55 protein-coding genes and 1 pseudogene (1 of these 56 only partly in view) are annotated in these 55,953 nt (G+C 69.7%); 30 read left to right on the top strand and 26 right to left on the bottom strand.

Features of this window, described 5'->3' with window-relative positions; translation table 11 throughout:
- The 4 genes from narJ to ACIBO2_RS58040 form a co-directional block, all read right to left on the bottom strand.
- Positions 1–579: the 5' portion of a nitrate reductase molybdenum cofactor assembly chaperone gene (gene narJ / locus ACIBO2_RS58055; protein ID WP_358556341.1), read on the bottom strand. It extends 87 nt beyond the left edge of the window; only the first 579 of its 666 coding nucleotides appear in the window; it begins with the start codon at positions 577–579; its stop codon lies off the left edge, out of view.
- The gene (narH, locus tag ACIBO2_RS58050) at positions 576–2,126 is read right to left on the bottom strand and encodes a nitrate reductase subunit beta (protein WP_397305280.1); all 1,551 of its coding nucleotides are present in this window, start codon (positions 2,124–2,126) and stop codon (positions 576–578) included. The genes narJ and narH overlap by 4 nt, the downstream gene beginning before the upstream one ends.
- Positions 2,126–5,740: a nitrate reductase subunit alpha gene (locus ACIBO2_RS58045; RefSeq protein ID WP_397305288.1), complete on the bottom strand. Its 3,615-nt coding sequence runs from the start codon at positions 5,738–5,740 to the stop codon at positions 2,126–2,128. Before ACIBO2_RS58045 ends, narH begins: the two co-directional genes overlap by 1 nt.
- A gap of 143 nt (positions 5,741–5,883) precedes the next feature.
- Complete coding sequence (locus tag ACIBO2_RS58040; protein ID WP_397305279.1) at positions 5,884–7,053, bottom strand: globin domain-containing protein; 1,170 nt, start codon at positions 7,051–7,053, stop codon at positions 5,884–5,886.
- Positions 7,054–7,357: 304 nt separating this feature from the next.
- On the opposite strand from ACIBO2_RS58040, the gene ACIBO2_RS58035 reads away from it, so the two are divergent.
- Complete coding sequence (locus tag ACIBO2_RS58035) at positions 7,358–7,807, top strand: pyridoxamine 5'-phosphate oxidase family protein (protein WP_397305278.1); 450 nt, start codon at positions 7,358–7,360, stop codon at positions 7,805–7,807.
- 69 nt (positions 7,808–7,876) lie between these two features.
- Here ACIBO2_RS58035 and ACIBO2_RS58030 read toward each other — a convergent pair whose 3' ends face one another.
- From ACIBO2_RS58030 to ACIBO2_RS58005, 6 genes are read right to left on the bottom strand one after another with little or no spacing between them, the layout of a single operon-like run.
- Entirely contained in the window at positions 7,877–8,308 is a 432-nt protein-coding gene (locus ACIBO2_RS58030; protein ID WP_397305277.1) for a hydrogenase maturation protease, read from the bottom strand.
- Entirely contained in the window at positions 8,301–9,590 is a 1,290-nt protein-coding gene (locus tag ACIBO2_RS58025) for a nickel-dependent hydrogenase large subunit (protein WP_358556326.1), read from the bottom strand. The genes ACIBO2_RS58030 and ACIBO2_RS58025 overlap by 8 nt, the downstream gene beginning before the upstream one ends.
- A complete protein-coding gene (locus tag ACIBO2_RS58020) occupies positions 9,580–10,320 on the bottom strand; it encodes an oxidoreductase (protein ID WP_358556323.1) in 741 nt (246 codons plus the stop codon). Before ACIBO2_RS58020 ends, ACIBO2_RS58025 begins: the two co-directional genes overlap by 11 nt.
- On the bottom strand, positions 10,317–11,120 hold the full coding sequence (locus tag ACIBO2_RS58015; RefSeq protein WP_358556320.1) for an FAD/NAD(P)-binding protein: 804 nt from the start codon (positions 11,118–11,120) through the stop codon (positions 10,317–10,319). Before ACIBO2_RS58015 ends, ACIBO2_RS58020 begins: the two co-directional genes overlap by 4 nt.
- A complete protein-coding gene (locus tag ACIBO2_RS58010; protein ID WP_358556317.1) occupies positions 11,117–12,181 on the bottom strand; it encodes a 4Fe-4S dicluster domain-containing protein in 1,065 nt (354 codons plus the stop codon). The genes ACIBO2_RS58015 and ACIBO2_RS58010 overlap by 4 nt, the downstream gene beginning before the upstream one ends.
- Before the next feature lies 1 nt (position 12,182).
- Complete coding sequence (locus ACIBO2_RS58005; protein WP_358556315.1) at positions 12,183–12,866, bottom strand: CBS domain-containing protein; 684 nt, start codon at positions 12,864–12,866, stop codon at positions 12,183–12,185.
- A gap of 516 nt (positions 12,867–13,382) precedes the next feature.
- On the opposite strand from ACIBO2_RS58005, the gene ACIBO2_RS58000 reads away from it, so the two are divergent.
- The 6 genes from ACIBO2_RS58000 to ACIBO2_RS57975 all read left to right on the top strand — a co-directional run bounded on the left by ACIBO2_RS58000 (position 13,383) and on the right by ACIBO2_RS57975 (position 17,827).
- Positions 13,383–13,844 (top strand): nitroreductase family protein, encoded by a 462-nt coding sequence (locus tag ACIBO2_RS58000; RefSeq protein WP_358556312.1) that lies wholly within the window; start codon positions 13,383–13,385, stop codon positions 13,842–13,844.
- Between the two features lie 230 nt (positions 13,845–14,074).
- Complete coding sequence (locus ACIBO2_RS57995) at positions 14,075–14,488, top strand: Hsp20/alpha crystallin family protein (RefSeq protein WP_358556310.1); 414 nt, start codon at positions 14,075–14,077, stop codon at positions 14,486–14,488.
- Between the two features lie 85 nt (positions 14,489–14,573).
- Positions 14,574–15,326, top strand: a complete 753-nt coding sequence (locus tag ACIBO2_RS57990; protein ID WP_358556307.1) for a DUF6544 family protein — start codon at positions 14,574–14,576, stop codon at positions 15,324–15,326.
- A gap of 36 nt (positions 15,327–15,362) precedes the next feature.
- Positions 15,363–15,524 carry a WS/DGAT domain-containing protein gene (locus ACIBO2_RS57985; protein WP_358556304.1) on the top strand — a complete coding sequence of 54 codons (162 nt, stop codon included), beginning with the start codon at positions 15,363–15,365 and terminating at the stop codon, positions 15,522–15,524.
- 120 nt (positions 15,525–15,644) lie between these two features.
- Positions 15,645–16,628: a type I glyceraldehyde-3-phosphate dehydrogenase gene (gene gap, locus ACIBO2_RS57980; protein ID WP_358556301.1), complete on the top strand. Its 984-nt coding sequence runs from the start codon at positions 15,645–15,647 to the stop codon at positions 16,626–16,628.
- Between the two features lie 182 nt (positions 16,629–16,810).
- A complete protein-coding gene (locus tag ACIBO2_RS57975) occupies positions 16,811–17,827 on the top strand; it encodes a nitroreductase/quinone reductase family protein (protein ID WP_358556298.1) in 1,017 nt (338 codons plus the stop codon).
- A 484-nt stretch (positions 17,828–18,311) separates the two neighbouring features.
- On the opposite strand, the gene ACIBO2_RS57970 is transcribed toward ACIBO2_RS57975, so the two are convergent.
- Together ACIBO2_RS57970 and ACIBO2_RS57965 are read right to left on the bottom strand one after the other, a co-directional pair.
- Positions 18,312–19,682, bottom strand: a complete 1,371-nt coding sequence (locus ACIBO2_RS57970) for a DUF4389 domain-containing protein (RefSeq protein ID WP_358556295.1) — start codon at positions 19,680–19,682, stop codon at positions 18,312–18,314.
- 134 nt (positions 19,683–19,816) lie between these two features.
- Positions 19,817–20,416: a hypothetical protein gene (locus tag ACIBO2_RS57965; RefSeq protein WP_358556292.1), complete on the bottom strand. Its 600-nt coding sequence runs from the start codon at positions 20,414–20,416 to the stop codon at positions 19,817–19,819.
- 270 nt (positions 20,417–20,686) lie between these two features.
- On the opposite strand from ACIBO2_RS57965, the gene ACIBO2_RS57960 reads away from it, so the two are divergent.
- The 6 genes from ACIBO2_RS57960 (at position 20,687) to cydB (ending at position 25,653) form a co-directional block, all read left to right on the top strand.
- Complete coding sequence (locus ACIBO2_RS57960) at positions 20,687–20,908, top strand: hypothetical protein (RefSeq protein WP_397305275.1); 222 nt, start codon at positions 20,687–20,689, stop codon at positions 20,906–20,908.
- Positions 20,909–20,998: 90 nt separating this feature from the next.
- Positions 20,999–21,679, top strand: coding sequence for a hypothetical protein (locus tag ACIBO2_RS57955; protein WP_397305274.1), 681 nt, complete (start codon positions 20,999–21,001; stop codon positions 21,677–21,679).
- A gap of 110 nt (positions 21,680–21,789) precedes the next feature.
- Positions 21,790–22,623, top strand: a complete 834-nt coding sequence (locus tag ACIBO2_RS57950; protein ID WP_397305273.1) for a universal stress protein — start codon at positions 21,790–21,792, stop codon at positions 22,621–22,623.
- A 68-nt stretch (positions 22,624–22,691) separates the two neighbouring features.
- Complete coding sequence (locus ACIBO2_RS57945) at positions 22,692–23,207, top strand: flavodoxin domain-containing protein (protein ID WP_358556280.1); 516 nt, start codon at positions 22,692–22,694, stop codon at positions 23,205–23,207.
- 113 nt (positions 23,208–23,320) lie between these two features.
- Complete coding sequence (locus ACIBO2_RS57940; protein ID WP_397305272.1) at positions 23,321–24,694, top strand: cytochrome ubiquinol oxidase subunit I; 1,374 nt, start codon at positions 23,321–23,323, stop codon at positions 24,692–24,694.
- Between the two features lie 8 nt (positions 24,695–24,702).
- Positions 24,703–25,653: a cytochrome d ubiquinol oxidase subunit II gene (gene cydB / locus ACIBO2_RS57935; protein WP_358556274.1), complete on the top strand. Its 951-nt coding sequence runs from the start codon at positions 24,703–24,705 to the stop codon at positions 25,651–25,653.
- Positions 25,654–25,771: 118 nt separating this feature from the next.
- Here cydB and ACIBO2_RS57930 read toward each other — a convergent pair whose 3' ends face one another.
- Positions 25,772–26,473 (bottom strand): CBS domain-containing protein, encoded by a 702-nt coding sequence (locus ACIBO2_RS57930; protein WP_358556271.1) that lies wholly within the window; start codon positions 26,471–26,473, stop codon positions 25,772–25,774.
- Between the two features lie 252 nt (positions 26,474–26,725).
- Here ACIBO2_RS57930 and ACIBO2_RS57925 point away from each other — a divergent pair, with 252 nt between their 5' ends.
- The 10 genes from ACIBO2_RS57925 to ACIBO2_RS57880 all read left to right on the top strand — a co-directional run bounded on the left by ACIBO2_RS57925 (position 26,726) and on the right by ACIBO2_RS57880 (position 37,025).
- Positions 26,726–27,382: a CBS domain-containing protein gene (locus ACIBO2_RS57925; protein WP_358556267.1), complete on the top strand. Its 657-nt coding sequence runs from the start codon at positions 26,726–26,728 to the stop codon at positions 27,380–27,382.
- A gap of 9 nt (positions 27,383–27,391) precedes the next feature.
- Positions 27,392–29,626, top strand: coding sequence for a carbamoyltransferase HypF (gene hypF, locus ACIBO2_RS57920; protein WP_358556264.1), 2,235 nt, complete (start codon positions 27,392–27,394; stop codon positions 29,624–29,626).
- 319 nt (positions 29,627–29,945) lie between these two features.
- Positions 29,946–32,243: a phosphoketolase family protein gene (locus ACIBO2_RS57915; RefSeq protein WP_358556262.1), complete on the top strand. Its 2,298-nt coding sequence runs from the start codon at positions 29,946–29,948 to the stop codon at positions 32,241–32,243.
- Between the two features lie 35 nt (positions 32,244–32,278).
- A complete protein-coding gene (locus tag ACIBO2_RS57910; protein WP_358556259.1) occupies positions 32,279–32,437 on the top strand; it encodes a hypothetical protein in 159 nt (52 codons plus the stop codon).
- Positions 32,428–32,661, top strand: a complete 234-nt coding sequence (locus ACIBO2_RS57905) for a HypC/HybG/HupF family hydrogenase formation chaperone (protein WP_397305271.1) — start codon at positions 32,428–32,430, stop codon at positions 32,659–32,661. The genes ACIBO2_RS57910 and ACIBO2_RS57905 overlap by 10 nt, the downstream gene beginning before the upstream one ends.
- Positions 32,645–33,733, top strand: a complete 1,089-nt coding sequence (gene hypD, locus ACIBO2_RS57900) for a hydrogenase formation protein HypD (RefSeq protein WP_358556253.1) — start codon at positions 32,645–32,647, stop codon at positions 33,731–33,733. Before ACIBO2_RS57905 ends, hypD begins: the two co-directional genes overlap by 17 nt.
- Positions 33,730–34,779 carry a hydrogenase expression/formation protein HypE gene (gene hypE / locus ACIBO2_RS57895; RefSeq protein WP_397305270.1) on the top strand — a complete coding sequence of 350 codons (1,050 nt, stop codon included), beginning with the start codon at positions 33,730–33,732 and terminating at the stop codon, positions 34,777–34,779. The genes hypD and hypE overlap by 4 nt, the downstream gene beginning before the upstream one ends.
- Positions 34,780–35,201: 422 nt before the next feature.
- Positions 35,202–36,062 (top strand): universal stress protein, encoded by an 861-nt coding sequence (locus ACIBO2_RS57890; protein ID WP_358556247.1) that lies wholly within the window; start codon positions 35,202–35,204, stop codon positions 36,060–36,062.
- A 126-nt stretch (positions 36,063–36,188) separates the two neighbouring features.
- Entirely contained in the window at positions 36,189–36,737 is a 549-nt protein-coding gene (locus ACIBO2_RS57885) for a nitroreductase family deazaflavin-dependent oxidoreductase (RefSeq protein WP_358556244.1), read from the top strand.
- Positions 36,738–37,025 (top strand): glycine radical domain-containing protein, encoded by a 288-nt coding sequence (locus ACIBO2_RS57880; RefSeq protein ID WP_397305287.1) that lies wholly within the window; start codon positions 36,738–36,740, stop codon positions 37,023–37,025.
- A 122-nt stretch (positions 37,026–37,147) separates the two neighbouring features.
- On the opposite strand, the gene ACIBO2_RS57875 is transcribed toward ACIBO2_RS57880, so the two are convergent.
- Entirely contained in the window at positions 37,148–40,051 is a 2,904-nt protein-coding gene (locus ACIBO2_RS57875) for a pyridoxamine 5'-phosphate oxidase family protein (protein WP_397305269.1), read from the bottom strand.
- Positions 40,051–40,797: an HAD-IA family hydrolase gene (locus tag ACIBO2_RS57870; protein ID WP_358556238.1), complete on the bottom strand. Its 747-nt coding sequence runs from the start codon at positions 40,795–40,797 to the stop codon at positions 40,051–40,053. Before ACIBO2_RS57870 ends, ACIBO2_RS57875 begins: the two co-directional genes overlap by 1 nt.
- 219 nt (positions 40,798–41,016) lie before the next feature.
- On the opposite strand from ACIBO2_RS57870, the gene ACIBO2_RS57865 reads away from it, so the two are divergent.
- The gene (locus ACIBO2_RS57865) at positions 41,017–41,919 is read left to right on the top strand and encodes an ABC transporter ATP-binding protein (protein WP_397305268.1); all 903 of its coding nucleotides are present in this window, start codon (positions 41,017–41,019) and stop codon (positions 41,917–41,919) included.
- Complete coding sequence (locus ACIBO2_RS57860) at positions 41,916–43,496, top strand: ABC transporter permease (RefSeq protein WP_397305267.1); 1,581 nt, start codon at positions 41,916–41,918, stop codon at positions 43,494–43,496. The genes ACIBO2_RS57865 and ACIBO2_RS57860 overlap by 4 nt, the downstream gene beginning before the upstream one ends.
- A gap of 104 nt (positions 43,497–43,600) precedes the next feature.
- Here ACIBO2_RS57860 and ACIBO2_RS57855 read toward each other — a convergent pair whose 3' ends face one another.
- Positions 43,601–44,539 (bottom strand): Acg family FMN-binding oxidoreductase, encoded by a 939-nt coding sequence (locus tag ACIBO2_RS57855; RefSeq protein ID WP_397305266.1) that lies wholly within the window; start codon positions 44,537–44,539, stop codon positions 43,601–43,603.
- Between the two features lie 333 nt (positions 44,540–44,872).
- On the opposite strand from ACIBO2_RS57855, the gene ACIBO2_RS57850 reads away from it, so the two are divergent.
- Positions 44,873–45,397 (top strand): hypothetical protein, encoded by a 525-nt coding sequence (locus ACIBO2_RS57850; RefSeq protein ID WP_358556227.1) that lies wholly within the window; start codon positions 44,873–44,875, stop codon positions 45,395–45,397.
- 486 nt (positions 45,398–45,883) lie between these two features.
- Here the strand turns inward: ACIBO2_RS57850 and ACIBO2_RS57845 are convergent, their stop codons facing one another.
- Positions 45,884–46,354 carry a helix-turn-helix domain-containing protein gene (locus ACIBO2_RS57845; RefSeq protein WP_358556224.1) on the bottom strand — a complete coding sequence of 157 codons (471 nt, stop codon included), beginning with the start codon at positions 46,352–46,354 and terminating at the stop codon, positions 45,884–45,886.
- Positions 46,355–46,709: 355 nt separating this feature from the next.
- Between ACIBO2_RS57845 and ACIBO2_RS57840 the strand changes: the two genes are divergently transcribed.
- Positions 46,710–47,855, top strand: a complete 1,146-nt coding sequence (locus ACIBO2_RS57840; protein ID WP_397305265.1) for an FAD-dependent monooxygenase — start codon at positions 46,710–46,712, stop codon at positions 47,853–47,855.
- 66 nt (positions 47,856–47,921) lie between these two features.
- On the opposite strand, the gene ACIBO2_RS57835 is transcribed toward ACIBO2_RS57840, so the two are convergent.
- Entirely contained in the window at positions 47,922–49,037 is a 1,116-nt protein-coding gene (locus tag ACIBO2_RS57835; RefSeq protein WP_397305263.1) for an FAD-dependent monooxygenase, read from the bottom strand.
- A gap of 83 nt (positions 49,038–49,120) precedes the next feature.
- Positions 49,121–49,660 (bottom strand): GbsR/MarR family transcriptional regulator, encoded by a 540-nt coding sequence (locus tag ACIBO2_RS57830; protein WP_397305261.1) that lies wholly within the window; start codon positions 49,658–49,660, stop codon positions 49,121–49,123.
- 146 nt (positions 49,661–49,806) lie between these two features.
- Between ACIBO2_RS57830 and ACIBO2_RS57825 the strand changes: the two genes are divergently transcribed.
- Positions 49,807–50,508: a DUF998 domain-containing protein gene (locus ACIBO2_RS57825; protein ID WP_397305260.1), complete on the top strand. Its 702-nt coding sequence runs from the start codon at positions 49,807–49,809 to the stop codon at positions 50,506–50,508.
- 11 nt (positions 50,509–50,519) lie between these two features.
- Here the strand turns inward: ACIBO2_RS57825 and ACIBO2_RS57820 are convergent, their stop codons facing one another.
- The 5 genes from ACIBO2_RS57820 to ACIBO2_RS57800 all read right to left on the bottom strand — a co-directional run bounded on the left by ACIBO2_RS57820 (position 50,520) and on the right by ACIBO2_RS57800 (position 53,041).
- Positions 50,520–50,849, bottom strand: coding sequence for a cation:proton antiporter (locus ACIBO2_RS57820; protein WP_397305259.1), 330 nt, complete (start codon positions 50,847–50,849; stop codon positions 50,520–50,522).
- A 123-nt stretch (positions 50,850–50,972) separates the two neighbouring features.
- Positions 50,973–51,119, bottom strand: coding sequence for a hypothetical protein (locus tag ACIBO2_RS57815; RefSeq protein ID WP_397305258.1), 147 nt, complete (start codon positions 51,117–51,119; stop codon positions 50,973–50,975).
- Positions 51,116–51,280: a hypothetical protein gene (locus tag ACIBO2_RS57810; RefSeq protein ID WP_358556203.1), complete on the bottom strand. Its 165-nt coding sequence runs from the start codon at positions 51,278–51,280 to the stop codon at positions 51,116–51,118. Before ACIBO2_RS57810 ends, ACIBO2_RS57815 begins: the two co-directional genes overlap by 4 nt.
- Positions 51,281–51,308: 28 nt before the next feature.
- On the bottom strand, positions 51,309–52,601 hold the full coding sequence (locus ACIBO2_RS57805) for an ArsB/NhaD family transporter (protein ID WP_397305257.1): 1,293 nt from the start codon (positions 52,599–52,601) through the stop codon (positions 51,309–51,311).
- A complete protein-coding gene (locus tag ACIBO2_RS57800) occupies positions 52,598–53,041 on the bottom strand; it encodes a CBS domain-containing protein (RefSeq protein ID WP_397305256.1) in 444 nt (147 codons plus the stop codon). Before ACIBO2_RS57800 ends, ACIBO2_RS57805 begins: the two co-directional genes overlap by 4 nt.
- Before the next feature lie 473 nt (positions 53,042–53,514).
- On the opposite strand from ACIBO2_RS57800, the pseudogene ACIBO2_RS57795 reads away from it, so the two are divergent.
- Positions 53,515–53,919, top strand: a pseudogene (locus tag ACIBO2_RS57795) (DUF998 domain-containing protein); the annotation flags it as partial.
- Positions 53,916–55,058: an FAD-dependent monooxygenase gene (locus tag ACIBO2_RS57790; protein ID WP_358556194.1), complete on the top strand. Its 1,143-nt coding sequence runs from the start codon at positions 53,916–53,918 to the stop codon at positions 55,056–55,058. The pseudogene ACIBO2_RS57795 and the gene ACIBO2_RS57790, both read left to right, overlap by 4 nt.
- A gap of 269 nt (positions 55,059–55,327) precedes the next feature.
- On the opposite strand, the gene ACIBO2_RS57785 is transcribed toward ACIBO2_RS57790, so the two are convergent.
- Positions 55,328–55,597 (bottom strand): DUF4158 domain-containing protein, encoded by a 270-nt coding sequence (locus ACIBO2_RS57785; protein ID WP_358556189.1) that lies wholly within the window; start codon positions 55,595–55,597, stop codon positions 55,328–55,330.
- A 105-nt stretch (positions 55,598–55,702) separates the two neighbouring features.
- Positions 55,703–55,953 (bottom strand): universal stress protein (locus ACIBO2_RS57780; RefSeq protein WP_397305255.1); only part of this gene is annotated, 251 nt, incomplete at its 5' end.

The raw sequence follows: 55,953 nt of genomic DNA, 5'->3' as shown, positions 1-55,953 counted from the left end.
GGCGACGGCGGCGCGCTCGGACTCCGACAGGCTGGGCAGCTCCGCGCACAGCGCGTCCAGGACGAGCGAGTAGGACGACCCGGTCTCGTGCAGCGCGGTGCGGATCAGCTCCAGACCCTTGCGGTGCTGGCGCAGCGCCGCCTCGCCGGTGGCAGGACCGGCCAGGGCGGCGAACTCGCAGACCACCGGCAGGAAGTCGGGCAGTTCACCCTCGGGTGGGGTGAGTCCGGCCACGCGGTAGCGCTGCTTGAGCGTCAGCAGGGCCATGCCACGGCGGCGGGTGTCGCCGTGCAGGTAGTAGGTGAGGTACAGGCTGGACTTGCGGCGCAGGTCGAAGGTCTCCACGTAGTGGCGAGCCAGCCACATCGGCTCGCACTCGCCGTACCAAGCGGTGAAGGCGACGAGGGCGTCGCGGGTGGGCGATTCGGGCAGCGCCGCCGCGGCCCCGCTCAACTCGTCACAGGCGGCGAGGAGTTCGGCGTCCGGGTACTGGAGCAGGAGGGAGATCAGCCGGAGCAGCGTCGCACGATGCTCTGGTGCTGCGAACGCACCGGGCTCGCGCCGGGTCAGGAGTTTCACGCCGAGCCTCCTTTGCCGACGAAGAGCTTCAGTCCCATGCGTCCGTCAGTGCGGCGGCCGGTGACGCCGGTCGGGTGGAAGTCGCTCATGCCGGGACCGCCGTCGCCGTCCAGGCTGCACCCGTCCGCCTGGGCGGACAGGGCGGCGGCGTCCTCGCGGTGCGCGGCGGGCACGACGTAGCGTTCGTCGTACTTGGCGATGGCCAGGAGCCGGTACATCTCCTCCATGTCGGACGCCGTCATCCCCGCGGATTCCAGCAGGTCCTCGGCGACGGTGCCGTCGATGGTGCGGGCCCGCATGTAGGAGCGCATCGCCGACAGCTTCATCAGCACCCCGGCCACGACCTCGGTGTCCCCGGCCGAGAACAGGCTCGCCAGGTACTCCAGCGGGATGCGCAGGTCGGTGATGGCGTGGAAGACGTTGTCCGGGTCGTCGGCGTCGGCGCCCATGCCGGTGACGGCGTCGAGCACCGGTGACAGCGGCGGGATGTACCAGACCATGGGCAGCGTGCGGTATTCGGGGTGCAGCGGCAGCGCCACCCGGTAGCGCATGGCCAGCCGGTAGATCGGCGAGCGGCGCGCGGCCTGGATCCAGTCCTCGCTGATGCCGGAGGCCCGGGCGGCCGCGGCCACCTCCGGGTCGTCGGGGTCGAGGAAGACCTTGCGCTGGGCCTCCAGCAGGTCGCGCGGGTCGGCGACGCGGGCGGCGTCGAGAACGGCGTCGGCGTCGTACAGGATGAGGCCGATGTAGCGCAGCCGGCCGACGCAGGTCTCGGCGCACACGGTCGGCTGGCCCGCCTCGATGCGGGGGAAGCAGAACGTGCACTTCTCGGCCTTGCCGGTCTTGTGGTTGACATACACCTTCTTGTACGGGCACGAGGAGACGCACATGCGCCAGCCGCGGCAGCGGTTCTGATCCACCAGGACGATGCCGTCCTCCTCGCGCTTGTACATCGCGCCGGAGGGGCAGGCGGCGACGCAGGCCGGGTTGATGCAGTGCTCGCAGATGCGCGGCAGGTGGAACATGAAGGTCTTGTCGAACTCCATCTTCACCTTCTCGGCCATGGCCGCGAGGTTGGGGTCGGCGCCGGCGTGCTCGGGGGCGCCGCCGAGGTCGTCTTCCCAGTTCGCGCCCCAGGTGATGGCCATGTCTTGGCCGGTGATGGCCGACTTGGGGCGGATGACCGGGACGTGTGGCCCGGCGGGGGCGTTGATGAGGGTGTCGTAGTCGTAGGTGGCCGGCTCGTAGTAGTCGTCCAGGTCCGGCAGGTCCGGACTGGCGAACAAGTTGAGCAGCCGCTTGATCCGGCCGCCGGCGCGGAGCTTGAGCCTGCCGCGCCGGTCGAGTTCCCAGCCGCCGTGCCAGCGCTCCTGGTCCTCGTAGCGTTTGGGGTAGCCGACACCGGGTTTGGTCTCGACGTTGTTGAACCAGACGTACTCGACACCGTCCCGGTTGGTCCAGGTCTGCTTGCACGTGACGGAGCAGGTGTGGCAGCCGATGCACTTGTCCAGGTTCATCACCATCGCGACCTGCGCCATGACGCGCATCAGTAGGTCACCTCCTGGCCGCGGCGGCGGATCACCGTGACCTCGTCACGCTGGTTGCCGGTCGGCCCGTAGTAGTTGAAGGCGTAGGTGAACTGCGCGTACCCGCCGATGAGGTGGCTGGGCTTGAGCAGCAGCCGGGTGAGGGAGTTGTGCACGCCGCCGCGCCGCCCGGATTTCTCGGTGAGCGGCACGTTCACGTTGCGGTCCTTCGCGTGGTACATGTACACGGTCCCGGCGGGCATGCGGTGCGAGACGACCGCCCGGGCCACGACCACGCCGTTGCGGTTGTACGCCTCGATCCAGTCGTTGTCGGCGACTCCGATCTTGGCGGCGTCCTCGACGCTCATCCAGATGTCGGGCCCGCCGCGCGACAGGGCCAGCATGTAGGCGTTGTCCTGGTATTCGGAATGGATCGACCACTTCGAATGCGGGGTGAGGTAGCGCACGGTCACCTCGGCCGCGTCCCCGTCGCCTTGCTCGCCGTAGTGGCGGCTCATGTTGAGCGGTGGCCGGTAGGCGGGCAGTTGCTCGCCCAGCTCGATGATCCAGTCGTGGTCGAGGAAGAACTGCTGGCGTCCCGTCAGGGTGTGCCAGGGTTTGTCCCGCTCGACGTTGATCACGAAGGCGGAGTAGCGGCGCCCGCCGGTCTCCGACCCGGACCATTCGGGTGAGGTGATCACCGGTTGCGGCCTGGACTGCGTGTCGGCGAACGTGATGCGCTTGCCCTCGTGCTCGGCGGCCAGGTCGGCCAGCCGCGTGCCGGTGCGCCGCTCCAGGCTCTCGAACCCCTGCGTGGCCAGGCGGCCGTTGGTGGTGCCCGACAGCGCGAGGATGGCCTCGCACATCCGGTCGGCCGTGGCCAGCGAGACGCGTCCTTCGCCGGTGGTGCCGTTCTTGCCGGCCAGGTAGTCGAGCTCCGGGCCGACCCGGTAGGTCACGGCCTTGGTCGTCAGTCCCAACTCGGCGAAAAGCGGCCCGATGGAGCGCATGCGCTCGCCGACGGCGGCGTAGTCGCGCTCGATCGTGATGATCTTCGGCATCGTCTTGCCGGGTACGGGCTCGCATTCGCCGTATTTCCAGTCGCGTACCCGGCCGCCCGGCTGGGCCAGCTCGTCGGGGGTGTCGTGGGTGAGCGGGATGGCCAGCACGTCGGTGCGTTTGCCCAGGTGGCGGGCGGCCAGCTCGGAGAAGCGGTCGGCGAGGGTGAGGAAGGCGTCGTAGTCGCTGCGGGTCTGCCAGGGCGGCGCGATGGCCGGGTTGAAGGCGTGCACGAACGGGTGCATGTCGGTCGAGGACAGGTCGTGCTTCTCGTACCAGGTGGCGGCCGGGAGCACGACGTCGGAGAACAGCGCCGTGGACGTCATCCGGAAGTCGATCGTGGTGAGCAGGTCGAGCTTGCCCTCGGTGGCCTCCTCGCGCCAGGTCACCTCGGCCGGGTGCAGCCCTTCCTGGTTACGGGTTTCGGCGTCGGCGCCGAGCAGATGGCGCAGGAAATACTCGTTGCCCTTGCCGGAGGAGCCGAGCAGGTTGGCCCGCCACACGGTCAGCATGCGGGGGAAGTTGGCTGGATCGCCCGGGTCCTCGGCGGCGAAGCGGAGATCTCCGGACTTCAGCTCGTTCACGACATGCTCGGCCACCGGGATGCCGGCCCGGTCGGCCTCGTCGGCGAGGGTGAGCGGGTTGCGGTTGAAGGTCGGGTGCGAGGGCAGCCAGCCGAGCCGCGCGGCCTGGGCGTTGCAGTCGGCGAACGACTTGCCGTCGAAGGCGCCGGAGCCGAGCGGGCTGGCGAGTTCACCCGCTCCGAACTGCTCGTAACGCCACTGGTCGGTGGCCAGGTACCAGAACGCGGTCCCGGCCATGTGCCGGGTCGGTCGCTGCCAGTCGAAGGCGAAGGCCAGGTGCTGGAAGCCGGTGATCGGGCGGACCTTCTCCTGGCCCACGTAGTGCGCCCAGCCGCCGCCGTTGACACCCTGGCAGCCGGTCAGCAGCACCAGCGTCAAGAACGAGCGGTAGATCTGGTCGGAGTGGAACCAGTGGTTGGTACCCGCGCCCATCGCGATCATCGACTTGCCCTGGGTGCGTTCGGCGTTGCGGGCGAACTCGCGGGCGATCCTGGCGATCGTCGCGGCGGGCACCGAGGTGATCTCCTCCGCCCACGCCGGTGTGTACGGCCGGCTCGCGTCCAGGTACGACTCCGGCCACTCGCCCGGCAGGTCACGGGCCACGCCGTACTGGGCCATGAGCAGGTCGAAGACGGTGGTGACGAGTGTGCCGGCCACCTCGGTGACCGGCACGCCGCGGCGCATGACGGAGCCGCCCTCGGTGGCGCCCTCGTCGAAGCGCGGCAGGTCGACGGCGACCGCGCGGTTCCCGAGAAGCGTCAGGGCGGGCTTGGCGCCCTGCAGGTCGAGGTTCCAGCGGCCCTCGCCCTCCTGTCCCCAGCGGAAGCCGAGTGAACCGTTCGGCACCTCCGCCTGGCCCGTCTGCTCGTTCAGGAAGACGGTCTTGAACTCCGCGTTCTCGCTCTCCTCGCCCAGGTCGGCGGCGGTCAGGAAGCGGCGCGGCACGTAGGCGTCGCCGCGCGGCTCCAGCGTGACCAGGAACGGCAGATCCGTATATTTCCTGACGTAGTCGGTGAAGTACGGGACCTGGCGGTCGCGGAAGAACTCGGTCAGCGTCACGTGCCCCATAGCCATCGCCAGCGCGCCGTCCGTGCCCGGGTGCGGAGCCAGCCAGTCGTCGGCGAACTTGACATTGTCGGCGTAGTCGGGACTGACCGCCACCACCTTGGTGCCTTGATAGCGGGCCTCGGTCATGAAATGCGCGTCCGGCGTCCTGGTGACCGGGATGTTCGAGCCCCACATGATCAGGTAGCGGGAGTTCCACCAGTCGGCGGCCTCGGGCACGTCCGTCTGGTCTCCCCACACCTGCGGGGAGGCGATCGGCAGGTCGGCGTACCAGTCATAGAACGACAGCAGCGTGCCGCCGATCATCGACAGGAACCGCGTCCCGGCCGCGAACGACGCCATCGACATGGCCGGGATGGGCGAGAAGCCCACCACCCGATCCGGGCCGTACTCCTTGACCGTGTGCACGTGCGCGGCGGCCATCAACTCGACGACCTCGTCCCAGCTGGAGCGGACGAACCCGCCCTTGCCGCGCGCCCGCTTGTACGCCCGCGCCCGCTCCGGATCGCCCGTCAGCTCCGCCCAGGCCAGCACCGGATCGCCCAGCCTGGCCTTGGCCTCACGCCACATCTCCAGCAGCACACCCCGCACGTACGGGTAGCGCACCCGCGAAGGGGAGTAGGTGTACCAGGAGAACGACGCGCCGCGGGGGCAGCCGCGCGGCTCGTACTCCGGCGACTCCGGTCCCACCGACGGGTAGTCGGTCGCCTGATGCTCCCACGTGATCAGCCCGTCCTTGACGAACACCTGCCACGAGCACGAGCCCGTGCAGTTCACCCCATGAGTGGAGCGCACCACTTTGTCGTGCGCCCACCGGTCCCGGTAGAAGCGGTCCCAGCCGCTGGGGTCTATCTGGTGCAGGGTGCGGCCGTCCGCCGACACCTCCGACTTGGTGAAGAACGCACGGGCGGCGAGCAACGGCCCCATGCCCGGGGTGGAGTCGATATCGGTCACAGGATCTTCCTCGCCACAGCAATAACAGGGGGAACAGCGGTCATGGCTCAAGGTTCGGGCCGGCGGCCCTCGTCACGGCAGGGACCAAAGTCCTTCGCCGCGGGGCCGATGGACCATCAGTTGTCGGCGAGCCACAGATCGGGGCCGAACACCTCGTAGTGGATGTCGCGAGCCGCGACCCCGGCCTTCAGCAGCCGGCCGCGGACCTCACGCATGAACGGCACCGGACCGCACAGATAGGCGAGCGCCCCGGCCGGGATCTCCACCTGGTCCAGGTCCATCAGGCCGTCGCGGTCGGGGGCGGCCCCGCCGCTCTCGTACCAGAAGACCCGCTCGGCCGTCAGCCGCAGCATGTCCTCGCGCAGCGCGTGCTCGGCCGGCGAACGGTCGGCGTGCAGCACCAGGACGCGGCGGCGCGAGCCGATGGCGGCCAGATGGTCAAGCATCGCCACGATGGGCGTGCAGCCGATGCCGGCGGAGACGAGCACCAGCGGCGCGTCCCCGTCCTCCAGCGTCACCTCGCCGAAGGGCGCGGACAGGGTGAGCTCGTCACCCGTCCGCACGGTGGCGTGCAGCAGTGTGGACACCTCTCCGGCGGGGTCGCCGTCCACGCGCTTGACCGTGATCCTGTGCAACCCGTCCTCGCCCGCGCTCGACAGCGTGTACTGGCGCAGCTGGTGCACGCCGTCGGGCATGCGGACCCGGACGCTGACGTACTGGCCTGGGCGCGCGGGTGGGGGAGGGGCGTCGTCGGCCGGGCGCAGCAGGAAGGAGACCGCGTTCGGGGTCTCCTCCCGGCGAGCCACGACGCGCCACTGCCGCCACGTGTCGCCGTTGCGCGCGCCGGCGTCGGCGTAGATGCGGGCCTCCAGCGCGATAAGTGCGCCGGCCATCAGCCAGTACACCTCGTCCCACGCCGCGGCGACCTGCGCGGTGACGGCATCTCCCAGCACCTCCGCGATGGCGCCGAACAGGTACTTGTGCACGATCACGTACTGGTCCTCGGTGACGCCGACCGCGGTGTGCTTGTGCGCGATGCGGGCGAGCATGTCTTCGGGCCGCTCGCCGGGGTTGTCCAGGAGCATGGTGGCGAACGAGGCGATGGAGCCGGCCAGCGCCCTGCGCTGCTCGCCGTTGGCTTGGTTGCCGCGGTTGAACAGGCCGTCGAGCAGCTCGGGCCGCTCGGCGAACATCGTCTCGTAGAACCGCGTGGTGATGGCGTCGAGCGAGGCGCCGACAATCGGCAGCGTGGCACGGACGATCGTGGCTGATTCCACGGACAGCATGAAGTCTCCAAAGAGCAGGGTGAAGGGGACCCGCGACCGCGGGCCCGACCCAGGCTAGGAGGAACGGGCAATCCATTCATCAGGGCGAACGTCCTCACTTACTGGGCCAAAAGTCCCTTACGGGGCGCAAGATCTCGCCGTGCTCGGGACTTTGGTCCCTACCGATCCCGGCCACGAGCCGGGTAGCGTCGCAACGTCAAACCGTGTGCCGTTGGCGCGCTGCCGATTGCCGGCCGATCGGCGGGGGAAGAGGGGATTTTCGCCGCTGCCGCGAACGGGATGAGATCAGGGATTTTGAGGGAGTATGGAGCTCGATTCGTCCGGACTTCAGGTGCTCTCCCGCGAGGAGTGCTTCAACCTGCTGTCCTTTGCACCGATTGGGCGGATCGTGTTCACCGATCGCGCCCTGCCGGCCGTCCAGCCGGTGAACTTCTATCTCGACGGCCAGTCCATCGTGATCCGTACCGCGATCGGGTCGAAGCTGGCCGCCGCCACCCGGCGTGCCGTGGTCGCCTTCGAAGCCGACAAGTTCGACCCCGAGCTTCGCACCGGCTGGTCGGTCACCGCGGTGGGACAAGCGCGGGCGGTGACCGACCCCATCGAGATCGATCGGCTCGCGACACTGCCGCTGACCACCTGGGCACCGGGCAGCAGGGACCACTACATCGTGGTCGAGGCCGAGCAGATCTCCGGCCGCCGCATCAGCGAGACACACTCCAACGCGGGAGCAATCCCGCAACCTACGCGGGGATGACGTTCGAATCACTGGAACGTGAGGAAGTTCGCGGCATTGAGGCGGAGCGTCCGGGATCGATGGGCGCGGTCAGGTGGTGGTCGCGGCGGCGAAGATCGCGCGGGCGACCCGGTGGGCCGCCGTCGACACCGGCTCCGACAGGCCCGCGCCCAGGTCGAAGTCCGCACCCTCCACGGTGTAGACGACGAGCTCGCCGGGGAGCCGATCCAGCACGTGGGCCAGTTCCACGGCGTCGGCAAGCGACAGGGCGTGGGTGCTGGAGCCGCCACAGGGCAGGTCCATCATGTCGTGGTGGCGGCGGACGGTGCCCGGCGGGTCGCCCGCGCGGGCGGCGTCGACCACGATGGCGATGTCGGCGCCGGTCCACGCCTCGATGAGCTCGGCTGGGTCGCCGCCGTTCTCGATGGCGCCCAGGTCGCGCAGCAGGCGGGCTACGGCGAGCCCGGCGCCGTCGTCGCCTCGGTAGTCGTTGCCGAGGCCGATGATCACGGTTCTAGTCATGGTGTACGTGCAGGTCGAGGAAGTGCGCCGAGCAGGAGATGCAGGGGTCGTGGTTACGGATGGCGCGTTCGCACAGCTCGGCGAGCTGGGGGATGGGCAGGTCGAGCCGGGGCTCGACGAGGGCGTGCAGGTCGGCTTCGATGCGGGCCTGGTTCTGGGCGGTCGGCGGCACGATGTCGGCCTCGGCGATCAGTGCCGCGTCGTCGATGCGGTAGCGGTGGTAGAGGGTGCCGCGTGGCGCTTCGGAGGCGCCGTGGCCGACACCGGGGTGGGCGGTCACGGGTAGAGCGGGGCGGTCTGGCGGGATATATCCGTCGATGAGGCGCAGGGCTTCCTCGCAGGCGTGGATGATCTCGACAGCTCGTACGAGAATGCTGCGGAACGGATTGCGGCACACCCTCCCGAGCCCGACCTCGGCTGCGGTCCTTTTCGCCAAGGGGGACAGCTGTGGCGCGTTGAGCGCGTAGCGGGCCAGCGGCCCGGTCAGGTAGCCGGGGCGGCCGTCGAGACGGGCGTGCAGGGCCGTCGAGTGCGGCACCTGCTCCTCCACGACGTGCCCTGGCCAGTCGGCGACCGGGAAGGTGCCGCCGTCGCTGACGGCGACGTCGCCGGAGAGGATCGCGTACTCGCTCGGATGGCGCAGAGCCAGGAAGCGGTAGTCGTGCTCGACGTCGGGGAAGTGGAAGCCGGACGCCCAGTCGGCGGTGGTCAGCGCGATGTCGAGCGCGTGGCGCAGGCGCTCGGCGACGGGGGCGAGCTCGGCCCGGCTGGGTGTCTTGTAGAAGCCGCCGAGCCGTACGTTGACCGGATGAATGGCCCGCCCGCCGATGGCGGCGACCAGCTCGTTGCCCGCCTTCTTCAGCGCCAGCCCGCGCTCGACGGCCGGGCGGTGGTCGGCGGCCATGGCCACGCCGCTGGGGTAGCCGAGGAAGTCAGGGGCGTGCAGCAGGTAGATGTGCAGGGCGTGGGACTCGATCCATTCGCCGTAGTACAGCAGCAGCCGCAGGTCGCGCAGCGTGCCGTCCACGGTGACGCCGCAGGCCGACTCCAGGGCCTGGCAGGCGCTCATCTGGTAGGCCACCGGGCAGATGCCGCAGATGCGGGCGGTGATGTCGGGCGGCTCGGTATAGGCGCGGCCGCGCAGCAGCGCCTCGAAGAAGCGCGGCGGTTCGTAGATGCGCAGCCGCAGGTCGGTGATGCGGCCGTCGTGGGCGCGGACCAGCAGCGCGCCCTCGCCCTCGACCCTGGTCAGGCCGCCCACGCGGATCGTCTTATGCGTCACGGAAGCTCCCCACGTTGAAGGTGCGGTAGACGCGCTCCAGGTCGCCGTCGTCCATCCCGGCCTGGCGCAGGCGGGCGTTGAGCGCGGCGGTGTTCGGCGTCTCCATGGGGCCGAAGCAGCCGAAACAGCCGCGGTTGTAGGCCGGGCACAGGGCGCCGCACCCGGCCTGGGTGACCGGTCCGAGGCAGGGGGTGCCGTGCGCGACCAGAACGCAGGGGTTGCCTCGGGCCTTGCACTCCACGCACACGCTGTGCGCCGGCACGACAGGGCGTCGTCCGGCCAGGAACGCGCCGATCACCTCAAGCAGCTGCCGCTTGTCGATCGGGCAGCCGCGCAGCTCGAAGTCGACGGGCACGTGCGCGGAGACCGGCGTCGAACGCTCCAGCGTCTTGATGTAGTCCGGCCGGGCGTAGACGACGGAGGCGAACTCTCGTACATCGGCCAGGTCGCGTAGCGCCTGTACGCCGCCGGCCGTGGCGCACGCGCCGATCGTGACCAGGTGCTTGGAGACGCGCCGGATGTGCTTGATCCGCTCCAGGTCGTCGGGCGTGGTGATCGACCCTTCGACCAGCGACAGGTCGTACGGGCCCGTGCCGCGGACACTGGAGGCCTCCAGGAAGTAGGCGATGTCCACGCGGGCGGCGACCGACAGCAGTTCGTCCTCGCAGTCGAGCAGGGTGAGCTGGCAGCCGTCGCACGAGGCGAGTTTCCAGACCGCGACCTTCTTCACAGTTGCTTCACCTCCAGTAGCCCGCGCACCGCGTCATAGGTGAGCACCGGCCCGTCCACGCAGGTGAACAGCGGCCCGAGCTGGCAGTGGCCGCACCGGCCGATGCCGCACTTCATGTTGCGCTCCAGCGACAGCGCGATCCTGCCCGCCGGGACGCCGCGCCTGACCAGCTCCTCGGCGGTGGCGCGCATCATCACCTCGGGGCCGCACACGAACGCGTACGTACGGCGTGGCTCGAACACGATCCTGCCGACCAGCTTGGTGATCAGCCCGGTGTGTCCCTTCCACGCCCGGTCCGGATGGTCCACCGTGACCTGCACGTCGAAGTCGCGGCCCCAGCGGGTCAGTTCCCGCGGGTACATCAGGGTGGCAGGGGTGCGGGTGCCGACGATGAGGCTGATGCGGCCATAGCGGGCGCCGTGCGCCTCCAGTTCGCGCAGCACTGGCCGCAGTGGGGCCAGTCCCAGCCCGCCCGCGGCCACCACCACATCCAGTCCATGGGCCTGGGCCAGATCCCAGTGAGTGCCGAAGGGCCCGCGTACGCCCACGACATCCCCGCGTCTGACCTGGCACAAGGCCCGGCTGACCGCGCCGACCGCGCGGATGGTCTGTACGTAGCCGCCCGAGCGGGCGTGGCCGCTGATCGAGATGGGGATCTCGCCCACGCCTGGCGCGTACAGCATGGTGAACTGCCCGGGCAGGAACGGCGGGCACTCGCCCGCGAGCGGCTCCAGGGTGAGCGTGACGGTGTCGGCGCGGTCGGGGCGGCGCGAGCGGACGCGGTACGGGGACGGGATCATCGCAGCCGCTCCAGCTCTTCGGTGATGTCGATGCCGGTCGGGCACCAGGTGACGCACCGGCCGCAGCCCACGCAGCCGTACTCTCCGAACTGGTCCACCCAGGTGGAGAACTTGTGCGTCAGCCACTGCCGATAGCGCGCCGCCCCCGATGAGCGCACCGGCGCCCCGCCCAGCTCGGTGAACTCCAGCGTGAAGCACGAGTCCCAGCGCTCGGACCGCTCGGCCGACCCGTCGGCCAGGTCGGTGCTGTCCTCGAGCGTGACGCAGAAGCAGGTCGGGCAGACCATCGTGCAGTTCGCGCAGGTCAGGCAGCGGGAGGCGATCTCGTTCCAGACGGGTGACTCGCGCTTGTCCGCCAGCCGCTCCTTGACGCCGTCGAGGTCCAGCGTCCGGCCCATCCGTCGTGCGGCGTGCTCGCTGACGTCCAGGGCGGCCTTCCTGTCGGCCTCGGTGGACGGGCGCCACGGCAGGGCGGCCAGCAGCTCCTCCCCGCGCTCGCTGCCCGCCTCGGCCAGGAACCGGTGCGGGCCGGTCAGTTCCGTCAGAGCGAGATCGAAGCCTGACGAGGCGCGCGGTCCCGTTCCCATGGAGGCGCAGAAACACGTCCCGCCCGGGACCGCGCAGTTGACCGCGATGAGGAACAGGGCCTCGCGCCGCCGCCGATATGCCTCGTCCGGGTGCCGTCCACCCAGGAACACCCGATCCTGCACGGCCAGCCCGGCCAGATCGCACGCCCGCACTCCCAGCAACGCCACCTTCGGCGCCTCGACCGGCACCTCCTCGGCCACCCCGTCCCGCATCCGGAACAGCGTGGACCGTGGCGGATGGGTGAACCGCTTGACCGAATCAGGGCTCGCGGCGAACCCGAACACCAGCGCGCCGTCCTCGCGCAGCCGATAACTTCCCGGCTCCTGCTCGTCGGTCCGGCCCGCGGGCAGCTCCGCGGCCGAGCCCAGCTCGGCGAAGCGGATCACACCGTCGCGGACTGTCGGGCCCACCACGGTGTAACCCCGCTCGCGCAGCGCGCCGATCAGCGGATCCAGCGAGTCGAGGAGCGACATGTCAGGCTCCGCCCCAGACAGGCAGGTCGGCGATGTCGTCGTGCTTCCAGCCCAGCTCATCGCGCACGGCGACGACGCCGTCGACGCTCTCGGCCAGGCGGACGGCGGTGACGGTCTGGCTGCGCTGGTCGCAGGTCCCGGACAGGGTGACCACGCCGTCGGCCGTCTTGACGTCGAGGCCGCTGGGCACGGTCTCGCGCACCTGGCCCTCGATGTCGGCGTCCAGCCGGATGAACGCCTTGATCAGGTCGCGGCGGCTGACGATGCCGACCAGGCGTCCATCGGCGTCCACGACGGGCAGGCGCTTGACGCCGTACTTGTCGATCTGGCGGGCGGCGAAGACGACGGGGACGTCGGCGTTGGTGACGTGCGCGGGTGAGGTCATCAACTGGCCGGCGGTCTCACCGACCGATTTGCGGTAGCCGCTGCCCTCGCTGCCCGCGGCGTGGCGCAGCCGGGCGCGCAGCGGCGGGCGGTAGTCGTCGCCGTAGTAGCGCTCCTTGAACTCCTCCTTCGCCAGGAGGTCGGCCTCGGAGACGACGCCCAGGACGCGGTTGTCGTCGTCCAGGACGGGCACGCCGCTGACGCCCCTGCTGATGAGCACCTCGGCGACGGTGTGGAAGGACGCGTTTTCGTTGACGGCTGCCACGTCGGTGGTCATCACGTTCTCGACGGTCATTCTCATGGTGTGCTCCCATCCGGAAGTGGTCGTTGTCATCACATCTCCCAGATGGCTGGAGAAGTAGGGCCGGAAGTCCCGGACCCGCCGGTCCTTGGTCGGCCCGGGGGTGCTTGATGACTTAGGTCACACCCAAGAGGGGCCGTTCGCCTGCGGCGTGCGGTGGCGACAGGAGAGAAGCTTCGGATCACCAGGCGATGACGAGCGAACGCGGGATGCGCGGCACTCGTGCCAGTTCGCGCGTCCGCATGGCCGTGCGCCCCCGCGCGAGCGGCGGCGTTCATGCTCGAGCTTCACACCTCATGACGTACTTCACCGAAGCGGCCCGGCGTGATGCGCTGGGCTCATCGGTTTCTGGAGGTGGACCATGACCATCCGTTCGGTCGAGAACGCGCTGCACGCGACGGTGGAGGCGGCGCGCTGGGCCCCGTCCGTCCACAACAGTCAGCCTTGGACGTTCGCCGTCTCAGGCGAGGAGATCGGCCTGCGCGCCGACACGGACAGGAAGCTGCGGCGCAGGGCGTGCAGGCGCGGGACGAGCGGTTCACCCTGGAGATCCTCCGCTGGTCCCGGCCGCCAGGCAGCACCCGCCGCGACGGCGTGCCCGCCGAGGGCTATCCTCGCGCGGCCGCATCCACGGACCCGCACTTCGCGCAGCGCGACTACTCCTGGCGGCACGACTGGGGCGGGCCGGGCGACCCGAGCGCGGCGGCGACGGGCGTGGTGGCCGTGCTGACCACGCGGGGCGACAGCCGCGAGGAATGGGTCGCCGCAGGACAGGCGCTGCAGCACGTCCTGCTGCACGCCGCGGCGCACGGTGTCAGTGCCGCCTTCCACACCCAGGCGCTGGAGATGGACCTGCTGCGCGAGTTTCTGCGCCAGGAGCTGTGCTCGGGCGAGTACCCGCAGATGATCATGCGGCTGGGCGTCACGTTCGACTTCAAGGACTCGCCGCGCCGGCCGCTGCCGGAGGTGCTGGAGTGATGGACCTGTCCTGTGGTCGAAGGTCCCCTCCGGTGGGGGACCTTCGACGCTGGGCCCGCCGCCCTCTCCTGCGTGTCCTTGAGCTCATGTTCACTGTGCGGCACGCGTCCACGTCGCGGAAAGTGGAGGCCGATCGGCCCTGAAACTCGGGACTTCGGCCTCTGAGGGTGCACCGCGGATGGGTGTGTTCTGGAGATGTGGGAATTCGGGACCCACGAAAGGAGGTAGCCATGAACCTGCCAGAGCGCAGGGAGATGAGGCTCCCGCTCCCGGAGCTGTTCGAGTGGATCGAGCACCCGATGTTCGGGTTCCGGCCGTTCGGACAGATCATCCGGGTCGAGGACTACATCGATGAGGGCCGGTACGTGCTGCGCGCCGAGTTGCCCGGGCTCGACCCCGACAAGGACGTCGAGGTCACAGTGGGCGGCGGGGTGCTGCACATCCGGGCGGAGAAGACCCGCAAGATGGACGAGCCGCACCGCTCGGAGTTCGCCTACGGGGCGCTGTCCCGGTCGGTGACGCTGCCCGCGACGGCTGACACGGACGACGTCAACGCCACGTACAAGGGCGGTGTCCTGGAGGTCAGTGTGGGGCTCGCCGAGGCGAAGAAGGCGGAAGGCCGGCGGATCGCCGTCGCGCACTGACGCCTCAACAGGAGCGCGGGCGGGGCTTCCGCCCGCGCTCCTGCAATGCATCGCTTTCGGATCGTTCAATCGAGGAGGTCACGCGATGACCATCGTGCTGCCGCCGCCGCACCTGAGTCAGGAGGCGAAGGACGACTGGAACGTGCTGCAGACGTCCACGCCCAGCCCATCCGCTTTCGACCCCGCGCAGACCGAGCTGCTGCCCGAGCCCGTACGCCGCTGGGTGCTGCACACCATCGCGCCCGGTACGCCCTTGCGGCGAGCCGTGGTGCTGTCCACGCACGGAATGATCAAACTGGACATGTGGCGAGAGTTCCGCGCCGAGCAGACGCTCTGGCCGATGGAGGGGTATGTCTGGTCGGCTGCCATACGGGCGGGGCTGCTGACGGTGCGCGGCTTCGACCGTTACCACGCCGGAGCCGGCCAGATGCGCTGGCGGCTGCTGGACGCCTTCCCGGTCATGTCGGAGACCGGCGCGGACGTCACCAGGAGCGCGGCCGGACGGCTGGCGGGCGAGTTCGTGCTCGCTCCCGCCGCCGCGCTCGACCCGCGGGTGCGGTGGAAGTCACTCGACGACCGGCACGCCCTCGCCTCTATCCCGGTGGGCGAGGAAGATCACGAGGTGACGCTGGCCATCGCCCCCGACGGCCGGTTGGAGCACGTGACCATGTCCCGGTGGGGCGCCCCGGATCATGGGCCGTACCGGCAGCACCTGTTCGAGGTGACATGTGAGGACGAGACGAGTTTCGACGGGTTCACCCTCCCGGCCGGGCTACGGGGCAGCTGGGACGGAGATGAGTTCATCCGCTTCATCGTCGACGACGCGCTATTCCGCTGAACTGCCTCTCGTCCCAGGACGAGCGCGCAGCCCGCTGTGGCAGAAGGGACGCCTCAGGTGGATCGGGTGAGCGTCGCTGTCAGCGCGCTCTCCTACACCGGAACTCCGACGATCACCATCGCCGCCGACGCCGGTCGAACACCTGATCTGCCGGTCCTGGTCACCGCGCTGCGAAGCGAGCTCGAAGCGATGCGGTAGCGCGGACGCAGGCGGTGCTCACCCTGGCCTCCGGCCGATGTGCGACCCGGGCCGAAGGTCCCACCGCAAGCGGGACCGACGCCTCTAACCGGGCCCGCGGGGCGATCGGACGATGCAGGTATGAGAATCGGCATCAATGGTTTCGGCAGGATCGGCCGGGCCGTCCTGCGCCGCGCGCTCCGCACCGACCTGGACATCGTCGCCATCAACGACATCACCGACGCGGCCACGCTGGCCCACCTGCTCAAGCACGACTCCACCTACGGCCCGCTCGACCTGCCCGTGACCGCGTCCGAGCGGGCGCTGGAGGTCAACGGCCACAGCATCGCCATCAGCGGCTACGCCGACCCGGCACAGATCGACTGGGCCGGTCACGACGTGGAGCTGGTCATCGACGCCACCGGCCGCTTCCGGACCAGGGACGCCCTGGCGTCGCATCTGAAGGCCGGCGCGCGCAAGGTGCTGCTGTCGGCGCCGGGCAAGGGCCTGGACGCCACCATTGTGCCCGGCGTCAACGACGCCGCCTACGATGCGGCCCGGCACGAGATCGTCTCGCTCGCCTCCTGCACCACCAACTGCGTCGCGCCCATGGTCAAGGTGCTGCACGAGAGGTTCGGCCTGGTACGCGGCTTCATGACCACCATCCACGCCTACACCGGCGACCAGATGCTGCTGGACGCACCGCACAAGGACCCGCGCCGGGCCCGCTCAGCCGCGGTGAACATCGTGCCCACCACCACCGGCGCCGCCCGCATGGTCGGCCAGGTGCTGCCCGAACTGCAGGGCAGGCTGGACGGCATCGCGATCAGGGTCCCGGTGGAAGACGGCTCGATCACCGACCTGAGCGCACAGCTCAGCCGCCCGGCCACCGCCGAGGAGGTCAACGCCGCCTTCGCCGCCGCCGCGGAGGACCAGTTGCACGGCATCGTGCGCTACAGCACCGCCCCGCTGGTCTCGCGCGACGTCATCGGCGACGCCGCCTCCTGCGTGTTCGACTCCGCACTCACCCAGGCGAGCGGCGACCTGGTGAAGGTCTTCGGCTGGTACGACAACGAGTGGGGTTACGCCAACCGCCTCGTCGAGATGGCCCAGCGGATGGCATGACATGGAGATCACCGCTGTGCTCGCCAGGCCCTTCGACGAGAGGTGCCTGGCGAGCACGCGCGACGATCTCCTCCATGCGGCGTCGGAACAGGGCTCGAACGACGGTGTCGCAGGACGGATGAAGGGAACTCGGCAATGCGCTGGGACGAGATGTCGAAGAGGCGGCGGCGGCGATGAGGGTCTTGGATCTGCTTCTGACCCGCCTGGTGAACCCGGTCGTCGCGTGGCTGCTTCGTACGCCGCTGCATGATCTGCTGTCGCGGCGGATCACGCTCCTGACCGTCACCGGTCGCCGAAGCGGCGCCGCCATCCGCCTGCCTGCCCAGTACGAGCGGGACGGAGACACGCTCACGGTGGTCAGCAGCCCGCGGCGGCTGTGGTGGCGAAACCTCCAGGGCGGCGCGCCGATGCGGCTCGTCCTTGAGGGACAGATCCGGAACGGGTACGCGACGGTCGCCCCCGGCCCCCTCGTGCGGATCCGCGTCCAAGCGCCCGCTCCGCCCGCTCCGCCCGGGGTGCCCGGCCGCCTGTGGTGGCGCTGGACGAGGGCCGTCGCGCTGGGGGAGATCATCGGGTTCACGGTGCCGGCCGTGATGGGCGCTTGGGTGGCCGCGCCCGGGTGGGGGATGCCGGGCATCGGGCCGCTGCTGCAGGCCGTGCTGATCGTCATGGCGGGCGCCGTGGAGGGCACGTTCCTCGGCTTGGCGCAGGCGTACGCGCTGCGCACGGCACTCCCGCAGATCGCCACCCGTGACTGGGTGAGGGCGACGGCGCAAGGGGCCGCCATCGCCTGGACCATCGGTTCCCTGCCGATGGTGGTCGGCGAGCCCGTCCTGAGCTGGCCTCCCGTGGTGCTCGGCCTACTCGGGCTGATCCTGCTGGCGTCCATGGGGGTGTTGCAGGGGCGGCTGCTGCGTCGGCACGTACGCGGGGCGTTGTGGTGGGTGGTCGCGACGGCGGGCTCGTGGCTGGTCGCGCTGGGCACGTTCACGCTGGTGACCACGCCGCTGTGGCAGGAGGGGCAGCCCGCCTGGCTGATCGTCGCGATCGGCGTGCTCGGTGGGGCGGCCATGGCGGTCACGGCGGCGGCGCTCACCGGGGCCGCCCTGGTGTCCCTGCTGGCCCGCCGGCTCACCGGTGGCCCGACTCCGTCCCCGCCCGTGAGCGGCGCAGGCCCGCGTAGGCGTGCCGTGCGGTGATCTCACCCATGTGTCGTCGTCGGTGACCGGCACGGCGCTGATACCACCGTTGATGAGCGCTTGGGCGATGTGTGCCCCACCTCACCCGCCCGCTGCTCGACGAACGTACCGCGATGCGCGGACAGCCGGGCCGACGGACAAGGACGAAGGTCCCGGCGCATCGATTTACATTCTGGGCACCGTCGCGGTGTTCGCCGCCGTGCCGCGGACGCTCCTGCTCGAGTCAACGGCACCGTTCGCGGACGCTGCGGCGGCGCAACTCCTGCTGGCCCTCACCGACAGGGAGCGCTTCTCCGGCAGGCGGCTGGCGCTCTGCTCTTCGACGACGTGCTGTGGGTCACCGGAAGGCCGGTTGAGACGGCCGGCTGGGGCCACGACCAAGGCTGGAGGCTGCGGCGTTCCGCGCCAGGGTTTCGTCAGTTCCGGGGGCGGCAGCCGGTACGGCGCTGATCGCCGTACCGGCTGAGACGGCTGTGGGCCCCGATCAAGGGGTGGGTGCGGGTTGCCTCGGCTGGGCGGCGGGCTTGGCGGCCAGGCGTACTCCCAGCAGGATCAAGACGATCCCGGCGATCAGCAGGATCACCGTGGCGATGAACAACGTGACGGTCAGGCCGATCAGCCCGGGCACGGTCGCGGCCAGAGTGAGGTCGGCGGTGACCCGGGCGGTGGCGTCGGCGTTCATCACGACGAGTGTCCAGTCGCCGGACTGGATGTCCCAGGTGAGGCTGCCCTGCCCGGTGGCCGTCCAGAAGGTCTGAGCGCCCGGTGGTGTGGCGGGTGCCGTGCCAGGGTGGTGCTGATAGCCGACATCACCTGGGGTCAGGCGGGTCACCTGGTCGTAGGCCACGCCGTCGAGATAGGCGGCGGCTCGGGCGCGGTCGGCGATGCCGATGAACAGCCGGGCGTCGCCGGTCTGGATGCGGACCCGGCCGGCGAGGGTGCGTAGTACGGTCGCGCCCGGCTCAGTGATGGTGATCTGTTCGGTGGTGAGCGCGTACGCGGGAGTGCTGACCCGGGTGGCGGTGGTGGTGACGAAGCCGCTGTCACGGGATTGGCCGACCAGCGCCGAAGCGGTGCCCGCGGCGGCGGTGCCGATCGCGGCGAAAGCGAGCAGCGCGCCCAGAGTGATGGCCACGATCGAGCCGGAGCCGTGCCGGACCGGGGTGCGCGCGGGTTCCTCCAGCGACGGGGTTTCGTGTCCGCCCTGTTCCAGACGGAAGGGTGGGTAGGCGTCGGTCATCAAGGTGGCGTAGGCGGCTACGCGCAGCGCCCATCGGTTCATGCCGAGCACGACGTCGAAGACGCCGTGTGGGTAGCGGCCGGTGAACAGCACGGACAGGGCGGCGATCAGCACGAGCAAACCGATCAGCCCGCCCCAGTCGAGGGTGTAGAGGACGCCGCCGGCATCGGGCAGATCGCCGCGCCAGGAGATGATGCTGCCGCTGGTGAACAAGCCCACGATCAGATAATGCGGGATGGCCAGCAGCCACCATTTGACCAGCACCAACCCCCGCGAGAGTTGCTCGGGATAGGCGATGTCCAGGGTGGCCGGGTAGTCGGGCGCTGGGCCGAGGGTGAAGGGCGGGTAGCGGTCGGTGCCCAAGGCGCCGTAGCTGTAGTAGGCCACCCGCCAGGTCCAGCGCAGCACGCCGAGGTTGAAGTCGAACAGTGCCCTCGGGTAGCGGCCGGTGAACAGGATCGCGAAGAAGGCGATGACGGTGAGGACCGCGAAGGCGGTCCACAGCAGGCTCAGCACGATGTAGTGGGGGACGGCCAGGAGCCATTTGACCAGCCACAGGCCTCGATTGAGCGGCTCTTCGAGCCGGGCCTCGACGCGTACGGGATAGGTGTCCATCCCTCCAGAGCACCACCGCGGGGAAAGGATTCCTGCGGACGAAGGTCCCGACCTGACAGGCCGTTGGACACCGATGCCGGGCAGGGAGGCGGTGATGCACGGTGGGGAGCGGGTCATTCTGGACCGCGGGGTGACTAGGCCGGGCTGCGGCCGCCGGGGCGGTCAGCCGATGCCCAGTCGGTCTCCCACTGCCGGTACCTGGCCCGGTCCAACTGCCAGCGGACGCCCATGAACGCGGCGGCTGCCAGCAGCGCGGTCACGAGCACGATCAGCAGCCCCGTCGCCACGCCCATGCTTGCGAGTTCCGTCTGGTCGGGAGGCGGCGGGGCGGGCCTTCCGGTGGCGTCGACCCACACCGGTACCACCGCGCCGCTCTTGGCCAGCGCGGGCACCGGGACCAGGCCGCTGCGCGGGGTGCCGTTGAAGGCCCATCGCGCCATCGCCTCCGGTCTGGCGGCGGACACCTCCGTGAACGACACCTGCGCCCTCGGAGCGTCCTGTGACAGCGTGGCCATGACCTGCTGTCGTAGGCGCGAAGTGGTGTGCTGGTCGTGCAGGGCATTCTGGTAGGCGGCCTGCCCGGCGAGCAGGGCCGGCCACAGGCTGGCCAGCACCAGCAGCAGCACGGTCAGGACCAGAGCGGACTCCAGCCGGTCGGAGCGGCGGCGCAACGGATTGCCGTCCGGCCGATACAGGCGCGCGCACAACACCAGGGGATGGGTCGAGCTCTTCATGGGACACCTCCTCCCACCCACTGTGCGAGGCGCCGTCAGGAGACGGCAGAGCCGTACGGCTCAACAGGACAGGGACATTGGTCCTTGACGGAGGCGGTGAGCCGAAGGACCTCTGGCCCTGCCGGGCCGGTGCGTCCTCTCTCAAGGTGAAGAAGAGAAATGGAGGGATGGCGATGAAGGCGGCAGTTGGCGCGAGCGCGGCGAACCTGGCCATGGCGGGCGCCCTTCCGGGCCGATTCGCGCCCCAGCCATCCTGGAAGGAGGTCCACCATGACTCCTGAACTGTGGGCATTACTTCTGATCGCGGTGCCCGTCGCCTACATGCTCGGCACTTACCGACAGGCCGCCAAAGCCGCTCATCACCGATTCGCCAGTTACCGGCACCGGATGACCGGCGGCTTCACAGTCTGGATCAAGAATCTCGCGATGTACGCGCTCATGCTGGCTGGGGTGGGCGTGGCACTGGCGGCACTGTACGTCCTCATCCGGTGACCAACGCCACAGTGTCCGCGACCTTCGCCTCCATGCCGCACGGCTCCTGGTGGCGGCCTGGCAGCGTGATCTTCGACAGGGGGCGATGACATGGACGAGACGACATGGCAGCGATGGGGAGCGACCAGTGGTTTAGTCGCCGTCGGGGCCGGCGCCGGGGCGATGGTGTTCGAACGGGGTGGTGTGAGTCCCGATGAGCCGGCCGATCAGATCGCCGCGTTCTTCGCGGTCAACGGCTCGCTGCTGCTGGCGCAGAGTGTGCTGTTCATGATCGGGGCGGCGGCGCTGTTGTGGTTCACGGGCAGCTTGCGCGCGTTTCTCGCGGCGGCTGAGGGGGGCTCGCAGCGGTTGTCGACGCTGGCCTTCGGCGCAGGGATCGCCCAGGTCGCGGTCAACCTGATGGCGCAGGCCTTCCAGATCGGGCTGGCCACGACGCCGCCCGCGCAGGTGTCGGGTGGGCTGGTGGCGCTCATGGATGCGACGTTCGCCCTGGCCAACGTGCCGCTGGCAGTGATGCTCGGAGCTGTGGCGCTGGTGTCGCTGCGCTACCGGGCCTTTCCCGCCTGGCTTGGCCGGCTGGCGGCGGTGGCCGCTGGTGCGTACGCGATCCTGTCGGCGAACGTCGCCGTGAGCGGCGGCCCTCTGGGGCCGGGCGGCGAGTTGAGCTACGTCCTGTATCCCGCGCTGGTGATTTGGCTCGTTCCGGCCGCGATCATCGTGATCAGGCGGTGCGGCCCGGTCGTCAACACGGAGCGGGCCGCGTCCGCCTGACCGTTGGTTCGGGACCAACGGCACCTGGATCGAGGACTTCGTCCCCAGGCGCTACGGCACCTGTGTCGCGAGGCTGGAAGCGGAAGGACACCTCGCGAAGGAGATGTGTGATGGCCAGGCGGATCGTGGTGGGCGTGGACGGGTCGGTGCCGTCGATGGCGGCAGTGGAGTGGGCGGCGAGCGATGCCCGGATCAGGGGGCTGCCGCTGCGCATCGTGCACGTATGCGGGCCGTGGCCGCACAGCCCCGGCGGGCTCGCGTACTGCACCAAGGCACTGGAGGCCGCGGCGACCTGGGCGCGCGACCTGGGCGCGGAGGTGACGACGGAGACGCTGACCGGGAACGTGATCGGCGACCTGATCGGCGAGTCGGCGCGGGCCGACAGCGTGGTGCTGGGCAGCAGGGGATTGGGCGGGTTCAGCGGGATGGTGCTGGGCTCGGTCGGGCTGGCGGTGGCGGGACACGCCGCCGGTCCTGTGGTGATCGTCCGCGGACCCGCCGAGGCCGCACACGCTCGCGTGGTGGTCGGTTACGACGGGTCGGAGCACTCGCGGGCCGCCATGGAGTACGCGCTGGAGCAGGCCCGTGCCCGGGGCGCCGAGCTGCACGTGGTGTACGGGTGGCGGATGCCCATGTTCTCGCCGTACGCCGCCGTGGCCGGCAGCCTCCTTGAGGACGCCTTCCAGCAGGAGGTGAAGGCGGCCCGGGAGCGGGTGGCCCCCTGGCGGGAGGACAACCCCGACATCAAGATCACCGACGCTGAGGTGTGCGAGCACCCGGTGGCGGCGCTCATCGAGGCGTCGAGGACGGCGGACCTGGTCGTGGTCGGCTCGCGCGGGCTGGGCCCCTTCGCCTCCGCGATGCTCGGCTCGGTCAGCCACGGCGTTCTGCATCACGTGACCTGCCCGGTAGCGGTCGTGCGCCCGCAGGAGGACCAGAGATGAACGTGGAGTCGCTGACCGCGCATGTTCCGGTTCGAAACCCATTCTGCCCCAAGTAAGGGAGGCGTGAGATGTACGCGCTGGTCGTGTACGAATCCATGTACGGCAATACCCGACACATCGCCGAAGCCGTGGCCGCGGGCCTGGCTGGTACGGTCAGGACCGAGATCGTCGAGGTGGCCTCGGCGCCCGCTCTCATCCCGCAGGATGTGGGGTTGCTGGTGGTCGGCGGGCCCACGCATGCCTTCGGCATGAGCAGGGCCTCGACCCGGCAGTCCGCCGCGGAGCAGGCCCAGGAGCCGCTGGTCTCCCAGGGCAGGGGCGTACGGGAGTGGCTGACCTCGCTGCACACCCCGTCAGGGCTGGGCGCGGCGGCCTTCGACACCCGCATCAGCAAGCCGCGCATGCCCGGCTCGGCGGCCCGCGGCGTGGCCAAGCGGCTGCGCAGGCTCGGAGTCGCGCTGGTGGCGCCCGCGCAGAGCTTCTACGTCACCGGGACCAAGGGGCCGCTGGTGGACGGGGAGGTCGAACGCGCCAGGCAGTGGGGCGAGTCGCTCGCCTCGTCGATCGCCATCCCGACGTCCTGAAACAACCTGGCACCGCACCGCTTGGCCGGCTCTGACGCTTGGGACCAAGGTCCCATGGCGTCAGGGCCGGTTGACTCTACGGCTGGTCGCGGCCGTCGGCGACGCTGGCGGGCATGGACGTCTTGGACCTGTCGCGCTGGCAGTTCGGCATCACCACCGTTTACCACTTCCTGTTCGTCCCGCTCACGATCGGCCTGTCGATCATCGTGGCGGGACTGCAGACGGCCTGGCACCGTACGGGCAAGCCGGAGTACCTGAAGCTGACCCGGTTCTGGGGCCGGCTGTTTCTGATCAACTTCGCCATGGGCGTGGTGACGGGCATTGTGCAGGAGTTCCAGTTCGGGATGAACTGGAGTGACTACTCGCGCTTCGTCGGCGATGTGTTCGGTGCGCCGCTGGCGATGGAGGGGCTGATCGCGTTCTTCCTGGAGTCCACGTTCCTCGGGCTGTGGATCTTCGGCTGGGACAAGCTGTCGCGCCGGTTGCACCTGGCCGCGATCTGGCTGGCGGCGATCGGCACCGCGATTTCGGCCTATTTCATCCTCGCGGCGAACTCCTGGATGCAGCACCCGGTCGGCTACCACATCGTGAACGGCCGTGCCGAACTGACCGACATCTGGGCCGTGCTGACCAACTCCACCACGCTGGTCACCTTCCCGCACGTGATCTTCGGCGCGTTCCTGACAGCGGGGGCGTTCGTGCTGGGCATCAGCGCCTGGTTCCTGCTGCGCAAGCGCGACGTCGGCCTGTTCCGCACATCGGCCCGGCTCGCGCTGGCGGTCAGCCTGGTGGCGGGGGTGGGCGTGGCGCTCTCCGGCCACTGGCAAGCGCAGATCATGACCGAGCAGCAGCCGATGAAGATGGCCGCCGCCGAGGCGCTGTGGGAGGACGAGAGCGCGGCCGGATTCTCGCTGTTCGCCGTCGGCGACGTCGAGCACGGCCGCAACCACGTCAACGTGCAGATCCCGCGCGGGCTGAGCGTCCTGGCCACCAACAGCCTGGACGGCCGGGTGGCGGGCATCAACGACATCCAAGCCCGGTACGAGGCGGTTTACGGGCCGGGCGACTACCGGCCGGTGATCGGGCTGGCGTACTGGACGTTCCGGCTGATGATCGGCTTCGGCGCGCTGTCGGCGCTGCTGGCGCTGGCCGGGCTCTGGCTGACCAGGCGCGGCAGGCTGCCTGCGAGCCGCTGGTGCTATCGGCTGGCCATCGCCGGAATCGCCCTGCCGTTCCTGGCCAACAGTCTCGGCTGGATCTTCACCGAGATGGGCCGCCAGCCGTGGACGGTGTTCGGGCTGATGCGCACGGCCGCCGCCGTCTCCCCGACAGCGGACGTCACCTCGGTGGCGATCACGCTGGGCGGCTTCACGCTGGTCTACGGGGTGCTGGCGGCCGTCGAGGTACGGCTGCTGATCAAGTACATCGGCCTCGGCCCGCACGAGCAGACCGACAACGAGACCACTGTCCCCGCGTTGAGCTACTGAGGAACGTCATGGAAACGATCTGGTTCGTGCTGATCGCCGTGTTGTGGACCGGCTATTTCCTGCTGGAGGGCTTCGACTTCGGGGTCGGCGTGCTGCTGCCGTTCCTGGCCCGGGACGAGGGCGAGCGGCGCACCGTCGTGTCGACGATCGGGCCCGTATGGGACGGCAACGAGGTGTGGCTGCTGGTGGCCGGCGGCGCGACCTTCGCCGCCTTCCCCGAGTGGTACGCCACCCTGTTCAGCGGCTTCTACCTGCCGCTGTTCCTCATCCTGCTGGCCCTGATCGCGCGCGGCGTGGCACTGGAGTACCGGCACAAGAGCGACAGCACGCGTGGCTGGGACCGGGCCTTCTTCTGGGGCTCGCTCGGGCCCGCCTTCCTGTGGGGCGTGGCGTTCGCCAACATCGTGCGAGGCGTGCCGCTGGACGCCGCGCACGAGTACACCGGCACGCTCCTCACCCTGCTCAACCCGTACGCACTGCTCGGCGGGCTGGCCACACTGGCGCTGTTCACCCTGCACGGCGCCATCTTCCTGGCCCTGCGCACCACCGGCGAGCTGCGGTCGCGGGCCTCCCGCGTCGCCAGGCTCCTGGCTGTGGTGGCCGCCGTGGTGGTCTCCGCCTTCCTGCTCGGCCTCGGTGCGTTCGCCTGGGTGGCCGTTCTGGCCGGGCTGGCGGGGGCCTTCGTCGCCACGCTTCGGGGGCGTGACGGGTGGGCGTTCGCCGCCAGCGCGCTGGCCGTCGTGGCCTTCACCGCCACCCTGTTCCTCAGCCTGTGGCCGAACGTCCTGCCCGCCCTGAACCCCGCCAACAGCCTGACTGTGGTCAACGCCGCCTCCAGCCCCTACACACTGAAGGTGATGACGTGGGTGGCGGCCATTTTCACTCCGGTGGTGCTGGCCTACCAGGCATGGACGTACTGGATCTTCCGCCGCCGCCTCACAGGAGCGAACCCGACATGAGACGGCTGCTCGCCTTCACAGAGGCGGCTATCAGGGCACGTCAGGTGCCCCCTCGCCGCCGTGCCTGACGCATGCGATGCCCCCAGCCCCTTTCAGGGCTGGGGGCAGGGCCTGGCGATCATCGTCCGTATCTCTTGGAGTCGTCCTCTTTCCAGTTGAGCTTGTTCACGACGTCCACGACCCCGTCGACGCGGCCGGCCATGCGGACGGCGACGGCGGTGTCGCTCTTGCGGTCCATCCACCCGGTGAGCGTCACCACACTCTGCTCGACCTCGACCTTGACGCCCAGAGTCTCGACCCATAACGAGCGTTCGAGCACGTCCTCGCGGATCTCGTGGGCGATGTCGGCGTCCGAGCGGACGAACACCTTGATCAGGTCGCGCCTGCTGACGATGCCGTCCAGCCTGCCCTCCTCATCCACGACGATGAGGCGCTTGACGGCTTGCTCGTCCATCAGGCGGGCAGCCGTGACCACCGTCGTCGCGGCGGTGACCGTCACCGCGGGTGCGGTCATGATCTCGGCTGCGGTGTCGCCCTTGGCCTTGCGCTGGTAGCCGCCGCCCTTCTCGGACAGCCGGTGGCGCAGCCGCACCCGTAACGGCGGCCGATAGCCCTCCTGGTAGTACTGCTCGCGGAACTCCTCCTTGCACAGCAGATCGGCCTCGGACACGACGCCGATGACGCGCCTGTCGTCGTCGATGACCGGTACGGCGCTGACGCCGTGCTTGATGAGCGTCTCGGCGACGTCCTTGAACGGGGTGCTCGCGTGAACCGACACGACCTGCCTGGTCATGATCTGCTCTACCTTGGTGCGCAACATGGGTTTCTCCTTTCCAGTCCTCTCTCCATGGCACTGCGGCTCGTGTCGGGTTCCTAGAGGCGAAAGTCTTGGTGGGGCGGGTCCTACGACACTGCCCAGTCCCATGACGGTGGTGGCCCTGCGCCACGTCCGCTGCCGGTGACGGTGGTCCGTCCCTGATGCCAGGACCTTCGGCCCTGGCATCAGGGACGTTCGTCGCTGCAGGGTCAGGCCGCTGCGCGGGACCGTGATGGAGAAAGCGAGGTGGACGTCATGCCGATCGAAGTCAAGGACGTCATGGGCCGGGTGGCCATCGCCGTGCTGGAGGATGCGTCGTTCGCCGACATCGTGGCCGCGATGAATCGGTACGCGGTGAGGGCGGTCACCGTGGTCGACGCCGATCGGCGACCAGTGGGCGTGGTCTCCGAGGATGACCTGCTGCTCAAGGAGATCGACCCGGTACGGCACAGCGTGACCATGTTCAAGTCGCGCAGGCAGCGGCGTGAGCGCGACAAAGCGGCGGGGGTACGGGCGGATCAGCTCATGACCTCTCCGGCGATCACCGTAACGCCGGGCACCAGCGTGCGGGACGCCGCCCGGCTGATGCATACCGAGCGAATCAAGCAACTGCCCGTCATCGACGTGGTCACCGGGCGCATCATAGGCACCCTGCACCAGCACGACGTGCTGCGCGTCTTCACCCGCCCGGTCGCCGAGTTGGAGACGGACATCCGAGCCGTGCTCCCAGAGCACGGAGCGTTCTCCATCGAGATCGACAATGGTGTGGTGAAGCTCGGCGGGCACGTCCAGTGGAGATCACAGGCCATCGACGCGATGGAAGCGGTGCGTGCGGTAGAGGGCGTCGTGGACGTGGTGTGCGAGATGGCCTCCGGCAAGGACGATCTCGTCGTCGTCCCACCGCTGCTGTAAGGGGCCGACGTGGACTTGGCCTGGCGCATTGAGGTGCACGGGATCGTACAGGGTGTCGGGTTCCGGCCGTTCGTCCATCGACTGGCGACCGCTATCGGGATCCGCGGGCAGGTCAGGAACACCGGCGGGCACGTGGTCATCTCCGCGTCCGGCTCGCCGGCCCGGCTGGAGGCGTTCGTGTCCAGCCTGCGGACCCAGCGGCCCGAGGCCGCGCACATCCGCGACCTGATCGTCACACCCGGGACCCTGGAACGGGAGACTGTCGGCTTCGAGATCGCGGAAAGCGAGGTCACGCCGGGCAATGCCCGCGAGATCCCGCCGGACCTGGCCACGTGCGCGCAGTGTGTGCGGGAGCTGTTCGATCCGGCCAACCGGCGCTACCGCTACCCGTTCATCAACTGCACCGCGTGCGGGCCCCGGGCGACCATCATCGAGAGCCTGCCCTACGACCGAGCCCGCACGTCGATGCGAGGCTTCGAGATGTGCACGGTCTGCGCGGGCGAGTACGACGATCCGGCGGACCGGCGCTTCCACGCTGAGCCGATCGCGTGCGCGTCCTGCGGCCCCCGGCTGCGCCTGGGAAGGCTGGCGGGAGACGCGGCGCTGCGGGCGGCGGCGGACGTCATCGCGGGTGGCGGGGTGATCGCGGTCAAAGGGCTGGGCGGATTCCAGCTGGTCTGCGATGCGATCAACGACGAGCCCGTCGCCCGGGTGCGGCGGATCAAGGCGCGCGAGGCCAAGCCGCTGGCGGTGATGGTGCGGGACGCTGTCGCCGCTGGAGCGCTGGCTGGTCTTTCCGAGGCCGACCACCTGCTGCTCGCCGCCCGGTCCGCGCCCATCGTGCTGGCCCCGCGGCGGCATGGCGTGCTCTCGCCCGGCGTATGCCACGGGATGCCCGACGTCGGGGTGTTCCTCCCGCACACGCCGCTGCACCACCTGCTGCTGGACGCGCTACGCCGCCCCCTCGTGGTGACCAGCGCCAACCACGCCGACAGCCCGATGCTGATCGATGACATCGCAGGGCTGGACGTGGACGGCGTGCTCACCCACGACCGGCCCATCGTGGCCCGCTACGACGACTCGGTGGTGCGATCGTTCGGGTCGCGCGCCACAACGATCCGGCGGGCCCGCGGGCTGGCTCCCGCCGTGCTTCGCCTACCGGTCGCCGCCGCACCGATTCTGGCCGTGGGCGCCCAGCTCAAGAGCACGTTCACGCTGACCGATGATGACCGGGCAGTGCTCGGGCCGCACATCGGCGATCTGTCCGACGCCCAGACCCTGGAGGCGTACGAGGAGGCGCTCGATCACCTGCGAGGCATCCACGGGATCGAGCCCGCGCACGTAGCGCACGACCCGCATCCCGGATATCTGTCGACCCGGCTGGCCCGGCGCTGGCCGAGCCGCATCGCCGTCCAGCACCACCATGCGCACATCGTCTCGGTGGCCGCCGAACACCGGCTGGAGCCGCCGTTCCTGGGTGTCGCCTACGACGGGCTGGGCCTGGGCGACGACGGCACGTTCTGGGGCGGAGAGCTGCTCCTGGCCTCCTACACCGGCTATCGGCGGCTGGGCCGTTTCTCTCACGCTCCGATGCCTGGCGGGGAGGCGGCCGTGCGCAGGCCCGCCCGCATGGCGCTCGGATACCTGCTCGGCGGCGAGACCACCGCGGGCCGCATACCCGGAGATCTCGCTGCCGGGCTGGCCGACGCGGAGGTCATCGGCCGAATGATCGCCAAGGGGGTGAACTGCCCGGTCGCTTCCAGCGCAGGTCGCCTGTTCGACGCCGCCGCGGCACTGCTGGGTTTGTGCGACGTCAACCGTTTCGAGGGCGAGGCCGCGACCCGCCTGGAACTGGCGGCCGCCGCGTTCCCCGGAACAGAACCGCTCGCGTGGCGGCTCGACCGCCAGGACGGGCTGTGGGTGTACGACGGCGTGGTCACGCTACGGGACCTGCTGGAGGCGAAGTCGGACGGTGAGCCGGCCGGCCGGATCGCCGCCGCCTTCCACGCCACGATCGCGGCCGTCACGGTGCTGATGTGCGAGCGGGCAGCGGTCGAGCACGACGTCACCCAGGTATGCCTGTCGGGCGGTGTGTTCCAGAACCGGCTGCTGGCCACCGACGTGCTCGCCCGGCTGTCGGTGGCCGGGTTCGAGCCGTACATCGGCGAGCAGGTCCCGGTCAATGATGGCGGCATCAGCTACGGCCAGGCGGCTGTAGCTGCGGCGAGGCTGTCACGTGCCTGAACGCACGCGCTGCCGCAGCCGATCGCGCTGGCCACTCGTGGAGGTGGCGGAGGGCCATGGCGCGCAGGAACTGCTCGGGGTCGTCTTCCGCAGTATGCGATCGACGAGTTGGACGGGACGATCCGGCAGATCCGCTCATCCATCTTCGCCTGCGCGACATCGAGGAACGCGCCGGCCGACTGAACGGCACCGCGGAGATCGAGACGCCCCAAGGGGGAGGAACGAGCCTGCGCTGGCGTATTCCCCTGTGAGGTTAGACCCCTGGGAATGGGACCAAGGTCCCTAGGACGCGGATATGTTCGCGGAAATCATCGAAACCATGACGACCACCCAGAACATCGACGCCTACTGGCGTGCCGCGAACTACCTGTCCGTGGGGCAGATCTACCTGCTGGACAACCCGCTGCTGACCGAGCCGCTGCTCCCGGAGCACATCAAGCCGCGCCTGCTCGGCCACTGGGGCACCACGCCTGGCCTGAACTTCTGCTTCGCCCACCTCAACCGGATCATCGCCGAGCGCCAACAGGACATGATCTACATTGCCGGCCCCGGTCACGGCGGTCCCGCCGCGGTCGCACACGCCTGGCTGGAGGGTTCCTACTCGGAGAAGTACCCCGAGGTCTCGCAGGACGCGGCCGGTATGCGCCGGCTGTTCCGGCAGTTCTCCTTCCCGGGCGGCATCCCCAGCCACGTCGCTCCCGAGACGCCCGGCTCCATTCACGAGGGCGGTGAGCTGGGCTATTCCCTGGCTCATGCGTTCGGGGCGGCCTTCGACAACCCCCGCCTGGTCGTGGCCTGCGTCGTCGGCGACGGCGAGGCGGAAACCGGGCCGCTGGCGGCCAGCTGGCATTCCAACAAGCTGCTCGACCCGTACCGGGACGGCGTGGTGCTGCCGATCCTGGCCCTGAACGGGTACAAGATCGCCAACCCCACCGTGCTCGCGCGTATCCCCGAGCAGGAGCTGCTCAAGCTGATGGAGGGGTATGGCTACCGCCCGCACATCGTCGGTCCCTCTCACGAGGAGATGGCGAGCACGCTCGACACCGTCTTCGACGAGATCGCCGCATACAAGGACGGCCGCGCCTCCAGACTCCCGATGATCATCTTGCGCACGCCGAAGGGCTGGACCGGGCCGCGCGAGGTCGACGGGGTGCCGGTCGAGGGCACGTGGCGGGCCCATCAGGTGCCGCTGTCGGGCGTACGGGACAATCCCGAGCACCTGGCCATGCTGGAAGCGTGGATGCGCTCGTATCGTCCAGAAGAGCTGTTCGACGCCAGCGGCCGGCCGGTGCCCGCGGTGCTGAGAACGGTGCCCGAAGGACCACGGCGGATGAGCGCCAGCCCGCACGCCAACGGCGGAGAGCTGCAGCGCCCGCTTACCCTGCCGGACTTCCGCGACTACGCGGTGGAGGTCAAGTCGCCCGCCGCGCAGTCGAGCGAGCCCACGCGGGCACTGGGCGCATTCCTCCGCGACGTGATCGCCGCCAATCCGCACAGCTTCCGGCTGATGGGTCCCGACGAGACCGCGTCCAATCGGCTGCAGGACGTCTTCGAGACGACCGACCGGGCCTGGAACGCCGCTGTTGAGCCGACCGACGAGCACTTGGCCGCCGGCGGGCGTGTCATGGAGGTGTTGAGTGAGCACCTGTGCCAGGGCTGGTTGGAGGGCTACCTGCTGACCGGGCGGCACGGGCTGTTCAACTGCTACGAGGCGTTCATCCACATCATCGACGCCATGTTCAACCAGCACGCCAAGTGGCTGGAGACGGCGAAGAAGATCCCCTGGCGGCGGCCGGTCGCCTCGCTCAACTACCTGCTGTCCTCGCACGTGTGGCGGCAGGACCACAACGGCTTCTCCCATCAGGATCCCGGCTTCCTGGACGTCGTGGTCAACAAGAAGGCCGAGGTCGTCCGCGTCTACCTGCCGCCGGACGCCAACACGCTGCTCTCGGTCAGCGACCACTGCCTGCGCTCCCGCGACTACGTCAACGTCATTGTCGCGGGCAAGCAGCCGGTGCTCGACCTGTTCACCATGGACGAGGCCATCGCCCACTGCACGCGCGGGCTCGGCATCCTGCCCTGGGCTTCCACGGATGACGGCGGCGAGCCGGACGTGGTGCTGGCCTGCGCCGGCGACGTCCCCACCCTGGAGACGCTGGCCGCGACGGCGCTGCTGCGCGAGCACCTGCCCGAGCTGAAGGTGCGGGTCGTCAACGTCGTGGATCTGATGCGGCTGCAGCCGCCGTCGGAGCACCCGCACGGCATGTCCGACGCCGAGTTCGACACGCTCTTCACCACCGACAAGCCGGTCATCTTCAACTTCCACGGCTACCCGTGGCTGATCCACCGCCTCACCTACCGGCGCAACGGTCACGCCAACGTGCACGTGCGCGGCTACAAGGAGGAGGGCACGACCACGACGCCGTTCGACATGGCCATGCTGAACGACATCGACCGCTATCACCTGGTCATGGACGTCATCGACCGCGTTCCCGGACTCGGCGCCACGCAGGCGCACCTGCGCCAGCACATGAGCGACGAACGACTGCGGGCCCGCGCCTACACGCGCGCGCACGGCGAGGACGACCCCGAGCTCCGCGACTGGGCCTGGACCTGAGGAAGAAGCGAACCGATGAGGGAAAGGAGGGTCTCATGAAGGATCTGCCGCGCATCGCCGACCTGTCCGCCGCCGATATGCCGATGGTCCCTTCGGAGTTCGCCTACGCGGCGCTCACCCGGTCGGTGAGGCTGCCCGCAGCGGCCGAGACCGATGGCGGTTCCGGCCGAGCGGCGGTGTCCCCATGTGCCTAGGCGTGCCCGGGCGGATCATGGTTCGCGCCGGTGAGATGGGCACCGTGGACTTCGACGGCCTGCGCCGGGAGGTGTGCCTGTCATATACCCCTGAGGCGCGGCCGGGAGACTACGTGATCGTGCACGTAGGGTTCGCGATCTCGCTGCTGGACGAGGCCGAGGCGGTGCGCACGCTCGCGGTGCTGCGCGCGATCCCTGGAGGGCTGGATGAGATATCTCGATGAGTACCGCGATCCGGTGCTGGCCCGGCGTCTCGTGGCCGATATCTGTGCCGCCGCCACCTCACGCTGGGCGATCATGGAGGTGTGCGGCGGGCAGACGCACACGATCGTCCGGCAGGGCATCGACGAGCTGATCCCGATACGCATGGTGCACGGTCCCGGTTGCCCCGTGTGCGTGACGCCGCTGGCCACCATCGATCGAGCGCTGGCCATCGCCGGCCGCGCCGAGGTGATCTTCACGTCGTTCGGCGACATGCTGCGCGTGCCGGGATCCGGTGCCGACCTGCTGTCGGCCAAGGCCCGTGGCGCCGATGTGCGCGTGGTCTACTCACCCTTGGACGCGGTAAGGCTGGCGAGCGCGAACCCCGACCGGGAGGTGGTGTTCTTCGCGGTCGGCTTCGAGACCACGGCCCCCGCCAACGCGATGGCCGTGCTGCGCGCGGCCCAGGAGCGTTTGCCCAACTTCAGCGTGCTGGTGAGCCACGTCCTGGTGCCTCCTGCGATGACCGCGATCATGGAGTCGGCGTCGGTCGACGCCTTCCTGGCGGCCGGGCACGTGTGCGCGGTGATGGGGTGGACCGAGTACGAACCGCTGGCCGCCCGCTACCGCGTGCCGATCGTGGTCACCGGGTTCGAGCCACTGGACTTGCTGGAGGGCATCCTCATGGCGGTCCGCCAGCTCGAAGAGGGACGGTGCGAGGTGGAGAACCAGTACGCCCGCGCGGTCCGCCGGACCGGCAACGGCTTCGCCCAGGACGCCGTCCGGCGGGTCTTCCGAGTCAGCGACCAGACGTGGCGCGGCATCGGAGAGATTCCTGCGAGCGGTCTTGTCCTGGCGCCGGAGTTCGAACGGTACGACGCCACGCTCCGCTTCGGCGTCGGTGGTGTGAGCGCGGGCGAACATCCCGATTGCATCGCGGGGGACATCCTGCGTGGCACGCGAACCCCGCTCGACTGCGCCGCCTACAGAACCTCGTGCACCCCGCGCCGTCCTTTGGGCGCGCCGATGGTGTCAGCCGAAGGCACATGCGCCGCTTTTCACAATGCCGGACGGACGAGACGGGAGACGTCATGACCACGGCCTTCGACCCGATCGCGGCCACATGTCCCACACCCCTCGCCGAGAACGAGCGGGTGCTACTCGGCCACGGATCGGGCGGCCAGCTCATGGCCGAGCTGCTCGCCGACCTCGCCCCGCGCCTCGGGGCCCCGGCGATCGAGGACGCGGCAGTGGTGACCACCGGCGCGCCACAGGTAGTGATGTCCACCGATGGGTTCGTGGTCACGCCGCGCTTCTTCCCCGGTGGCGACATAGGGTCGCTGGCCGTGTACGGCACGGTCAACGACCTGGCCATGATGGGCGCCGTACCGGTCGCGCTCAGCCTGGCCTACATCGTGGAGGAGGGGTTGCCGCTCGACGAGCTGCGCCGCGTCACCTCCTCCGTTGCCCAGGCGGCCCGCGCCTGCGGCGTGCGGGTCGTGACCGGCGACACCAAGGTCGTCGGCAAGGGCGCGGCCGACGGCATCTACGTCACCACCACGGGTATCGGCGTTCGGCTGCCCGATGCGGCGCCGGCCGCCGCGAACGGCCGGCCCGGTGACGTGATCCTGCTGTCCGGCCCCATCGGGCTGCACGGCATCACGATCCTTGGCACCCGCGAAGGGCTCGGCTTCGAGAGCGAGCTGGCCTCCGACTGCCGGCCGCTGCACGACCTCATGGCCGCGATGATCACGGCGGGACGCCGCGGTGTGCACGTGATGCGCGACCCGACCAGAGGCGGCCTGGCCAGCGCGCTCAACGAGCTGGCCGCCGCCTCCCACGTCGGTGTCGAGCTGGAGGAGCAAGCCATACCCGTGCCCCCGCAGGTGGCCGCCGCATGCGACCTGCTGGGGCTCGATCCGCTGCACGTGGCCAACGAGGGCTGCCTGGTGACGTTCGTAGACCCGGCCGTGGCGGAAGCGGTCCTCGCCGCGATGCGTGATCGGCCGGAAGGGGCAGCGGCCACGCGCATCGGCACCGTGGTCGCCGACCATCCGGGTCGCGTCACCACGCGCACCCTGGTCGGATCCTCCAGGGTCGTCGACATGCTGGTGGGAGAGCAGCTACCCCGTATCTGCTGATCGCGTGGTCAGCGCTCCGTCGGGCGCGAGTTCGACCCGGTGGGCGATCGTGCCGCGCCAGCCCTCGACGAGTCCGGCCCCCGCGGAGGATCGTTCGACCGGGGCCGGATCTGCCGGTGCCGTGCCAGGCCTGTCGAGTAGATGAGTGATCAGGGCGATGGACGTGGCGATCTCCTCTGTGCCGCGAGTCGATCTTCGTCCGATCCTGTTTCCGCGGGTCAAGGGGTCGGCCGATCGTGTCTTTTTCTTCGTTTTGGGAAGTGGAGGCCGTGGGGGAGCCAACAGGTGAGGCAGGGGGAGGATGCCTGGACGGGTCATGGTCGGGGCAGACGGCTCCGCCCCCGTCGCGTCCACGACGGGGCATTAGGACGACGGTGGGCGCTGGAGAGTCGTTGCCGTAAAAGCCGGACGAGGGGGACATCATGACCGGCCTGATCATTGCGGGTGTGGACGGTTCGACTCCCAGCACCGCGGCGGTCGAGTGGGCCGCCGACGACGCGCTTCGAATGGGTGTTGAGCTGCGGATCGTGCACGCTGTGGATCGGCGGCTGTACGACGCCATCAGATTTCCGGCCGCGGATCAGGAGGAACTCCTGAGGAAGGCGGCGGGAAAGGTGCTGGAAGCGGCTGAGGCGACCGCGCGTGCCCGGCAGCCGACCGTAGAGGTGAGCACCCGGTCGCTCGACGGTGCGCCTGCGGCTGTTCTGCAAGAGCAGGAGGCGGGCGAGCTGGTCATCGGCAACCGCGGGCTGGGCGGGTTCGCCGGAGCTCTGCTCGGATCGGTGACCATGCAGGTGGCCGGGCAGGCCCACTGCCCGGTGGTGGTGGTGCGTGCCGAGCCATGCGAGCGGGTCGGCGAGATCGGTGTCGGCGTCGATGACGCCGATACCTGTGAGCCGGCGCTCGGCTACGCCTTCGAGCAGGCCAGGCTGCGTGGGGCCACGCTGCGCCTGATCTACGCTTGGCAGCTGCCCGTGCACAACTTCGCTCCCGAGATCTCCTACGACCTGGGCGAGGTCCGTGCCGCCCAGCGCGAGGTCGTCAGCAAGCGCCTCGCAGGATGGCGGGCGAAGTATCCCCAGGTGAAGGTCATTGAGGACGTCCAGAACGTACACCCCGTCGACGCGCTCACCAGCACAGCGTGCGATCTGATCGTCGTCGGCTCCCACGGCCGCGGCGCGCTCGGCTCGCTGGTTCTCGGCTCCGTCAGCAGAGGGGTGCTCCACCACGCGCGTTGTCCCGTCGCGGTGGTCCGCTCCGCGGATCTTTCGCCGCGGCCGTAGAAGGACAACTCGCGGGCACCCCGCAGCCATAGGGGCGGAAGTCCCGGCGGGGAGGGCCCATCGGCACTGCCCGATCCGCCGCCACTTTGGTGTGCTGGAAACGACACCCCCACAAAGGAGGCAGCGATGGACACCACACATGCCAAGAGCTTTCCGCGCTGGCTGTATCGAGGCGGTCGCCCGAACCGTCTGGCACGGGCGATGAACCGGTTCTCGGCCATCCTCCATGCGACCGGCGTGCTGATGCCCGCCCGGATGGTGACTTTGGAGGTGCGCGGCCGCCGCAGCGGGCGCATGATCTCTTTCCCGCTGGTCGTCGCGGACTATCAGGGCGAGCGCTACCTGGTGTCGATGCTCGGGGAGAAGGCCAACTGGGTGGGCAACGTACGCGCCGCCAAGGGGCATGCGCTCCTGCGACACGGCCGCCGCGAAAGGATCCTGCTGGAGGAGGTCGCCTGCGAACTTCGCGCCCCGATCCTGCGCCGCTACCTGGCTGTCGCGCCGGGCGCCCGGCCGCACATTCCCGTGGACCGGCACGCTCCGGTGGCCGACTTCCAGCAGATCGCCAACCGGTTCACCGTCTTCCGCATCGTGCCGGCCCCGATCGCAAGCAGTCGGCCATCGGAGGACGAAGTCCTGAATGCGGATGCCATTGGCCCGCAGGAGATGGCGTGACTGAACGGCCCCTGGACCCGCACCTCCACCTTCATCGACATCTACCTCCAGCGTGACCTCGCCGAAGGGCTGATCACCGAAGAACGCGCGCAGGAGCTCATCGACGCCGCCGGGTTTCACATGAACGTCAACGTCCTGACGCGGGCGGTGCTGCTGGACGCCATGGAGCACCCCGACCGCTACCCGCAACTCACCATCCGCGTCTCCGGCTACGCCGTCAACTTCATCCGCCTCACCCCCGAACAGCAACGCGACGTCATCAACCGCACCTTCCACGGATCACTGTGAACACCCGCCAGGCCCACCTCCAACAGGCCGCCACCGAGCTGTGCCACCCGCCGGCCCCACCGGGCACCGGCGTGATCAGCACCTGAGATGCTGGTCCGCCGGCGCCCAGCCAGGCACACCACTCAAAGGCCGTGGATACGTCGGCCGGTGATCTGGTGCGGGACGATGCGGATGTACAGGTGGCGTTCGCCGCCGGCCCATGGCGTGACATCGGCATGGGCCACTTTGATCGCTTCGTCCTCCGGCACATGGTGGGCGGGGCCCTGGATGAGGACGCTCCAGCCCGCCCGCTGGGCCTCGTCGATCCGGTCCACCTGGAAAGCGATCTTGATGTCCACGCCCTCCAGCCCGGTGCGCAGGTCCTGGTCCATAGGGCCACCGCGGGCGGTGCGGAAGACGATGGCGCCGTCGTGGAGCTTGTAGTTGACGGGTAGCACTGTCAGCCCGTGCGAGCCGTTGAACGCCACCCGGCCGATGCCACCTGGCGCGACCAGCCGCAAGCACTCCTCCGGCTCCAGCATCTCCAGGACGGGTTTCTCCGCTGCCGCGCCGGGACCGGGCGGGCGATCACGGCCACCGCCCAGCAGGTCCTGAACGGTCGTTTCCAGAGCAGCGGCCAGGCGGGCCACGGTGTTCCGGTCCGGAGCGCCCAGATGGCCTTCCAGATGCCCGATGTATTCGGCCGACATGTCCGCGCGGTCGGCGACCTGCGCAAGGGTGAGGCCGAGCCGGTCGCGGTGGTAGCTCACGCGGCGTCCGAAGTCACCACTATCTGTCATGATCATTTCCTGTTCGGTGATGGTGAGAGCGGCGCCTTGAGGCAGAGTGACGCCGTCGACACGGGTACTTTCGTTATCGGCCTCGATGGCGAGCCGGATTCCACGGAAGCGGATCGGCAACGACAACGAGCCGAGTCGCTCGGGCAGCCGGGGATTGAGGCGCAGACCGTCCGGCCTCGGCTCCAGGCCCAGGTAGCAGCGTTGCAGCATGTCGAGGGTGCCGGCCATGGCGCCCAGGTGGATGCCCTCGGCGGTGGTGCCCCCTTGCACATCGTGGGCGTCGCTGATCAGCGCTTCGGCGAAGAACTGCCAGGAGCGCACCCGATCGGAGCGGGCAAGTACCCAGGCGTGGACGACGGCACTGAGAGTGGAGCCGTGGCTGGTGCGGTCCAGGTAGTAGGCGATGGTGCGGGAGATCAGATCGAGGTCGTACGGGTAGCCGAGCCGTTTGAGAATCGCCAGCAGTTCTTCGGCGTTGAGCAGGTAGAACAGCATCAGCGTGTCGGCCTGCTTGGAGGCTTTGTAGCGGTTGACGTCGTCATCGTCGGCCTCGAGTGCCCGGTCCAGGCGGCGCACACCCTTGTAACGGGCCCAGTCAAGCTCGTCGAGTTCGGCATAGCCGGTGAACTGGCTGATGACGCCGTCATGGAAGTCGACCCGCATGCGCCGGGTGATGTCCTCCCACCGCGCGGCCTCCTCCGAGCCGACTCCGCCAAGTTCGAGCGCATGTGACAGCAGCCACACGGTCATGATGTTGGTGTAGGCGTTGTTGGCCAGGCCGGGGGAGGCGGCCCCCGGGTAGGCGGTGTGGTACTCGTCCGGTCCCATGACGCCGTGGATCTCATACCGTCCCGACACGGGGTCGAGTACGGCCAACGAGGCGAAGAACCTGGCGATGTCGGTCAGCAACTCGGCGCACCATGGCGGCATGGACCCTGTGGCCAGGTAGTACTGCCAGACGTTGTAGCCGATGGCCAGCCCGACGTGGCGCTGCAGGTGGGAGACGTCCGGCAGCCAGCGTCCCGAGGCGGGGTTGAGATGGTAGATCTGGGTCTCCTCGCGGCCGTCGCTGCCGCTCTGCCAGGGGAACATCGCGCCGTCGAAGTCGGCGGCGCGGGCCGCCGCCCTGGCCTCGGGCAAGCGCCGCCAGCGGTAGCGCAGCAGGCCGAGTGAGATCTCGGGGAAGCGCAGGTTCAGCCAAGGCAGGACGAACAGCTCGTCCCAGAACACGTGTCCGCGATACGCCTCGCCGTGCAGGCCACGAGCGGGTACGCCGGCGTCCAGGTCGGCGGTGTACGGGGAGAGCGTCTGCAGCAGGTGAAAGACGTTCAGGTGGACGAGCTGCGACAGCTCGGGCCCGTCCACGTCCACAGCGGCCCGCTCCCACAGCCGCTCCCACTCCGCCTCGTGCGCGTCCAGCAGTTCGGCGAAGCCCGCGGCCAGCCGCGCCCGCCGTAGGGCGGCTGAGAGCGGGTCGTGAATGGCGGGATCGCGCGAGGTCAGCAGGGCGACGACCTTCGTGAGCGTCACCGGCGTGCCCTCCACGGCGTCCAGCACATGCTCCGTGGTGATGTGGTCGCAATCGTCGGAACTGGAACCGGGGATGGGGGCGTCGACGCGCGCAGCGAGCGCGACGGTGATGCGAGAGGAGCGCGTGGTCGCGGTCAGCCAGGTCAGCTCGTCCTGCCCGCCTGTGGTGTGCCCCGTCAGGTGGTCACCGCGCAGGTCACGGTAGCGTGCGACGCCGCTGTTGGTCACCCGCCCGTCCAGGGTGGCGCGGACGCGGAGCGGGCCGGACCAGTTCTCCGCGGTGAAGGTCGTCTCCAGGGCGGCGAGGGCGGGATCGGCCATGGACACCAGGCGGCGTTGCCGTACCCGCGTGACGCGGCCCTGCGCGTCGCGCCAGCGCAGTTCCCGGAGCAGCACTCCGTGCCGCAGGTCGAGCTTCTGGGAGTAGTCCAACAGGTCGGCCTGCTCAGGGCAGAACCAGTTCGAGCCCGGCGTGGCGAAGGTCAGCGGTAGCCAGTCCGGCAGGTTGACCAGGTCCTCGTTGACGACCGTCCGGCCCGCCACTTCGGAGGTGAGACGGTCGTAGCAACTCGCTTGATAGGTGCCCGGCGTGCGGATCCGGCCGTCGGGCGTGGCACCGCGGGTGGCGAAGCGGCCGTTGCCGAGCGTGCACAGCGCCTCGCGCAACCCCTCCGAGGCCGGATCGAAGCCCTCGTAGGCGAGCACCCACGGGTTCATCACAGCCTCACAGGGACACGCCCAGTAACGGACAACTCTGCCAGGTCCGGCACGACGACGTCCGCCCCCGCACGGCGCATCGCCGCCTCCTGCGACCTGCCGCGGTCCACCCCTATGACCAGGCCGAAGGCGCCCCTGCGCCCGGCCTCGACGCCGGGGAGCGCGTCCTCCACGATCGCCGTGTCTCCTGCGGCCACTTCCAGGCGTCGGGCGGCTTCGAGGTAGAGCGCCGGATCAGGTTTGCCGGGCATGCCGAGTCTGGCCGAGTCGTTGCCGTCGACCACCGTGTCGAACAGACGCATCAGGCCCACGGAGGTGACGACCATACGGCAGTGCCTGCTGGCCGACACCACCGCGGTGCGGCAACCGCGCCGCCGCAACTCATGCAGCAAGTCGACGGTCGAAGGAAAGGCGGTCACCCCGTGCTGGGCGATCTCCGCCACGAACAGCGCGTCCTTGGCCATTGCGAGGCCGTGTACGGTCGGCGCGCCCGGTTCGTCGCCGGGACCGCCTTCGGGCAGCGTGATGCCGCGGGAGGCCAGGAACATGCGCACACCGTCGAGTCGCGATCTGCCGTCCACGTGACGCAGGTAGTCATCACGGATGTCGAACGGTGCGGACCGGCCCCGCAGGACGCCGTCGAACACGTGCTTCCACGCGGCGGCGTGCACCCGGGCCGTGTCGGTGACGACGCCGTCGGTGTCGAAGATCACGGCCCGCAGCTTGGTCAGGTCAAGGGCGGCCATACCGATGACGGTACCCAGTCGCTTCCGCCGCAGACAGGGCCCTTAGACCCTTGCGCCGGCGTGCTGCCGGGCTCGGTCAGCACCCAGGCGGCCGGAGAAGCTCACTCATGTCCCTGCGTTGCGCATCCTGGCCCCGTAACGGGCCGATTGGCATGTCCTTCGGCCCTGCCACATCCGATGAACGCGGAGGACGCTGGAGGCCGGACGGAAGGAGCCGACATGTCCGCTGTGATCGTAGAAGGACTGCGCAAACGCTACGGGACAGTGAAGGCCGTCGACGGGCTGAGCTTCACTGTCGAGCGGGGCGAGGTGTTCGCGCTGCTCGGGCCGAATGGCGCGGGCAAGACAACGACCGTGGAGATCCTGGAGGGACACCGCGGACGTGACGGCGGCCAGGTATCAGTGCTCGGATTCGATCCGGCCACCGGCGGCCGACCCTACCGGGAACGCATCGGGATCGTGTTGCAGGAGGCCGGGTTCGAGGAGGAGTTCTCCGTCTTCGAGCTGGTCCGGTTGTACGCCGGGTTCTACTCGCGTCCGCGTGATCCGGATGAGGTGGTGGAGCAGGTGGGGCTGAAGGACAAGCGCGGTGCCCGCGTGCGGACGCTGTCCGGTGGGCAGCGGCGTCGCCTGGATCTGGCGCTCGGTCTCATCGGCCAGCCGGAGCTGCTGTTTCTGGACGAGCCGACCACCGGGTTCGACCCTTCGGCCCGCCACCACGCTTGGGAACTGATCGACGGACTGCGCTCGTCCGGGACGACGATCCTGCTCACCACCCACTACATGGACGAGGCCCAGCATCTCGCCGACCGGGTGGCGGTGCTGCGCGAGGGTGGACTGGTCGCGGTTGGCGCGCCGGACACCCTCATCGCGGCCGAGCGCACCAGCGTGCTGTCCTTCTGGCTGCCAGAGGGAACCAGGCCGGCCGACCTGCCGCTCCTGGCAGGGCACATCGAAACGCGCGGCCAGTCGGTGTCTGTCCGGACCGAGCAGCCCGCTCGCGACACGCATGTCCTGACGGGCTGGGCGCTGGGGCGCGGCATCGAGCTGACCTCGCTGTCGCTGGCGCGGCCGTCGCTGGAGGACGTTTATCTCGACCTGGTGGGCGGACAGACATCATGATCCTGCGGCTGGTCTGGCATGAGACCCGGTCCTTCTTCCGCACCCCGATGGCGGCCGTCTTCACCGTCGCGATGCCGCTGCTGATGGCGGTGATCGTCGGTGCCGCGATGGGCAACCAGGTCGTCGAGCCCCGGTCGGGCGTGCGGGTGATGCAGTTCGTCATCCCGGTCATGGCCGTGTTCGGTGTCGCGCAGGGCTGTTTCGGCGCGCTGGCCATCCACCTGACCGATCTGCGCGACCGCGGCTGGCTGAAGCGGCTGCGCGGCACGCCGGTGCCCGCGTGGGCGGTGCTGGCGGGGCTGGTGGGAGCGTCGCTGGTGATCGCGGTGATGACGGTCGCCCTGCTGCTTACGGCGGGCCTGGTCTTTTACGACGTGCAGATGGTCTGGCGCACGCTGCCTGCGCTGCTCCTCACCCTGCTGGTCGGGGCGTTCTGCTTCACCGCGCTCGGTTTCGCCGTGGTCGCGCTGGTGCGCAGCGCTGCGGCGGTGCAGTTGCTCGGCACGGGGGTGGTGCTGGCGCTGGCGTTCATCTCCGACATCATCCTTGTCGGCGCCCGGCTCCCCGCCTGGCTGGATGTTGTGGGCTGGATCTTCCCGCTGCGGCACTTGGCCAACGCCGTCCGCGACGCCATGAACCCGTTCCTGACCGGCACCGGCCTCTCCGCCGACCACTTGGCGGTGCTGGCGGCCTGGGGGATCGGCGGCTCGGCGCTGGCCGTGTGGCGTTTCCGCTGGGAACAGCCTCCGGCCCGGCGGGGGACGGCTCGTGCGGTGCGTCACCTGCCGCCGCCACGGCGGGGTCGGCCCTCGTCGTGGCGCCTGCTGGCCGGTCAGGCCGGGCACGCGGTCATCAGGACGCGCCGCGACCTGTCATCCGCGTTCTTCACGCTGGTCCTGCCGGTGCTGCTGCTCGCGCTGATTTCGCTGGTCTTCGGCGATGCGCAGGTCGCCGGCGTCCGGCTACCGGTGTTCATGTTCGCCGCGATGATCACGTACACGGTGGGGGTAGCCTCCTACGTCAACATCGCCGAGACGATCGCCGGCGATCGGGAGCGAGGGGTGCTCAAACGGCTGGCCGGCACGCCGCTGCCGCCCTGGGCCTACCACGCGGGCAACCTCACTACCGCCCTCGTGGTCACGCTGATCACCACTGTCGTGCTGGCGGTGGTGGCCGCGCTCGGCTACGGGGTCGGGATTGAGCCTGACGTGATTCCTGGGATGCTCGCCACGATCGTCCTCGGCAGCGTGTGCTTCGCGGTCCTCGGCGCCGTCATGGTGGCGTTCGTGACCAAGCAGCAGACCGTCAACGCGATCACCCTCGGCACCTTCCTGCCCCTGGCTTTTGTCTCCGACGTGTTCGTCGTCGGTGGCGAGTTACCTGAGATCCTTCGCACGGTCGGCGGCGTCTTCCCTCTCAGGCACATCTCCCACGCGCTACTCGCCATGCTGGACCCGGCTGGACGGCCGTGGCCCTGGGCAGACCTCGCCGTGGTGGCCGCCTGGACGCTCGCCGGAGCCGCGGTTCTCGCCGTCAAGGAAGGCAGGAGAGGCGCCGTCCACCGAGTCGAGGCGTGACTCCTGGCACGGAAAGGACCTGTCGTCCTCAACGGGCAGATCCTCATCCCCTCCAGCCTGGTGATCCGCATCCGTCCGGAGTCTCGGCGTTCGCGGCCCCTTGGTCAGGCCAGGAGGTCGGTGACGGGGCGCCGAGGAGCGCGAGCCACGATCGGGCCGTAGCCGAGCCGCATGATCATTTGGGGATGCCCGCTCCGGTGGTGCGGGTCGCTGCGGCGTCGCATGTCACGCAGGTCAAGAGGCTGGTTGAGGTACGACATCGAGATCGCGTGCTTGGTCGCCACCAGCAGCACGCGCTGCAATGCCTGTCCGGCGCGCAGCCAGTCCATCGGCCCGTCGGAGCCGGTGGCGAGCACCGCTAGCTGTGGGCGCGACTCGAAGCGCGTGCTGCCTGCCCGGCGCCCGAAGTCACGGACCGGATCCACCTCGCCGACGGCCAGGGGTCCCTGTACGTGAGCGGGTACCCCCCGGCCGGTGGTCCATGTGGCCAGCTCGGCGAGATAGTCCTTGTCACCGGCCAGTTCGTCCTGCGCGATGGCGGCGTAGTCGAGCATGTCGGTGACGCCGCACGGGTCCAGGAAGATCAGGCTGGCGCGCTCCGTCGAGGCGGCCGCGCGCATCTCGCTCAGCACCGGAGCCGGAATGAGACGCTCGTTGTAGGGCATTCTGTTGGTACGCCGGTACGGGATGAGTTCGTACAGCTCCCGCATCTCAGCCGAGGGCGGCCCCCACGTGCCGAACCGCATGGTGGCCAGCAGTTCCGGCACCTCCTGCGCAGCCGGAAGCAGCTCAACCATGGGTCTGCGTCCGGCCGCGTGAGCCGCGACGCGCAGGTTGAACAGCGCGGCGCCGCAGCTGACGTGGAGTGAACGCCCGCGCGGATCGCTCACGCGCAGCCAGCGGTCCCAGTCGGCCAGCATCTCAATCACATCGCCGTGGCGCACCCTGAACCGCCAGGGCTGGGTGTTGTGCACCGAAGGCGCTTCCCCGGCCGCCACGAGCAGCCGCCTGGCCGCGAGGTCGATGGTGTGTGCAATGGTCATGACGCACCTCCCTGGTGCTGAGGCTGTTCTGTGAGAGGGAGTGCCGTTAGGGGCGGAGGTCCTGCCGAAGGTCCCACCGGCAGCGGGGGACCAACGCCGCCGTGGCCGGGACCTCTCCACAGCCCTGGACCGTCTTGGCCGCCGTTCGGCAAGCGGAGCCCGGCCGACAACCACTCGCCGGACACGGTCAGGTGACCGCTCGCCTCCGCCTGCTGGAATCGAGGGGACCAAGGTCCTGGTGCTGCGGGTCGTACGGCACTGCTGGGAGAACACGAGAAGCGGTGTGCTTAGGGCGTGAGAAGAACGACGGATCAGCACTGAAAGGGGGCCATCATGGCCACCACCATCAACAGGCCCGTCCTGGAGAGCGGCGCCATCGCCGCGCACCGTCCTGTCGATTACGTCTGGGCGGTCGCCCGGATCTCGATCGGGTGGATCTTCCTGTGGGCATTCCTGGACAAGACCTTCGGCTGGGGCTTCGCCACTCCGGCCAACCGGGCCTGGATCGAGGGTGGCAGCCCGACGACCGGGTTCCTCAAGGGAACCGGCGAGAACGCGCTCGGCGGCCTCTTCTCCAGCCTGGCCGGACAGGCCTGGGTGGACTGGCTGTTCATGACCGGCCTGCTCGGCATCGGCCTGGCGCTGGTCCTGGGCGTCGGCACCCGGATCGCCGCCGGCGCCGGCACCGCGATGCTCGTCCTGATGTGGGCCGCCGAACTACCCCTGGCCAACAACCCGTTCATGGACGAACACCTCATCTACGCCATCGTCCTCATCGGCCTGGCCCTCGCCGGCGCGGGCACCACCCTCGGACTCGGCAACCTGCCAATCGTCCAGCGCAACGCCTGGCTGAAGTAGTGCGAACGGCCAAACGCCCACCTCCGACGCCGGGAGGTGGGCGTTGGCTCCGTGTGGACCCCGCCGGTCAGGCCCGCCACCTCGGCGCGGCGCAGGCCGGTGCCGAACAGCAGATAGACGATGGCCCGGTCGCGGACCGGACGGGCGTGGGCGTGCAGGCGCGCCGCGGTGGCGTCGACCCTTGAGCTCGTGGAAGGCCTCGATCCGGTCGACGACGTTCTTGACGGTGCGGACCTGGGCGGCGGCCATCGGAGCCGGCCGCCCGTCGCGGCCGCGGTTGTCGGCGGCGGCCAGGTGGTCGCGCCAGGCGGTGACCTCGCGCGGGGTGAGGGCCGACAGGCGGTCGTGCCCGAGGCCGCTGGTGATCCAGGTGCCGAAGCGTTGCAGATGCCGGGCGATCTTGGCGGGGACCTCCGGCGAGCGGACCCCGCGCACGGCCAGATCGAGGTAGCGCTCGATCCCCGGCTCCGGTCTTCGCGGGAAAGATCATCTGGAACGCGTGGCCTGATGCTCCTGCCAGCGGTGCAGCAAAGTGGGGATCTCCTTGAGCATGAACTGGTAGAAGTCGCGCATCTGCGTCAGCCGTCGATGCGCGGGATCGGTGGCCATGGTCGTGGCGATGCCGGTTTCGGCGGCGGCGAGCATGAGTTGGACGACGGTGTTCTGGCTGGTGAACAAGGTGGCCCAGGCGTCATCGCGGAGCCGGTAGTGCTCGCGGCGGCTGCCGGGCGCCGGCAGGCGTTCGATCAGGCCAACCGATAGCAGGGACTTGACCGAGCCGGAGACCGAGCCGGCGCTGACGCCGAGCCGGTCGGCGATCTCGCCCATGGTGACCGTCTCGGCGTCGGTGAACAGGAACACCGCCAGTGTCCGGGCGGCCATGCGCTGCAAGCCGCCTTCGGTCAGGGTCAGGGCCAGCCGTTCGGCCGCCTGCCACTGCTCGTCTCTGTCGTTCACCCGCCACCTCCGATAGGCGACAGGATAGCGAACCTCGGAAGTGTTCAGAAACTTCTGAAGATTCGCTATATTGCTGACATCAGCTCCGTTCCGGAGATTCGATGGTGTGCCGGGAAGCCTGGTCGGCGACGTGAGTTCTCACGTGCCGACGAGGAGATGACCCCCGATGACCTTGCTCAGCCGGCTGTTCGGTGTACGTCCCGTCATCCGGCGCCCGGTGCGGGCGCAGCGTGACATCGTGATCCCGCCCCGCGCCCGGACGCCCCCTCACCCGGCACCTGGCTCAACCCCGCCGTCGAACACCGCGTCCTCGACCAGCTCTAACCCTTCAACCGGCTTCAGCAAGGAACCTTCTATGCGCGCCATCATCATCGGAGCCGGCATCGCCGGCCTGGCCGCCGCCCTGCGGTTGTCCCAGATCGGCTGGGACAGCCTCATCATCGAACGCGCCCCCACGCGCCGCAGCGGCGGCTACGGCGTCACCTTCGGCGGCATCGGCTACGACGCCGCCGAACGCATGGGCATCCTGCCCGCCCTGCTCCAGCGTGCCTTCATCACCGAAGAGCTCGTCTACCACAAGCCCGGCGGCGAACGGCGTTTCACCCTCACCCGCGAGACCATCGCCGCCACGATGGGCCCCCGGACGATGAACATCCTGCGCGGCGACCTCGAAACCGTCCTGTACGACAACGTGCGCAACAGCGCCGAGATCCGCTTCGGCACCACCATCACCGCCGTCGACCAGGACACCCGCGCCGTGCACGCCACCCTCAGCGACGGCACCGTGGAGCACGCCGACCTGCTGATCGGCGCCGACGGCCTGCACTCGGCCACCCGCGCCCTGGTCTTCGGCCCCGAAGAGGACTACCTGCTCGACCTGGAGCACCGGGTCGCCGTCTACATGCTCGATCAGCGCCCCGCCGCGATCGCGCCCGGCACCACCGGCACTCTGTCCTCGCGCGGCCGCACCGTCGCGGTCATCAGCGCCGGAGACGGCCGCAACGTCGCCTTCTTCGGCTACCGCACCGCACGCGGCGCCCGGGGCGACGACCCCGCCACGGTGCTGCCCCAGGTGTACGGTGACCTCGGCTGGGTCATTCCTGAGGTCCTGGCGGGCATGGCGAGGACCGACTCGGTCTACTTCGACACCATCAGCCAGGTCGTCGCTCCCCAGTGGAGCCGCGGCCGCGTGGTGCTGCTCGGCGACGCCGCCTGGTGCGTCACCCTGTTCGCCGGCTACGGCTCCGCCTTGGCTGTCGGCGGCGCCGACCGGCTCGGCGCCGAACTGGAACGCCACGGCGGCGACATCGGCGCCGCCCTGGCCGCCTGGGAGACAGCGCTACGGCCGGAGGTGGACAAGAAGCAGAAACTCGGCCGCCGGGTCAAAGGCGTCTACGCCCCCGCCAACTCGCTCCTGCTGTGGCTGACCCAGCTGCCGCTGCGTATGGCCGCACTGCCGCCGGTGCGCCGGTACATGACCCGCCGCTTCATCAAAGGCTGAACCCGCCGGTGACGACCCGGCCCAACTCCCGGGGTGGCAAAGGGTCGCTCCTCTCCATCATCACTGTCAGTGGCGGGTGGTCGGCGACGGCAGGTGCGGCGGCTGCCATCGCCAGGTGGCGTTGCCGTCGGCGGTGATGCCCTTGCGCCACAGCGGTGCCGGCATCAGCCGGATCATGGTCACCAGCGCCCGGTGCGCGGCCGCCGACGTGGTGCGCCGCCCGTCGGCGCGGGCACCACGCGCAGTGGCCTGGGTGCGCGGGCGGCGCTCGGTGTCGTAGCGGCGCAGCGCGGCCTCGACCATGAACACACCGGTGGACTCGCCAGTGGACTCCTCGGCGACGGCTACGGCGAGCACGACGGCGTCTTCGAGGGACTGCCCGGCGCCCTGACCGCGATCGGGACTCATCGCGTGCGCGGCGTCGCCGAGCAACGCCACCCGGCCGCGAACGTAGGTGGGCAGCGCGTCCAGGTCGCAGATGTCGATATGGATCACCGCCTGCTCCGGAGTGACCGCGATCAGCGCCGGAATCGGTTCATGCCAGGAGGCGAGGCGGCGGGCCGCCTCGCTCTTCTCCCCTGGGTAGCGGACGCCGGCCTGGTCGGCGGTGGTGACGTAGGCCCAGTAGGCGCGGCCGCGGCTGATCGGGTGGATCAGGAAGTAGCCGCCGGGGCCCATGGTGACGCTGCCGGACAGTCCGTCGGCGTCCGCGAAGGCGCCGGTGCCGGCCTCGGCGATGCCCAGCCAGGCGGTGCGGCCCAGAAAACGCGGCGGCGGCGCGTCCGGCCACAGCAGCCGGCGCACCGTGCTGCGGATGCCGTCGGCGCCGATCAGCAGGTCGGCGCTGGCCTCGCCGCCGCTCCACGTCACCGTCACCGCGTCCTGATCGTGCCGGATACCGGTAACCTCCGCCCCGGTGTGCACCCATCCGGCGGGCACCGCCTCCAGCAGCACCCGGTGCAGGTCCGCGCGGTGGAAGGCGGTCAACGGGGTCGGGTCGCCGGGTCGGGCGCGTTGCAGGTAGCGGCCGTCCGGCACACGCAGGTTGCCGGCGGAGTAGGTGGGTACCCCGGCCGCGCGCGCCTGCTCACCCACGCCGAGCTCGGCCAGCGCGCGCATGGCGTTCGGGGCCTGGGACATGCCGGCGCCGATCTCGCCGAGTTCGGCCGCCCGCTCCAGCACGACGGCCTACCAGCCGATCCGGTGCAGGGCCACGGCGGTGGCCAGTCCGCCGATGCCGCCGCCGACCACGATCGCCCGACCGGTCACGGTGTCTCCTCATCGTCAAGATTGCCTGCGGGCTCGTCGCCGGCATGGTCGTTGCCAGGGCCTGCGTTGGTGGGGTTCGGGTTGGCGGGGTCGGGGTGCAGGGGCGGCGCGCCCTTGAACACGCCTGCCATCCATTCAAAGGTGGCGTGCGCCTGGCGGATGCGGGCGGCCCTTCCGTCGTCCGGGCCGACCAGGTCCAGGCCGTCGCGGGTGATGTCGAGGAAGGAGGTGATGCCGGCGATCTGCTGGCGGGCCACCACCGCCCAGGCGTCCTCGGCCATCCGGTAGTAGACGGTCCGCTCGCCCGGCCGCGTGCGCCAGGTCAGGAAACCCATGCCGGTCAGCAGCCGCAGGTTGGAGGTCAGCGAGGCGCGGCTGGCGCCGATCGCCTGGCTGATCTGCCCGGCGGACTGCTCCGGCGGGTCGCAGACCATCAGCCAGCCCAGCACCCGCCCGGCGATCGGCGGCACGCCATCGCGGGCCAGATACATGGCGACCCGCTCCACCCACTCCAGCAGTGGTTCCTGTTCGGTCACGCCGGATCTCCTTCTCTTGCAGTTGTTTCAGTATGCGCTAAAATAGCTGTATCAGGATACGCCCCGGCCGGGGCGTGCTGTGGGAGAGCCGGGAAGTCTGGTCGGCCCGCGACGATCCGTCGCGGAGAAACAGGAGGACCGTCCCGATGTCATCTCGCACCCTGTCGGTGCTGCTCGGCAGCGGCATCGCCGCCGGTGTCCTGGTGCCGGCGCTGCTGTGGGCCGACGGCGCCACCCGGCCCGGCTACAGCCTGTGGCACCACGGCGCCAGCCAGCTCGGCACCGGCGAGCGCGCCTGGTTGCAGACGATCAACTTCGTGCTCGGCGGGCTGCTGCTGGCCGCCTTCGCCGCCGGGGTGCGCCGCGCCCTGCGCGGCGGGCGCGGCGCGACCTGGGGGCCGATTCTGCTCGCGGCCACGGCGGCGGGCCTGGTCGTGGCCGGGCTGGTGCCTACCGATCCCGCGCTGGGCTACCCGCCCGGCCAGCCGCACGTCGTCACCACCGCCGGCGTCGTCCACCAGGTGGCCGGCTTCCTGCTGTTCGCCGGGCTCAGCGCCGCCGCGTACGTGCTGGCCGGACGCCTGGGTCAGACGAGCCGCCGCTGGGCCGTTTACTCCCGGCTGTCCGGGACCCTCATCATTGTCTTCGCCTTCGCCGCCGGCATCGCCTACCGCCTGGACACCCAGGGCATCTGGCGACCGGCCCCCGCGGGCCTGCTCGAACACCTCTCGCTGCTGGCCGGGTTCTGCTGGGTAGCGGCCCTGGCCGTGCACCTGCTCCGCCGTCACGCCAGCGGCCGCCGCGCGAGCGCCCCTTCTCCGGCGGCGCGCGCCCACACACGGTGGTAGGAGAAGGGCCGCTACACGCACTGGCGCAGCCGGGGCGGCACCTTCTCATTGCCGACCAGCGCCGCGGCGAACACCGGGTCGGTCGGCGCCAGGATCGCGCCGATCAGCAGCGACTCGGTCCAGCCCAGCCCGACCAGGTAGTGCGCACCCACCGCGGTGATGGCCAGGGTGAGCGGCAGCCCCCAGCCGAGCGCCTGGCCCGGCAGCCGCCACGCGCTTGCGCAGTTCCGCCCAGCCCACCCGCATCCCGTCGGTGAACAGCACCGCGAACAGCGCCAGCTCCGCCAGCGTGCCCACCAGCTCGTCGCCGGGCGCCAGCGACACCACGCCGAGCGTGCCATCGCCGAGCACGAACCCGGCAATGAGGAACAGCGCCGCCGTCGACAAGATCGTGCGGTGGGCCAGGCTGGACAGCAGCACGGCCAGTAACAGCATGCCCGCGAACGCGAGCAGCAGCGAGCCCATCAGACGGCCTCTCCTTCATAGTGGATCGCCGCAGGAAAGCCGTCGGCCGACCGGAGGCCGGGGAACGCCACTACCGCCTGCGCCTCGGCCAGGCGCCGGTAGAGCGCCAGCAGGGCCGCCACTGCGGAGGAGCCCAGGAACCTCACCCCGACAGATCGATCACCGTCACAGCCGGCCCGGGCGGCAAGCACTCCTGCACCCGCGTGCTCAGCCCGCCCGCCGCAGGCCAGACCAGCTCACCCTCCAGGCGCACCACCAGCACCGTCTCCTCACACTCCGTATGCACGGCCAGCTCATCCGCACGCATCGGCTGCCTTTCGCTCCGGTGGGTCGGGTCAGGTCAGGTAGCGCAGCCACAGGTACGGCGTCACCAGCGCCACGGTGACGACCGTGACGATCAGGCCGTACTTGGTGAACTGCCAGAAGCTGATCGGGTGCCCGTTGCGGGCGGCGATGCCGATCACGACGACGTTGGCGGCGGCGCCGACGGCGGTGGCGTTGCCGCCCAGGTCGGCGCCGAAGGCCAGCGCCCACCACAGCACCTGCCCGGCGCCGTTGCCGCCGTTGGCCTGGACCAGGTCGGCGACGATGGGGCTCATCGTGGCCACGTAGGGGATGTTGTCCACGATCGCCGACAGCCCGGCCGAGGCCCACAGCAGCACCATCGTGGTCAGGGCGAGCTGCCCCGAGGTGGCCTCCACGGCCAGCCGGGAGACCTGGCCGATCACGCCGGTCTGCACCAGCGCGCCGACCATGACGAACAAGCCCATGAAGAACACCAGGGTGGGCCACTCGACCTCGGCGATGGCCTGCTCGGTGGTCACCTCGGTGGCCGCCACCAACAGGCCCGCTCCGAGGATGGCCACCACCGACGGCTCGTAGTGCAACACCGGATGCAGTACGAAGGCCGCCATCACCAGCGCCAGCACCGCCAGGCTCTGCCACAGCAGCCGGTGGTCGGCGATCGCCTCGCGCTCGTCCAGCGCCATGATCTCCTCGGCGCGTTCCGGATCGTAGACGAACGCCTTACGGAACAGCAGCCAGCACAACCCGACGAACACGACCATCAGCCCGACGACCATCGGCGCCATATGGATGAGGAAGTCGTTGAAGCTCAACCCTCCCCGGCTGGCGATGATGATGTTGGGTGGGTCGCCCACCAGCGTGGCCGCGCCGCCGATGTTGGACGCCATCGCCTCGGCGATCAGGAACGGCACCACCGGCAGCGCCAGCCGCTCACACACCAGGAACGTGACCGGCGCGATCAGCAGCACTGTGGTGACGTTGTCCAGCAGCGCCGATGCCGAAGCGGTGATCACCACCAGCAGCACCATCAGCCGGTACGGCCGGCCGCGGGCGCGTTTGGCCGCCCAGATGGCCAGATATTCGAACACGCCGGTCCGCTTCAGCACCCCGACGATCACCATCATGCCCAGCAGCAGGAAGACGACGTTCCAGTCGACGCCGCTGGTCTCGGAGAAGAACGCCGCTCCGGCATCGGTGGCGTGGATGGCCAGCATGATCCCGGCCCCGCCGAGCGCGGCCGCCACCCGGTGGATCTTCTCCGAGGCGATCAGCGTATACGCGCCCAGGAACACCGCGACCGACAGCCAGGCCAGCACCGTCATGCGGCCAGCACCCGGTCCAGCAGCGCCTGCAGGGTGACCGCGCCCAGCAGCCGGCCCTGCTCCACGACCGCGACCAGCGGGCTGTGCGTGCGCGCCATCAACGCGGCGAGCTCCAGCACGGTGGCGTCCGGATCGGTGACCGGCAGCTCGCGCCGTTCAGGGGGCAGCGCCTGGCGCACCGTCCGGCTGGCCAGAGAGGAGGCGAACGCATCGGCGTGTTTCTCATCCACCACCCGGGCCAGCGCCGGGTCGTCCAGGCAGTAGCCGGGCACGGCCAGGCGCAGCACCTGGGTGCCAGGCAGGATGCTGACCGGTAGCCCGCGCTCGTCGACGACGATCAGGCCGGGCAGGTCCTGGCCGGCCAGCAGCCGGGCGGCCTCGATCACTGGGGTGTCGGCGGTGACGGTCGGGAAGGTGGCGAGCAGGTCACAAGCGCGCACGGCGGGCCCCATTTTCACGGTCGGCGATAAGACTGCCGACCAGACTTCCCGGCGCACCTGTAGAGAACCTATCAACAAGCGTCAAGATCAGACACAGTGGCGGGTGCCGGTCATCAACGTGGCGAACCTGCGAAGAGACAGCCGCGCACTGGACATCCCCACCGCACTCAGGAAAACGCTGACGTGGGATCGCGGCAGAGAAATGGCCCCGCACCAGGCTTTCACCGCGGCGACGCGACACCTGGCCGGACGGGCGGCCAGGTGTTACATTCCTAGCAATTGGAAGATCGTGCCCCCAGGTGGGGTGCGGGTGTCGGTGAGCCGGGAAGCCTGGTCGGCCCGCGATCTGTGGGATCGCGGAGCGAGGAGGCTGCCTGCGATGCACCCGACCACGACCCTACTCGGCTGCGGCATCGCCGCCGGCGTGTTCGTCCCGGCTCTGATCCTGATCGACGGCACCAACCCGGCCCGGCTACAGCCTCTGGCATCACGGCGCCAGCCAACGCGGCACCGGCGACCGCGGCCGGCTGCAAACGGCCAACTTCGTGATCGGCGGCCTCCTGTTGCTCGCCTTCGCCGCCGGGGCCGCGCGGCACCCTTCCCCCCGGACGCGCAGCAGCCTGGGGCCCATCCTTCTCACGGCCCGCACCCGCCGGATTGCTGGAGCACGCCGCCCTCTTGGTCGGTTTCGCCTGGATCATCGCCGTCGGCGTTCGTCTGCGCCGCCACCACCATGCAGCCGCGCAGGCCTGAGCGATGAAAGATCTGGGGGCCGGCCGTGCTCATCACCAGGGCAGCGAAGGAGCACGGTATGGGAGGCAGTTAAGTATCCGTGGAGATGTCCGGAAAATCTTCCTCAGGTTAGTGAGGTGCCATGACCGAGCGGACAGTCCTGATCTCCGGAGCCGGCGTCGCCGGGCCTACAGCGGCCTACTGGCTAGCCAGGCACGGCTTCCACGTCACCGTCGTTGAACGTGCCGGAACGCCGCGCTCCAGCGGAAACCCGGTAGACGTCAGAGGCCCCGCCGTAGGCGTCGCTGAACGGATGGGCATCCTGCCCCGGCTGCGCGAGGCCGCCACCGGTACGCCAGGCCTCACCTTCGTCAACGCGGCCGGCAAGCGGGTCGGCCGGATGGACATGCGCGCCTTTCAACGGCCGGGCGAGATCGAGTTACCGCGCGGCGATCTCGCCTCGATTCTGTACGAGGCCAGTCGTGACCATGCCGAATACCTCTTCGACGACTCCATCGCGACCCTTGAGCAGGACGGGCACGGAATCGAGATCACCTTCGAGCGCGCCAGGCCCCGTCGATTCGACCTGGTGATCGGTGCCGACGGTTTGCATTCGACGACCCGTCGACTGACGTTCACCACCGAGAACGGGTTCCTGCGTCACATGGGCCTCTACGTCGCGACGATGCCGCTCGCCGGCCCGTTCGAGACCGGTCGGGACATCCTCATGCACAACGTCCCTGGCAAAGCGCTCGCCGTCAGCTCCACACCCAGCGGCGCGTTCTTCCTGTACCGCAGTGCGGCCGAACCCGGCTTCGACCACCGCGACAACGAGCAGCACAAGCGGCTGCTGACGCGCGCGTACCAGGACGTCTCCTGGCGCGCTCCCGAACTTCTTGAGCAAGTGCGCACCGCTGACGACCTCTACTTCGACTCGGTGAGTCATGTACGCCTGCCGCGCTGGTGGAACGGCCGGATCGTCCTACTCGGTGACGCCGCGTCCTGCGTGTCACTCTTCGGAGACGGCTCCACCCTGGCCATGGCGGGAGCGTGCACCCTCGCCGAGGAACTGTCCGCGGGTCCGGAGAATCCCGAGGCGGCCTTCCGCCGATACGAAGCCGCTCACCGGCGCCTGGTCGACCCCAAGCAGCGCACCATCACACAGGCGTCGGCGCTCCTGGTCCCCGCGACGCGAGTCGGCATCATGGTGCGGAACCTCGCCACCCGCCTGTGGCCCGCCGTGGCCGCCGCCGCCCGGCTGCAGCGCGCTTCCCGTTCGGCATAGGCCGCGGACACAGCCGAAAGCGATAGGGGGCGCTGCACAGCGACTCAGTCCTCCTCGTCCTCGGCGTCGGGCGTCTCGGGGGGTTACGGAGGGGGCGCCGGGCTCCGCCGAGCTCGTGATGGTAGAAGGAGTAGCGGCCGTGCACGTTGATGTGCTTGCAGATGAACGGTGACAGGCGGGCCACGTCCGCCTCCTGCACTGGGTAGCCCTGCTCGCGCAGCGGATGAGGGCGTCGTCGATGTAGGTGGTGTTCCACAGCGCCAGGCAGTTCACGACGGATCCTCGATCCCCAGCCGGGCGGCGACGACGTCCAGGACCTCGTTCGGCACCTCCAGCGGATCAACCAGGAAGCACCCCAGATAGCGAACGGTCACAAGCTGGAGGGCGAAGCCACACCTGATGTGCCAGCCGGGATGCGCCTTGATGAGTGCCATATCCTCGTTGTCGAGGAAGAAGATCTTCTCCATCTCGGCCCAGGAGGGCGGACCGTCGTAACGGCCGTAGTTCGCCGCTTCTGAGTCGCTCAGGAAGTCGACCAAAATCCTCCATGCACGCGAACATGCTTTCCGTCTTGCCGCGGCCATGGTGTTGCGCTGCTGTTGGGCTTGTTGCCGCCCTCCCTGGCGTGGTGAGAGAGCCGGATGTCATGCCGGAGTAGGCGCGTTCTTGGCGCGCACCACCGTCACCGTGCAGTGGGCGTGGTGCAGGACGCCTCGGCTGACCGAGCCGAGGACGATCGACTCGATCGCGTTCCTGCCGTGCGAGCCAACGACCAGCAGGTCGGCCCGGTCGCCGGCGGTGGCGAGCGCGTTGACGGGGTGGGCGCACCGCACGTCCGCGATCACGTTGACCTGCGGGTGTCTCTCCCGCCACGACGCGAGTTGTTCGTCGGCGA

Source organism: Nonomuraea sp. NPDC050022, assembly GCF_044460705.1.
Taxonomy (GTDB): domain Bacteria; phylum Actinomycetota; class Actinomycetes; order Streptosporangiales; family Streptosporangiaceae; genus Nonomuraea.
This window is presented reverse-complemented; position numbering and strand designations above follow the sequence as displayed.

Coding starts and splice junctions, on each gene's coding strand:
- narH (WP_397305280.1), bottom strand. CDS start 2,126: ATGCGCGTCATGGCGCAGGTCGCGATGGTGATGAACCTGGACAAGTGC.
- ACIBO2_RS58045 (WP_397305288.1), bottom strand. CDS start 5,740: ATGGGGCCGTTGCTCGCCGCCCGTGCGTTCTTCACCAAGTCGGAGGTG.
- ACIBO2_RS58040 (WP_397305279.1), bottom strand. CDS start 7,053: ATGCTGTCCGTGGAATCAGCCACGATCGTCCGTGCCACGCTGCCGATT.
- ACIBO2_RS58035 (WP_397305278.1), top strand. CDS start 7,358: ATGGAGCTCGATTCGTCCGGACTTCAGGTGCTCTCCCGCGAGGAGTGC.
- ACIBO2_RS58030 (WP_397305277.1), bottom strand. CDS start 8,308: ATGACTAGAACCGTGATCATCGGCCTCGGCAACGACTACCGAGGCGAC.
- ACIBO2_RS58015 (WP_358556320.1), bottom strand. CDS start 11,120: ATGATCCCGTCCCCGTACCGCGTCCGCTCGCGCCGCCCCGACCGCGCC.
- ACIBO2_RS58010 (WP_358556317.1), bottom strand. CDS start 12,181: ATGTCGCTCCTCGACTCGCTGGATCCGCTGATCGGCGCGCTGCGCGAG.
- ACIBO2_RS58005 (WP_358556315.1), bottom strand. CDS start 12,866: ATGAGAATGACCGTCGAGAACGTGATGACCACCGACGTGGCAGCCGTC.
- ACIBO2_RS57995 (WP_358556310.1), top strand. CDS start 14,075: ATGAACCTGCCAGAGCGCAGGGAGATGAGGCTCCCGCTCCCGGAGCTG.
- ACIBO2_RS57990 (WP_358556307.1), top strand. CDS start 14,574: ATGACCATCGTGCTGCCGCCGCCGCACCTGAGTCAGGAGGCGAAGGAC.
- gap (WP_358556301.1), top strand. CDS start 15,645: ATGAGAATCGGCATCAATGGTTTCGGCAGGATCGGCCGGGCCGTCCTG.
- ACIBO2_RS57970 (WP_358556295.1), bottom strand. CDS start 19,682: ATGGACACCTATCCCGTACGCGTCGAGGCCCGGCTCGAAGAGCCGCTC.
- ACIBO2_RS57965 (WP_358556292.1), bottom strand. CDS start 20,416: ATGAAGAGCTCGACCCATCCCCTGGTGTTGTGCGCGCGCCTGTATCGG.
- ACIBO2_RS57960 (WP_397305275.1), top strand. CDS start 20,687: ATGACTCCTGAACTGTGGGCATTACTTCTGATCGCGGTGCCCGTCGCC.
- ACIBO2_RS57955 (WP_397305274.1), top strand. CDS start 20,999: ATGGACGAGACGACATGGCAGCGATGGGGAGCGACCAGTGGTTTAGTC.
- ACIBO2_RS57950 (WP_397305273.1), top strand. CDS start 21,790: ATGGCCAGGCGGATCGTGGTGGGCGTGGACGGGTCGGTGCCGTCGATG.
- ACIBO2_RS57945 (WP_358556280.1), top strand. CDS start 22,692: ATGTACGCGCTGGTCGTGTACGAATCCATGTACGGCAATACCCGACAC.
- ACIBO2_RS57940 (WP_397305272.1), top strand. CDS start 23,321: ATGGACGTCTTGGACCTGTCGCGCTGGCAGTTCGGCATCACCACCGTT.
- cydB (WP_358556274.1), top strand. CDS start 24,703: ATGGAAACGATCTGGTTCGTGCTGATCGCCGTGTTGTGGACCGGCTAT.
- ACIBO2_RS57930 (WP_358556271.1), bottom strand. CDS start 26,473: ATGTTGCGCACCAAGGTAGAGCAGATCATGACCAGGCAGGTCGTGTCG.
- ACIBO2_RS57925 (WP_358556267.1), top strand. CDS start 26,726: ATGCCGATCGAAGTCAAGGACGTCATGGGCCGGGTGGCCATCGCCGTG.
- ACIBO2_RS57915 (WP_358556262.1), top strand. CDS start 29,946: ATGACGACCACCCAGAACATCGACGCCTACTGGCGTGCCGCGAACTAC.
- ACIBO2_RS57910 (WP_358556259.1), top strand. CDS start 32,279: ATGAAGGATCTGCCGCGCATCGCCGACCTGTCCGCCGCCGATATGCCG.
- ACIBO2_RS57905 (WP_397305271.1), top strand. CDS start 32,428: ATGTGCCTAGGCGTGCCCGGGCGGATCATGGTTCGCGCCGGTGAGATG.
- hypD (WP_358556253.1), top strand. CDS start 32,645: ATGAGATATCTCGATGAGTACCGCGATCCGGTGCTGGCCCGGCGTCTC.
- hypE (WP_397305270.1), top strand. CDS start 33,730: ATGACCACGGCCTTCGACCCGATCGCGGCCACATGTCCCACACCCCTC.
- ACIBO2_RS57890 (WP_358556247.1), top strand. CDS start 35,202: ATGACCGGCCTGATCATTGCGGGTGTGGACGGTTCGACTCCCAGCACC.
- ACIBO2_RS57885 (WP_358556244.1), top strand. CDS start 36,189: ATGGACACCACACATGCCAAGAGCTTTCCGCGCTGGCTGTATCGAGGC.
- ACIBO2_RS57875 (WP_397305269.1), bottom strand. CDS start 40,051: ATGAACCCGTGGGTGCTCGCCTACGAGGGCTTCGATCCGGCCTCGGAG.
- ACIBO2_RS57870 (WP_358556238.1), bottom strand. CDS start 40,797: ATGGCCGCCCTTGACCTGACCAAGCTGCGGGCCGTGATCTTCGACACC.
- ACIBO2_RS57865 (WP_397305268.1), top strand. CDS start 41,017: ATGTCCGCTGTGATCGTAGAAGGACTGCGCAAACGCTACGGGACAGTG.
- ACIBO2_RS57860 (WP_397305267.1), top strand. CDS start 41,916: ATGATCCTGCGGCTGGTCTGGCATGAGACCCGGTCCTTCTTCCGCACC.
- ACIBO2_RS57855 (WP_397305266.1), bottom strand. CDS start 44,539: ATGACCATTGCACACACCATCGACCTCGCGGCCAGGCGGCTGCTCGTG.
- ACIBO2_RS57850 (WP_358556227.1), top strand. CDS start 44,873: ATGGCCACCACCATCAACAGGCCCGTCCTGGAGAGCGGCGCCATCGCC.
- ACIBO2_RS57840 (WP_397305265.1), top strand. CDS start 46,710: ATGCGCGCCATCATCATCGGAGCCGGCATCGCCGGCCTGGCCGCCGCC.
- ACIBO2_RS57825 (WP_397305260.1), top strand. CDS start 49,807: ATGTCATCTCGCACCCTGTCGGTGCTGCTCGGCAGCGGCATCGCCGCC.
- ACIBO2_RS57820 (WP_397305259.1), bottom strand. CDS start 50,849: ATGGCACGCTCGGCGTGGTGTCGCTGGCGCCCGGCGACGAGCTGGTGG.
- ACIBO2_RS57810 (WP_358556203.1), bottom strand. CDS start 51,280: ATGCGTGCGGATGAGCTGGCCGTGCATACGGAGTGTGAGGAGACGGTG.
- ACIBO2_RS57805 (WP_397305257.1), bottom strand. CDS start 52,601: ATGACGGTGCTGGCCTGGCTGTCGGTCGCGGTGTTCCTGGGCGCGTAT.
- ACIBO2_RS57790 (WP_358556194.1), top strand. CDS start 53,916: ATGACCGAGCGGACAGTCCTGATCTCCGGAGCCGGCGTCGCCGGGCCT.